The organism is Bacillus sp. LK2 (assembly GCF_001043575.1).
Classification (GTDB): domain Bacteria; phylum Bacillota; class Bacilli; order Bacillales; family Bacillaceae_G; genus Bacillus_A; species Bacillus_A paramycoides.
Window position 1 is genome coordinate 1 of the sequence record NZ_LDUK01000018.1, and the last position, 57,671, is coordinate 57,671.

62 protein-coding genes, 3 other RNA genes, 1 pseudogene and 3 riboswitches (1 of these 69 running past the window's edge) are annotated in these 57,671 nt (G+C 34.3%); of the genes and pseudogenes, 52 read left to right on the forward strand and 14 right to left on the reverse strand.

Features of this window, described 5'->3' with window-relative positions:
- The 13 genes from VK90_RS12750 to pbuX form a co-directional block, all read left to right on the forward strand.
- The coding region (locus tag VK90_RS12750) for a YppG family protein (protein WP_048373222.1) at window positions 1–336 on the forward strand (336 nt) is incomplete at its 5' end.
- 155 nt (window positions 337–491) lie between these two features.
- Window positions 492–908, forward strand: a complete 417-nt coding sequence (locus tag VK90_RS12755; protein WP_048373224.1) for a CotD family spore coat protein — start codon at window positions 492–494, stop codon at window positions 906–908.
- A 56-nt stretch (window positions 909–964) separates the two neighbouring features.
- Window positions 965–1,519: a DUF1273 domain-containing protein gene (locus VK90_RS12760; protein ID WP_048373226.1), complete on the forward strand. Its 555-nt coding sequence runs from the start codon at window positions 965–967 to the stop codon at window positions 1,517–1,519.
- Window positions 1,520–1,616: 97 nt separating this feature from the next.
- The gene (gene gpsB / locus VK90_RS12765; RefSeq protein WP_000622426.1) at window positions 1,617–1,952 is read left to right on the forward strand and encodes a cell division regulator GpsB; all 336 of its coding nucleotides are present in this window, start codon (window positions 1,617–1,619) and stop codon (window positions 1,950–1,952) included.
- Window positions 1,953–2,039: 87 nt separating this feature from the next.
- Window positions 2,040–2,431, forward strand: an RNA gene (gene rnpB, locus VK90_RS28565) — RNase P RNA component class B.
- A gap of 180 nt (window positions 2,432–2,611) precedes the next feature.
- Complete coding sequence (locus tag VK90_RS12770) at window positions 2,612–3,751, forward strand: THUMP domain-containing class I SAM-dependent RNA methyltransferase (protein WP_048373228.1); 1,140 nt, start codon at window positions 2,612–2,614, stop codon at window positions 3,749–3,751.
- A gap of 62 nt (window positions 3,752–3,813) precedes the next feature.
- Complete coding sequence (locus VK90_RS12775) at window positions 3,814–3,996, forward strand: DUF3921 domain-containing protein (protein ID WP_002171205.1); 183 nt, start codon at window positions 3,814–3,816, stop codon at window positions 3,994–3,996.
- Window positions 3,997–4,134: 138 nt separating this feature from the next.
- Window positions 4,135–6,072 (forward strand): ATP-dependent DNA helicase, encoded by a 1,938-nt coding sequence (locus VK90_RS12780; protein WP_048373230.1) that lies wholly within the window; start codon window positions 4,135–4,137, stop codon window positions 6,070–6,072.
- A 122-nt stretch (window positions 6,073–6,194) separates the two neighbouring features.
- On the forward strand, window positions 6,195–7,712 hold the full coding sequence (ypwA, locus tag VK90_RS12785) for a carboxypeptidase (RefSeq protein WP_048373232.1): 1,518 nt from the start codon (window positions 6,195–6,197) through the stop codon (window positions 7,710–7,712).
- Window positions 7,713–7,762: 50 nt separating this feature from the next.
- Window positions 7,763–8,236, forward strand: coding sequence for a GNAT family N-acetyltransferase (locus VK90_RS12790; protein WP_048373234.1), 474 nt, complete (start codon window positions 7,763–7,765; stop codon window positions 8,234–8,236).
- Window positions 8,237–8,397: 161 nt separating this feature from the next.
- Window positions 8,398–9,144 (forward strand): type I methionyl aminopeptidase, encoded by a 747-nt coding sequence (locus tag VK90_RS12795; RefSeq protein WP_048373236.1) that lies wholly within the window; start codon window positions 8,398–8,400, stop codon window positions 9,142–9,144.
- A gap of 116 nt (window positions 9,145–9,260) precedes the next feature.
- Window positions 9,261–9,362: riboswitch (purine riboswitch) on the forward strand.
- A gap of 107 nt (window positions 9,363–9,469) precedes the next feature.
- The gene (locus tag VK90_RS12800) at window positions 9,470–10,063 is read left to right on the forward strand and encodes a xanthine phosphoribosyltransferase (protein WP_002171210.1); all 594 of its coding nucleotides are present in this window, start codon (window positions 9,470–9,472) and stop codon (window positions 10,061–10,063) included.
- 2 nt (window positions 10,064–10,065) lie between these two features.
- Entirely contained in the window at window positions 10,066–11,388 is a 1,323-nt protein-coding gene (pbuX, locus tag VK90_RS12805; protein WP_002171211.1) for a xanthine permease PbuX, read from the forward strand.
- Window positions 11,389–11,403: 15 nt separating this feature from the next.
- Here pbuX and VK90_RS12810 read toward each other — a convergent pair whose 3' ends face one another.
- On the reverse strand, window positions 11,404–12,567 hold the full coding sequence (locus tag VK90_RS12810; RefSeq protein WP_048373238.1) for a DUF418 domain-containing protein: 1,164 nt from the start codon (window positions 12,565–12,567) through the stop codon (window positions 11,404–11,406).
- Window positions 12,568–13,142: 575 nt separating this feature from the next.
- Between VK90_RS12810 and VK90_RS12815 the strand changes: the two genes are divergently transcribed.
- On the forward strand, window positions 13,143–16,802 hold the full coding sequence (locus VK90_RS12815; protein WP_048373241.1) for a dynamin family protein: 3,660 nt from the start codon (window positions 13,143–13,145) through the stop codon (window positions 16,800–16,802).
- Window positions 16,803–16,805: 3 nt separating this feature from the next.
- On the opposite strand, the gene VK90_RS12820 is transcribed toward VK90_RS12815, so the two are convergent.
- Complete coding sequence (locus VK90_RS12820) at window positions 16,806–17,060, reverse strand: DUF3931 domain-containing protein (protein WP_000369740.1); 255 nt, start codon at window positions 17,058–17,060, stop codon at window positions 16,806–16,808.
- Between the two features lie 71 nt (window positions 17,061–17,131).
- Here VK90_RS12820 and VK90_RS12825 point away from each other — a divergent pair, with 71 nt between their 5' ends.
- The 5 genes from VK90_RS12825 (at window position 17,132) to ssrS (VK90_RS28575) (ending at window position 19,234) form a co-directional block, all read left to right on the forward strand.
- Window positions 17,132–17,593, forward strand: coding sequence for a GNAT family N-acetyltransferase (locus VK90_RS12825; protein WP_048373244.1), 462 nt, complete (start codon window positions 17,132–17,134; stop codon window positions 17,591–17,593).
- 28 nt (window positions 17,594–17,621) lie between these two features.
- Window positions 17,622–17,894 carry a DUF2533 family protein gene (locus tag VK90_RS12830; protein ID WP_048373246.1) on the forward strand — a complete coding sequence of 91 codons (273 nt, stop codon included), beginning with the start codon at window positions 17,622–17,624 and terminating at the stop codon, window positions 17,892–17,894.
- A 2-nt stretch (window positions 17,895–17,896) separates the two neighbouring features.
- Window positions 17,897–18,730: a sulfurtransferase gene (locus VK90_RS12835; protein WP_048373249.1), complete on the forward strand. Its 834-nt coding sequence runs from the start codon at window positions 17,897–17,899 to the stop codon at window positions 18,728–18,730.
- A 116-nt stretch (window positions 18,731–18,846) separates the two neighbouring features.
- Window positions 18,847–19,029, forward strand: a non-coding RNA gene (gene ssrS / locus VK90_RS28570) — 6S RNA.
- A gap of 21 nt (window positions 19,030–19,050) precedes the next feature.
- Window positions 19,051–19,234, forward strand: a non-coding RNA gene (gene ssrS, locus VK90_RS28575) — 6S RNA.
- 55 nt (window positions 19,235–19,289) lie between these two features.
- On the opposite strand, the gene VK90_RS12840 is transcribed toward ssrS (VK90_RS28575), so the two are convergent.
- A complete protein-coding gene (locus VK90_RS12840; RefSeq protein ID WP_048373251.1) occupies window positions 19,290–19,739 on the reverse strand; it encodes a hypothetical protein in 450 nt (149 codons plus the stop codon).
- A gap of 83 nt (window positions 19,740–19,822) precedes the next feature.
- Between VK90_RS12840 and VK90_RS12845 the strand changes: the two genes are divergently transcribed.
- From VK90_RS12845 to VK90_RS12910, 15 genes are all read left to right on the forward strand, one after another.
- A complete protein-coding gene (locus VK90_RS12845) occupies window positions 19,823–20,134 on the forward strand; it encodes a hypothetical protein (protein WP_048373253.1) in 312 nt (103 codons plus the stop codon).
- A gap of 3 nt (window positions 20,135–20,137) precedes the next feature.
- The gene (locus VK90_RS12850) at window positions 20,138–21,373 is read left to right on the forward strand and encodes a glutathionylspermidine synthase family protein (RefSeq protein ID WP_048373255.1); all 1,236 of its coding nucleotides are present in this window, start codon (window positions 20,138–20,140) and stop codon (window positions 21,371–21,373) included.
- Window positions 21,370–21,756 carry a DUF350 domain-containing protein gene (locus VK90_RS12855; protein ID WP_025147182.1) on the forward strand — a complete coding sequence of 129 codons (387 nt, stop codon included), beginning with the start codon at window positions 21,370–21,372 and terminating at the stop codon, window positions 21,754–21,756. The genes VK90_RS12850 and VK90_RS12855 overlap by 4 nt, the downstream gene beginning before the upstream one ends.
- A gap of 199 nt (window positions 21,757–21,955) precedes the next feature.
- Window positions 21,956–22,121, forward strand: a riboswitch (M-box (ykoK) riboswitch).
- A gap of 348 nt (window positions 22,122–22,469) precedes the next feature.
- Complete coding sequence (locus VK90_RS12860; protein ID WP_048373257.1) at window positions 22,470–23,195, forward strand: P-type ATPase; 726 nt, start codon at window positions 22,470–22,472, stop codon at window positions 23,193–23,195.
- Between the two features lie 134 nt (window positions 23,196–23,329).
- Window positions 23,330–24,196 (forward strand): 5'-3' exonuclease, encoded by an 867-nt coding sequence (locus VK90_RS12865; RefSeq protein WP_002171218.1) that lies wholly within the window; start codon window positions 23,330–23,332, stop codon window positions 24,194–24,196.
- 186 nt (window positions 24,197–24,382) lie between these two features.
- Window positions 24,383–24,523 (forward strand): FbpB family small basic protein, encoded by a 141-nt coding sequence (locus tag VK90_RS27645; RefSeq protein ID WP_002171219.1) that lies wholly within the window; start codon window positions 24,383–24,385, stop codon window positions 24,521–24,523.
- Between the two features lie 330 nt (window positions 24,524–24,853).
- Entirely contained in the window at window positions 24,854–26,047 is a 1,194-nt protein-coding gene (locus VK90_RS12870; protein WP_048373259.1) for an acyltransferase family protein, read from the forward strand.
- On the forward strand, window positions 26,048–26,791 hold the full coding sequence (locus VK90_RS12875) for a YveK family protein (protein WP_048373261.1): 744 nt from the start codon (window positions 26,048–26,050) through the stop codon (window positions 26,789–26,791).
- Window positions 26,778–27,398, forward strand: a complete 621-nt coding sequence (locus tag VK90_RS12880) for a CpsD/CapB family tyrosine-protein kinase (RefSeq protein WP_048373263.1) — start codon at window positions 26,778–26,780, stop codon at window positions 27,396–27,398. Before VK90_RS12875 ends, VK90_RS12880 begins: the two co-directional genes overlap by 14 nt.
- 18 nt (window positions 27,399–27,416) lie before the next feature.
- A complete protein-coding gene (locus tag VK90_RS12885; RefSeq protein ID WP_048373264.1) occupies window positions 27,417–28,055 on the forward strand; it encodes a sugar transferase in 639 nt (212 codons plus the stop codon).
- Between the two features lie 62 nt (window positions 28,056–28,117).
- Window positions 28,118–29,554: an oligosaccharide flippase family protein gene (locus tag VK90_RS12890; RefSeq protein ID WP_048373266.1), complete on the forward strand. Its 1,437-nt coding sequence runs from the start codon at window positions 28,118–28,120 to the stop codon at window positions 29,552–29,554.
- A 3-nt stretch (window positions 29,555–29,557) separates the two neighbouring features.
- On the forward strand, window positions 29,558–30,772 hold the full coding sequence (locus VK90_RS12895; protein WP_048373268.1) for an O-antigen ligase family protein: 1,215 nt from the start codon (window positions 29,558–29,560) through the stop codon (window positions 30,770–30,772).
- Window positions 30,747–31,547 (forward strand): glycosyltransferase family 2 protein, encoded by an 801-nt coding sequence (locus tag VK90_RS12900; RefSeq protein WP_048373270.1) that lies wholly within the window; start codon window positions 30,747–30,749, stop codon window positions 31,545–31,547. Before VK90_RS12895 ends, VK90_RS12900 begins: the two co-directional genes overlap by 26 nt.
- Entirely contained in the window at window positions 31,544–32,596 is a 1,053-nt protein-coding gene (locus VK90_RS12905; RefSeq protein WP_048373272.1) for a glycosyltransferase family 4 protein, read from the forward strand. Before VK90_RS12900 ends, VK90_RS12905 begins: the two co-directional genes overlap by 4 nt.
- Before the next feature lie 91 nt (window positions 32,597–32,687).
- Window positions 32,688–34,235, forward strand: a complete 1,548-nt coding sequence (locus VK90_RS12910) for a hypothetical protein (RefSeq protein ID WP_048373274.1) — start codon at window positions 32,688–32,690, stop codon at window positions 34,233–34,235.
- Window positions 34,236–34,381: 146 nt separating this feature from the next.
- Here the strand turns inward: VK90_RS12910 and VK90_RS31420 are convergent, their stop codons facing one another.
- Window positions 34,382–34,495, reverse strand: coding sequence for a hypothetical protein (locus VK90_RS31420; protein WP_376769455.1), 114 nt, complete (start codon window positions 34,493–34,495; stop codon window positions 34,382–34,384).
- 36 nt (window positions 34,496–34,531) lie between these two features.
- Between VK90_RS31420 and VK90_RS12915 the strand changes: the two genes are divergently transcribed.
- A complete protein-coding gene (locus tag VK90_RS12915; protein ID WP_048373276.1) occupies window positions 34,532–35,392 on the forward strand; it encodes a GNAT family N-acetyltransferase in 861 nt (286 codons plus the stop codon).
- Window positions 35,393–35,434: 42 nt separating this feature from the next.
- Here the strand turns inward: VK90_RS12915 and VK90_RS12920 are convergent, their stop codons facing one another.
- Window positions 35,435–35,995 (reverse strand): cysteine hydrolase family protein, encoded by a 561-nt coding sequence (locus tag VK90_RS12920; RefSeq protein ID WP_048373278.1) that lies wholly within the window; start codon window positions 35,993–35,995, stop codon window positions 35,435–35,437.
- Between the two features lie 182 nt (window positions 35,996–36,177).
- On the opposite strand from VK90_RS12920, the gene VK90_RS12925 reads away from it, so the two are divergent.
- Window positions 36,178–36,438, forward strand: coding sequence for a DUF6123 family protein (locus tag VK90_RS12925; protein WP_001195212.1), 261 nt, complete (start codon window positions 36,178–36,180; stop codon window positions 36,436–36,438).
- Between the two features lie 2 nt (window positions 36,439–36,440).
- Here VK90_RS12925 and VK90_RS12930 read toward each other — a convergent pair whose 3' ends face one another.
- From VK90_RS12930 to VK90_RS12940, 3 genes are all read right to left on the reverse strand, one after another.
- Window positions 36,441–37,346, reverse strand: a complete 906-nt coding sequence (locus VK90_RS12930) for a DMT family transporter (protein WP_048373281.1) — start codon at window positions 37,344–37,346, stop codon at window positions 36,441–36,443.
- A 13-nt stretch (window positions 37,347–37,359) separates the two neighbouring features.
- Window positions 37,360–37,746, reverse strand: coding sequence for a reverse transcriptase-like protein (locus VK90_RS12935; protein WP_048373284.1), 387 nt, complete (start codon window positions 37,744–37,746; stop codon window positions 37,360–37,362).
- Between the two features lie 68 nt (window positions 37,747–37,814).
- The gene (locus tag VK90_RS12940; protein WP_048373287.1) at window positions 37,815–38,687 is read right to left on the reverse strand and encodes an aldose 1-epimerase family protein; all 873 of its coding nucleotides are present in this window, start codon (window positions 38,685–38,687) and stop codon (window positions 37,815–37,817) included.
- A gap of 131 nt (window positions 38,688–38,818) precedes the next feature.
- Window positions 38,819–38,863: riboswitch (PreQ1 riboswitch) on the forward strand.
- 6 nt (window positions 38,864–38,869) lie between these two features.
- Between VK90_RS12940 and VK90_RS12945 the strand changes: the two genes are divergently transcribed.
- From VK90_RS12945 to VK90_RS12965, 6 genes and pseudogenes are all read left to right on the forward strand, one after another.
- Entirely contained in the window at window positions 38,870–39,355 is a 486-nt protein-coding gene (locus tag VK90_RS12945; protein WP_002171225.1) for a QueT transporter family protein, read from the forward strand.
- 128 nt (window positions 39,356–39,483) lie between these two features.
- Window positions 39,484–40,143 (forward strand): ribonuclease H family protein, encoded by a 660-nt coding sequence (locus VK90_RS12950; protein ID WP_002171226.1) that lies wholly within the window; start codon window positions 39,484–39,486, stop codon window positions 40,141–40,143.
- A 12-nt stretch (window positions 40,144–40,155) separates the two neighbouring features.
- Window positions 40,156–40,332, forward strand: a complete 177-nt coding sequence (locus tag VK90_RS27650; RefSeq protein WP_033795353.1) for a zinc-finger domain-containing protein — start codon at window positions 40,156–40,158, stop codon at window positions 40,330–40,332.
- Window positions 40,333–40,647: 315 nt separating this feature from the next.
- Window positions 40,648–41,814, forward strand: coding sequence for a tyrosine-type recombinase/integrase (locus VK90_RS12955; protein ID WP_048373289.1), 1,167 nt, complete (start codon window positions 40,648–40,650; stop codon window positions 41,812–41,814).
- A 56-nt stretch (window positions 41,815–41,870) separates the two neighbouring features.
- A pseudogene (locus VK90_RS31425) lies at window positions 41,871–44,015 on the forward strand (tyrosine-type recombinase/integrase).
- Window positions 44,008–44,403, forward strand: a complete 396-nt coding sequence (locus VK90_RS12965) for a DUF6262 family protein (RefSeq protein WP_048373291.1) — start codon at window positions 44,008–44,010, stop codon at window positions 44,401–44,403. The pseudogene VK90_RS31425 and the gene VK90_RS12965 overlap by 8 nt, the downstream one beginning before the upstream one ends.
- A 302-nt stretch (window positions 44,404–44,705) precedes the next feature.
- Here the strand turns inward: VK90_RS12965 and VK90_RS12970 are convergent, their stop codons facing one another.
- The 5 genes from VK90_RS12970 to cspB form a co-directional block, all read right to left on the reverse strand.
- Window positions 44,706–45,113, reverse strand: coding sequence for a GNAT family N-acetyltransferase (locus VK90_RS12970; protein ID WP_048373293.1), 408 nt, complete (start codon window positions 45,111–45,113; stop codon window positions 44,706–44,708).
- 633 nt (window positions 45,114–45,746) lie between these two features.
- Entirely contained in the window at window positions 45,747–46,235 is a 489-nt protein-coding gene (locus VK90_RS12975) for an NUDIX domain-containing protein (protein ID WP_048373294.1), read from the reverse strand.
- A 246-nt stretch (window positions 46,236–46,481) separates the two neighbouring features.
- Window positions 46,482–47,267, reverse strand: coding sequence for a GNAT family N-acetyltransferase (locus VK90_RS12980; RefSeq protein ID WP_048373296.1), 786 nt, complete (start codon window positions 47,265–47,267; stop codon window positions 46,482–46,484).
- A gap of 243 nt (window positions 47,268–47,510) precedes the next feature.
- Window positions 47,511–47,759 (reverse strand): DUF2564 family protein, encoded by a 249-nt coding sequence (locus VK90_RS12985; RefSeq protein WP_048373299.1) that lies wholly within the window; start codon window positions 47,757–47,759, stop codon window positions 47,511–47,513.
- A gap of 119 nt (window positions 47,760–47,878) precedes the next feature.
- Window positions 47,879–48,076: a cold shock-like protein CspB gene (cspB, locus tag VK90_RS12990; RefSeq protein ID WP_002171227.1), complete on the reverse strand. Its 198-nt coding sequence runs from the start codon at window positions 48,074–48,076 to the stop codon at window positions 47,879–47,881.
- A gap of 265 nt (window positions 48,077–48,341) precedes the next feature.
- Between cspB and VK90_RS12995 the strand changes: the two genes are divergently transcribed.
- From VK90_RS12995 to VK90_RS13030, 8 genes are all read left to right on the forward strand, one after another.
- Window positions 48,342–49,070 (forward strand): YqcI/YcgG family protein, encoded by a 729-nt coding sequence (locus VK90_RS12995; protein WP_002171228.1) that lies wholly within the window; start codon window positions 48,342–48,344, stop codon window positions 49,068–49,070.
- 138 nt (window positions 49,071–49,208) lie between these two features.
- Entirely contained in the window at window positions 49,209–49,841 is a 633-nt protein-coding gene (locus tag VK90_RS13000; RefSeq protein WP_025147163.1) for a LysE family transporter, read from the forward strand.
- A gap of 19 nt (window positions 49,842–49,860) precedes the next feature.
- A complete protein-coding gene (locus VK90_RS13005) occupies window positions 49,861–50,154 on the forward strand; it encodes a hypothetical protein (protein WP_002171230.1) in 294 nt (97 codons plus the stop codon).
- Between the two features lie 78 nt (window positions 50,155–50,232).
- Window positions 50,233–50,862 carry a sterol desaturase family protein gene (locus tag VK90_RS13010; protein WP_002171231.1) on the forward strand — a complete coding sequence of 210 codons (630 nt, stop codon included), beginning with the start codon at window positions 50,233–50,235 and terminating at the stop codon, window positions 50,860–50,862.
- A 228-nt stretch (window positions 50,863–51,090) separates the two neighbouring features.
- Entirely contained in the window at window positions 51,091–51,432 is a 342-nt protein-coding gene (locus VK90_RS13015) for a DUF485 domain-containing protein (protein WP_002171232.1), read from the forward strand.
- Between the two features lie 2 nt (window positions 51,433–51,434).
- Window positions 51,435–52,985: a solute symporter family protein gene (locus VK90_RS13020; protein WP_002171233.1), complete on the forward strand. Its 1,551-nt coding sequence runs from the start codon at window positions 51,435–51,437 to the stop codon at window positions 52,983–52,985.
- Between the two features lie 189 nt (window positions 52,986–53,174).
- Window positions 53,175–54,524 carry an aspartate aminotransferase family protein gene (locus VK90_RS13025; protein WP_048373301.1) on the forward strand — a complete coding sequence of 450 codons (1,350 nt, stop codon included), beginning with the start codon at window positions 53,175–53,177 and terminating at the stop codon, window positions 54,522–54,524.
- 73 nt (window positions 54,525–54,597) lie between these two features.
- Entirely contained in the window at window positions 54,598–54,876 is a 279-nt protein-coding gene (locus tag VK90_RS13030; RefSeq protein WP_048373302.1) for a DUF3986 family protein, read from the forward strand.
- A gap of 63 nt (window positions 54,877–54,939) precedes the next feature.
- Here VK90_RS13030 and VK90_RS13035 read toward each other — a convergent pair whose 3' ends face one another.
- Window positions 54,940–56,103 (reverse strand): cation:proton antiporter, encoded by a 1,164-nt coding sequence (locus tag VK90_RS13035; protein WP_048373304.1) that lies wholly within the window; start codon window positions 56,101–56,103, stop codon window positions 54,940–54,942.
- A gap of 266 nt (window positions 56,104–56,369) precedes the next feature.
- Between VK90_RS13035 and VK90_RS13040 the strand changes: the two genes are divergently transcribed.
- Together VK90_RS13040 and VK90_RS13045 are read left to right on the forward strand one after the other, a co-directional pair.
- Window positions 56,370–57,212 carry a MerR family transcriptional regulator gene (locus VK90_RS13040; protein ID WP_048373306.1) on the forward strand — a complete coding sequence of 281 codons (843 nt, stop codon included), beginning with the start codon at window positions 56,370–56,372 and terminating at the stop codon, window positions 57,210–57,212.
- 90 nt (window positions 57,213–57,302) lie between these two features.
- On the forward strand, window positions 57,303–57,671 hold the start of the coding sequence (locus VK90_RS13045) for an MATE family efflux transporter (RefSeq protein ID WP_048373308.1). Its footprint extends 987 nt past the window's final position; 369 of the gene's 1,356 nt are visible here — the first part of the coding sequence; the start codon lies at window positions 57,303–57,305; its stop codon lies off the right edge, out of view.

Sequence of the window (57,671 nt, forward strand, 5' to 3'; positions counted from 1 at the left end):
TATACGGATCAACCGCAACAAACGTATATGAATCAGCCCCAGCAAATGTATACAGATCAACCGCAACAAATGTATATGAATTCACAATACTACATGCCACCAACTCAATATGTAAATCAACAGGCTATGTTTTATCCACCAAAACAACCATACCCAACAATGAATAAACAAAAGCAACAGCAACCAAGTCAGTTTTCTAGTTTTGTTTCACAATTTAAAACATCAGATGGTAGCTATGATGTGAATAAAATGATGAATACAGCTGGACAAATGATGAATGCGATGAATCAAGTGACGGGGATTGTTAAGCAAGTCGGGGGGTTCTTTGGTAAATGATAGTAGGGTGTTGTCCGTAATGTATATGATGAATGAAATGCAGCACTAGATAAATTTCCGTGAAATAAATGGGTATATATAACAAGCGGCCTTACCTCCTTTCTCATATTGTAAAGTGTAGTCAGATTTTTTTTATGAGAGAGGAGAGAAAAACTATGCATCATTGTCATCCTTGCTTTGGGGGGCAGAAGCCAACAGGACCTATTTGTACAACTGCTCCTGTCATTCATCCGACGAAACAATGCGTAACACATTCTTTTTCAACAACGGTGGTGCCACACATTTTCCCAACGCATACAACACATGTACACCATCAACAAATTAAAAATCAAGGCTTCTTCCCACAAACAAACTCGAACGTAAATGTTGTGGACCCTGGTGATCCAGGATTTGTTGGTGGAGTTGGCGGTGGATTCGGTGGTGGATTCGGTGGTGGATATGGACCATGTGGTCATGGCCATCATCACCATCATCACCACGGGCATCAAATATCTCCATTTGGACCAGGACCGAATGTATCTCCATTTGGACCAAATATGGGACCAAATGTTGGTGGAATGTTTAAAAAGTAAATGATATGTTAGAACTAGCAAAATGCTAGTTCTTTTTTTGTAATTGGAGTGTTGGTATGAAAGTTGCTGCTGTAACAGGATATAAGCCATTTGAATTTGGAATATTTAAAAATGATCATCCAGGAGTAGAATGTATAAAAAAGGCGTTGCATCGTAAATTAACGGCCTTTGTAGAAGAAGGTTTGGAGTGGGTTATTATAAGTGGCCAGTTAGGAGTCGAGTTATGGGCTGCTGAAGTTGTTTTTGAGATTCAAGTAGAGTATCCGGATTTGAAATTAGCGGTATTTACCCCTTTTTTAGAGCAAGAAGAAAATTGGAAGGAAGATAACCGTGAATATTACGAGCATATTCTTTCGCAAGCAGATCACATTGATAGTATTACGAAACGGAAGTACGAAAGCCCGGAGCAATTTAAATTAAAGAATCAATTTTTTATTGAAAAAAGCGATGCGCTTTTAGCGGTATATGATGAAGAAAAGCCTGGGAGCCCGAAATATATTGTAGAAGCAGCAAAGAAAAAAGGAGAAATAGAAAATTATCACAGTTATTTCATTCTTTTTTCTGATTTACAAGATATAATAGAAGAGGAACAATGGAATAATGCAGAGTAATATGTAATATAGTGCTCGTATATATGATTGACAAAAGGCGTTGTTTCTGAAAAAATTTAGTTAATGAAAGTTTTGGCAAAAATTTGAGGTGAAGAAAATGATTTCGGATAAAATTAAATTAACGGCGAAAGATATTTTAGAAAAAGAATTTAAAACAGGTATGAGAGGTTATCAGCAAGAAGAAGTAGATAAGTTTCTTGATATGATTATTAAAGACTATGAAGCCTTTCATAAGGAGTTTGATCAATTAAAACAACAAAATGCTCGTTTGAAACGTGAATTAGAAGAACAGAAAGTAGCGGCAACACAAGTTCCGCAACAACCGGTACAAACACCAGTTGCACAACCGGTATATAACAATACGAATACGGATATTTTAAAACGTCTATCTAATTTAGAAAAAGCTGTATTTGGAAGCAAGTTATACGAATAATTCAAGGTAACAAAAAGGTTAAAGCATTTTACATAGAAAAAAACATTGCAAAATCTTTTTGTTTCCACTATACTAATGGATGTCATAACGTTTGGGTAATCGCTGCAACGCCAACGTTGTAGAGGAAAGTCCATGCTCGCACGGCCTGAGATGGCTGTAGTGTTCGTGCCTAGCCAATTCATAAGCTAGGGTATTCTGGCTGTAAGGCTGGTTTAACGGCAGGGAAAAAACCTAAGTCCTTTCGGATATGGTTTGACTACCTTTAAAGTGCCACAGTGACGAAGTCCTTGAAGAAATGATAGGAGTGGAACGAGGTAAACCCCACGAGCGAGAAACCCAAATAATGGTAGGGGAATCTTTCCTAAGGAAATCAACGATGGGAAAGGACAGGTTTTCGTAACCTGTAGATAGATGATTGCCACCGGAGTACGAGGCGTGGGCCGTTTGCAGTACAAAGGAACAGAACATGGCTTACAGAACGTTATGAACCAACTATGAAATAACTCAGCTCTCCTTTGTTAGAGGAGGGCTTTTTATTTGTATGAAGTTATAAATAGTGAGTTAAAATGGTAAATGAGAAGATTCTTCGTAATATGTAATAATTAATAGGACAACATGTTATTAATTATTGTTTGATTATACATAAGAGGTGAATGCAAATGGGAAAAGTTACTTTAATTGCAACAGCGGCAATGGGTATTGAAGCGTTAGTTGCCCGAGAAGTTCGCGATCTTGGTTACGAATGTGAAGTGGAAAACGGAAAGGTAACGTTTGAAGCGGATGAAAAAGCGATTTGTCGTACGAATTTATGGTTACGTACTGCGGACCGTGTGAAAATTAAAGTCGGTGAATTTAAAGCAACGACATTCGATGAGTTATTTGAAAAAACAAAAGCGTTAAACTGGGGAGATTATATTCCAGAGAACGGAGAATTCCCTGTTATCGGAAAATCTTTGAAATCAACATTATTTAGTGTATCAGACTGCCAACGTATTGTTAAAAAGGCTGTCGTTGAGAAATTAAAAACAACATATAGACGTACAACATGGTTTGAAGAAGATGGTCCGTTATTCCGTATTGAGATTGCAATGTTGAAAGATATTGCAACGTTAACAATTGACGCGAGTGGTGTAGGTCTTCATAAACGTGGATACCGTCTTGAGCAAGGTGAAGCGCCTTTAAAAGAAACATTAGCCGCGTCTTTAATTAAGTTAACAAACTGGAAGCCGGATCGTCCTTTCGTTGATCCTTTCTGTGGATCTGGAACAATTCCAATTGAAGCTGCATTAATCGGACAAAATATCGCACCAGGATTTAACCGAGGCTTTGCATCGGATGAATGGGGCTGGGTTGGTAAACAAAATTGGCGCGAAGCTCGTCAAGAAGCTGAAGATTTAGCAAATTATGATCAACCATTGCAAATCATTGGGTCAGATATCGATCACCGTATGATAAGAGTTGCCCAAGATAACGCAGAAGAAGTTGGACTAGGGGATCTTATATCATTTAAACAAATGCAAGTAAAAGATTTCACAACAAAAGAGGAATATGGCTATGTTGTAACGAATCCTCCATACGGAGAACGTTTAAGTGAAAGAGCGCTTGTTGAAAAATTATATAAAGAAATGGGAGAAGTATTCCGCCCATTAGATACGTGGTCAATGTATTTATTAACAAGTTATGAAGCATTTGAGAAGTGTTACGGTAAAGATGCATCGAAGAAGCGTAAGTTGTTTAACGGCTTTATCCGTACAGATTACTACCAATACTTCGGAAAACGTCCACCGCGTAACTCATAGTATAAAACTCCTCCGGCGCGCATATACTGGCTATTATGTAATGCGTAAAAGGAGGAAGCGATATGGATGGTTTCCAATTATCAATGATTCAAAAGGCTATTCACCGTACGTATGATGAGCTCGGAAAAGAAGTGGATAGTCACGGCGTAATTGCGGATGAAATACAAAAAGCGCAGGAAGAGTATTTATCGGCACTGTCACATGAAACAGCGATTGATAAACGGTATTTAAAGTCATTAATATAGAAAAAAATTTTCCTTTTTCGAAAGGAAAATTTTTTTCGTGTATTTTTATGTATCACAACAGGGGGAAAGCAACTGCGCGCGTATGAGTAGCAGTTGCTATATCTTTTTATAGAAAAACTTTTTGGTTGGAGGCTAAGGATGTTTACTGAGAAGAGGTTACCATTTGAAGTAGGAAAACAAGATAATTTTTATGATAAGTTGAATGAGTGGATTGGAGATGTGTTTTACGACATCCTTCCGGAAAAAGGCTTCGAAGAACGTGATGAGCAAATTTTTATGGCGTTTCAGTTAGAACGTGCTTTCCAAGAGAAGAAAGTTATGTTTGCAGAGGCGGGAGTAGGAACAGGGAAAACAATTGTATATCTTCTATATGCAATTTGTTACGCGCGTTATACTGGAAAACCGGCTATTATCGCTTGCGCAGATGAAACGTTAATTGAGCAGCTTGTGAAAGAAGAAGGAGACATTGCTAAGTTATCTGAAGCATTAGGACTATCTGTTGATGTTAGACTTGCGAAATCAATGGATAATTATTTATGTTTACGTAAACTTGAAGATGTTATGAGTGGACGAGCTCCAGAAGTAATTGAAGATGTATATTACGAATTACCTCAGTTCGTATTCGATCATGGTACGATGCAAAACTTTACTCACTATGGTGATCGAAAAGAATTTCCACTATTAAATGACGAGGAATGGTCAAAAGTAAACTGGGATTACTTCCAAGATTGCTTCACTTGTGATTCTCGTCATCGTTGTGGTCAAACACTTTCTCGTGAACATTATCGTAAAGCTGCAGATCTAATTATTTGTTCTCAAGACTTCTATATGGATCATATTTGGACGTATGATGCTCGTAAACGTGAAGGGCAAATTCCGTTATTACCTGAAAGTAGCTGTGTTGTATTCGATGAAGGACATCTTGTGGAGTATGCAGCGCAAAAAGCTTTAACATATCGTTTAAAGCAAACAATGATGGAACAACTTTTAACGAGATTGTTACAAAACGATATTCGTGAAGAGTTTGCACATTTAGTAGAAGAAACAATTTGGCAAACTGAACGATTCTTTGAGGTACTACAAGAGAATAAAAAGGAAATTGAAGGTTCTGATCGTTTAGAAATTACTGTAACGGAAAAGGTTACTGCTGAAGCGAATAGACTTTATGCAAAAATCGGTGAGGTTGGTGACGCATTAGTATTTGAAAGTGAAATGCATACAGTAAACACATACGATTTAAATATCGTTGATGAGCATTTAGATGTGTTAGAGCACTCACTACGTCTTTTCATGCACGAGAAAAATGTAATTACGTGGGGTGAAGAAGGTGACGGTGCCTTCACGTTAGTTATTATGCCGCGTGCAGTTGAAGAAGTGTTACAAGAAAAAGTATTCTCGAAGAAAATTCCGTATATTTTCTCTTCTGCGACATTATCGGACAACGATTCGTTTGCATTCACTGCAAATAGTCTAGGGGTAAAAGATTACTTATCATTCTCAGTTGCTTCGCCGTTTGATTATGAAGAGCAAATGACAGTAAACTTACTTCCGTGTGCGAAAGAAAATGAATGGGAAAGAAAGTGTCAATATACACTTGAAAATATACAAAAAACAAATGGACGTACACTCGTATTATTCCGTACAACGCAAGAACTTGCAGCGTTTAAAGAATATGTAAGTAAAGAGCAAATGTCAGTTCCGTTCCTATATGAAGGAGATCAAGAAATTAGTCAGCTCGTTTCTCGTTTCCAAAATGAAGAAGAGACTGTACTTTGTGCCGTTCATTTATGGGAAGGTTTAGACATTCCAGGTTCATCATTATCACATGTTATTATTTGGTCATTACCATTCCCTCCAAACGATCCTGTGTTTGAGGCGAAGCGTAAACATGTAAATGATCCATTCTGGGACGTAGATGTGCCTTATATGATTTTACGTCTTCGTCAAGGAATTGGACGTTTAATTCGTACAAGTGAAGATAAAGGTGCTATATCATTATTCTTATCAGAAAGTGAAGATGAAAAAGTGATAGAAGCAGTGAAGAAAGTGCTTCCGGTAGAAGGAAAAGTACTATAAGTGAAAAAATATTTGTTATAGGAAAAAGCTTGGCGCTTGCCAAGCTTTTTTTCTATTAGAAAAGGAATTTATGTTTTAATGTCGAAATAATTTTGAGGTAGAAAAAGGAGGTTTTTTATACTATGACAGTTGCTACACATGAAGTAGAAAAACAATTTTTAGCATATGTGAAGAAGATAGGGAATTATGGGGAAGCATTAAGTTTAATGTTTTGGGATTTAAGAACAGGTGCACCAAAGCAAGGTGTAGACCAGCGTTCAGAAGTAATTGGAATGCTTTCATCCGAAGTGTTTGTAATGTCAACTTCAGATGAGATGGGGAACTATTTAACTGAACTAGAATCATTAATTGCTGAAAATAAACTTTCTGAAACGACAAAGAAAATGGTTGAAGAGTGTCGTAAAGAATATGATAGAAATAAGAAAATTCCACAAGCGGAATATGAAGAGTATGTGAAATTAGAAGCGAAAGCGGAAAGTGTATGGGAAGAAGCTCGCGAAAAATCTGACTTCGAAATGTTCCGTCCGTATTTAGAAAAAATTGTTGAATTCAAAAAGAAGTTTATTACATATTGGGGTTACGAAACGTATAAATATAATACACTATTAGACATGTATGAGCCAGGAATCACAGTAGAAGTATTAGATCATGTATTTGGTCAATTGCGTGAACGGATCGTTCCGCTTGTAAAAGAAATTTCTGAGTCTAAAAAAGAACTGAAAACAAATTCTTTATCCGAACATTTTTCAAAAGAGCAACAAAAGAACTTTACTTTAGAGTTATTGAAACAGTTGAATTATAACTTTGAAGCGGGTCGTCTTGATGAAACGGTACATCCTTTTGAAATTACATTAAATAGAGGAGATGTTCGTATTACGACTCGCTATGATGAGAAAGACTTCCGTATGGCTGTTTTCGGCACGATTCATGAATGTGGTCATGCTGTATATGAACAAAACATTGCAGAGGAATTAGAAGGTACACCGCTTTGCAGTGGAACATCTATGGGTATTCACGAATCACAATCGTTATTCTTTGAAAACTTTATCGGCCGTAATAAATCATTCTGGAAGAAAAATTATGATTTATTAAAACAATATAGCGATGGTCAATTTGATGATATATCAGTGGATGAGTTTTATGATGCGATTAACGAATCGAAGCCGTCATTCATTCGTATAGAAGCAGATGAGCTTACATATCCGCTTCACGTTATGGTTCGCTATGAGCTGGAGAAAGAATTATTTGATGGCACACTGCAAGTAAAGGAGTTACCAGCAGCATGGAATGATAAGATGGAAACGTATTTAGGAATTTGTCCGGAAAACGATGCGCAAGGTGTATTACAAGACGTTCACTGGGCTGGCGGCTCATTTGGCTATTTCCCATCTTATGCGCTTGGTTATATGTATGCTGCGCAATTTAAACAGAGGATGTTAAAAGATATTCCGAACTTTGATGCATTATTAGAAGATGGAAACGTGACACCAATTCGTGAATGGTTAACAGAGAATATTCACCAATATGGTAAAACGAAGAAGCCACTTGAAATTTTAGAAGATGTGACTGGTGAAGGTTTAAATGCAAACTACCTAGCTGATTATTTAGAAGCGAAGTATAAAGAAATTTATGAGTTATAAAAAAAGAGCTGCTTAATTGCAGCTTTTTTTTTTGAAAGGGGAGTGTAGTGATGGGATATGTTTTTACGGTAATGACGCAAAAGGAAGCAGAAGAAATTGCACACAACTGGCATTATGAAGGGGAGTATTCTTTTTATAATATGGAGGCAGATCAAGAAGATTTAGCTGAGTTTTTAAATGGTGAGATGAGGGGAAATCATACATTTTCGGTGAAGGAAATCGATACCACAATTGGTTTCTTTAGCTTTTGTAAAATAAATAATCGAACGGTTGATATGGGACTTGGAATGAGACCTGATATAACTGGCAATGGATTGGGTTTAAAGTTCGTAAACGCTGGACTAGATTTTAGTAAAGAAAAATACGGCTGCAATTATAGAACATTATCAGTAGCGACATTTAATGAAAGAGCAATTAAAGTATATAAAAGGGCAGGATTTGAAGCAGTTGGGACGTTTATTCAGAAAACAAATGGCGGTTGTTTTGAGTTTTTGAAAATGAACTATCTATGTAAAAATGATTAAAAAACAGAAGGAACTCTTCTGTTTTTTATTTTGGTGTTAAAAGTAGAAATAAATGATGTTTGTTTTTATACTTGGTGTAATTTGAAGTTTTGAAATTTTGGAAGAGGGTGTGTATGATTGAACTTAAGTAGCAAATAGCAAGTTTAGCAAGGAGAGATAACATGATTACAATTAAAACGAAAAATGAAATAGATTTGATGCATGAATCTGGAAAATTACTTGCTTCATGTCATAGAGAAATTGCGAAAATGATGAAATCAGGTATAACTACAAAAGAAATTGATACGTTTGTTGAAATGTATTTAAGAGACCATGGTGCAATATCTGAACAGAAAGGTTACAACGGGTATCCATACGCGATATGTGCATCTGTAAACGATGAAATGTGTCACGGTTTTCCTAGTAATGTACCTTTACAGGAAGGAGATATTGTAACAATTGATATGGTAGTAAACTTAAATGGTGCACTCTCAGATTCTGCATGGACGTATATAGTAGGGGATATTTCTGATGAAACAAAAAGGTTATTGTTAGTAACTGAGAATGCTTTGTATAAAGGGATTGATCAGGCGATAATCGGTAATCATGTAGGAGATATTGGCTATGCAATTGAAAGTTATGTAGCTTCTGAAGGTTTTTCTGTTGCAAGAGATTTTACGGGACATGGGATTGGTAAAGAGATTCATGAAGAACCAGCAATTTTTCATTTTGGGAAGCCAGGACAAGGACCAGAACTACAAGAAGGAATGGTAATTACAATTGAACCGATTGTAAATGTAGGTATGAGGTATTATAAAGTAGATTTAAACGGATGGACTGCACGAACGATGGATGGGAAATTATCTGCTCAATATGAGCATACAATTGTAATTACAAAAGATGGGCCAGTCATCTTAACGACGCAGTAATAAGAAATGTAAGAGTTTACAAAACTCGAACGAAAATAGTGTTTTTATAAAATTCGTACGTGTTTTTTGGATAAATGCTTTTCAAAGTATAAAAAGTGCGTTATAATCCTTCTATAAAATAAATAGTTAGCTACACTCATATAATCGCGGGGATATGGCCTGCAAGTTTCTACCGAAGTACCGTAAATACTTCGACTATGAGTGAGGACGAATATATTTGCTTGTTTAGCATTCTTTTTTGCGAAACTCCAAAAGCACGTCTCTCACTTGTAACGAGTGGTGGCGGCTTTTGGAGTTTTTTTATTGCATAAGAGGGGGAACAAACATGAAAGTATTACAAGAAAAGATTTTGAACGAAGGAAAGGTTTTATCTGGAGATGTATTAAAGGTAGATGCATTTTTAAATCATCAAATTGATCCAGTACTTATGCAAGAAATCGGAAAAGAATTTGCTAAACGTTTTAAAGAAGATAACATTACAAAAATCGTGACGATTGAATCTTCTGGCATTGCACCAGCAGTTATGGCTGCATTAGAGCTTGGTGTAAAAGTGATTTTTGCAAGAAAGCGTAAATCGTTAACGTTACAAGATAATATGTATGTTGCGAAAGTATACTCATTTACAAAACAAGAAACGAACGAAATTTCATTATCTCGAAATCATATCGATGAAAATGATCGCGTGTTAATCATTGATGACTTTTTAGCAAACGGTCAGGCTGCTTTAGGTTTGATGAGCTTAGTAGAGCAAGCCGGAGCAAGTATTGCAGGAATTGGTATTGTTATTGAAAAAGCATTTCAAGATGGAGGAAAGAAACTGCGTGAACAGGGCGTTCGTGTTGAATCACTAGCAGAAATTGCATCACTTGATAACGGCACAGTTACATTTGTACAGCAAGAAACTGCGGAGGTGAACTAACAATGAAGCAGCACCCATTTAAAATCGCATCGCTTGGTATTCAGCACATGCTTGCTATGTATGCTGGTGCAATTATCGTTCCGCTTATTGTGGGCGGCGGACTTGGTTTAAATCAAAAAGAGTTAACATATTTAGTCTCAATTGATTTATTAATGTGCGGCGTTGCGACAATTTTACAAGCCTTATCAAATCGCTTTTTCGGTATTGGACTTCCAGTTGTACTTGGTTGTACATTTACAGCGGTTGGACCGATGATTGCAATCGGGAAACAATACGGCGTATCTTCTATTTATGGAGCAATTATTGCTGCGGGGTTATTCGTTGTTATTTTTGCGAAATTATTTGGAAAGCTTGTAAAACTGTTTCCACCTGTTGTAACAGGATCTGTCGTTACCGTAATTGGAGTTACACTTGTTCCAGCAGCAATTAATGATATGGCTGGAGGAGTAGGAAGTAAAGATTTCGGTAGTCTTGAAAATTTAGCGTTAGCATTTGGGGTTTTATTATTTATCATCATTATGTATCGTTTCTTTGACGGATTTATCCGTTCAATCTCTATATTACTGGGTCTTTTGTTCGGTACAATCGTTGCAGCATTTATGGGGAAAGTAAGTTTGCAAGCGGTTGGAGAAGCGGATTGGTTCCACGGTATTCAGCCATTTTACTTCGGTACACCAACATTTGAATTAACACCAATTATTACGATGATTCTTGTTGCTTGCGTAGGGATTGTGGAAGCAACAGGTGTATATTTTGCATTATCTGATATTTGCAATAAAAAGATTGGTGAAAAAGAATTAACAAAAGGTTATCGTGCAGAAGGATTAGCAATGATATTAGGCGGTATTTTCAACGCTTTTCCGTATACAACATACTCTCAAAACGTAGGTCTTGTTCAATTAACTGGAGTAAGAAATCGCGTTATTATTTATACTTGTGGTGGTATGTTAATCGCTCTTGGATTTATTCCTAAAATCGCAGCAATTACAACAATTATTCCGAAATCAGTACTTGGCGGTGCGATGTTAGCAATGTTCGGCATGGTAATGGCTTATGGCATTAAAATGTTAAGTAGTGTTGATTTTGGAAAACAAGAAAATTTATTAATTGTTGCATGTTCTGTCGGAATCGGGCTTGGTGTTACAGTTGTTCCAACGTTATTCTCGCAGCTGCCTGAAAGTATTCGTATTTTAACAGATAATGGAATTGTACTTGGAAGTGCATCAGCAGTTCTGTTAAATATCGTGTTTAATATGGTACCGCAGCGTAAAGTGAAAGTAAAAGAAGAGCCAGTCTCTATGCAAAGTGCAGTAAGAGAAGCATAAAAAAGCAAGGTCTCATTATGAGACCTTGCTTTTCTTTTTAAGTGGCATCATCTTTCCGTACGTACCTAAGCGCCATATATATTCAAGTGGCCCGTATTGGTAACGAGAAAGCCACCAATGGCTAACAAAGATTTGTAATGTGTAGAACCCGATGCAAAATAGTGGTCCAACCCATAATGGAGCAGGATAATAATTTTTCAAAATTAAGCCGAATACAATTAACGTAATAATTGTATGTGAAATATAGTTTGTTAATGCCATTCGTCCGACATATTGGAACGGGCGTAATATTTTTTGCCATCTTTCTTTTTGTAATAAGCGCATCAGTGTGAAAATGTAGAAGATAAATAATGTTTTTCCGCTAAACATTGTAAAGGCTTGCATATAAAATGGTTCATAAGATGGTTTTGATAAGAAGTAACGGACCATGAAGAACCACATTGGTAATGTCAAAATGAACATAATGATTTGCCACTTTTTAAGTTTTGGATCTAACTCTTTCGTGCGGCGGAAAATATCTTTTTTGCCAGCGTATAAACCAAGTAAAAATAGCCCAACTGTTTCTGGGAGCATGAATACATTTAGTCCAATTCCTTCAGAATAAAATGCATGGAAACGATTTTGTATTTGTGACATCCAATCTTCAAGTGGCATGATCGGTAAGGAAAATCCTAACTCTGCCTTTGGTACTAAGGCAACCACTATACTAGCGATTAGCATGAAAAATTGAAAAACACTTAGTAAAACTAAAGCCCATATTAAAATAGTACGAGGCTCTCTCTTATAAAATAGGAATAAGAAAAATCCAGCGATGGCATAACTATGTAGGATGTCTCCGTCCCATAAAAGAACGTAATGCAAGAAACCAAATAGTAATAAAATGAGCAGGCGGCGAACAAATAAAGTTTTCGGACGATCTGTTTTCGCCTCAGCACGATTCATAAAGATATAGAAACCTAATCCAAATAAAAATGAAAAAATAGTATAAAACTTCGTTTGAATAAACATGTCATAAAATAAGCGAATATAGCTATCTAATCCCTCGTAAACGCCTGAAATGTCTCGAGAGTCAACACCAGCGATAACTGGCCAGTTAACAAGAAAAATACCAAGTACAGCTATGCCTCTAATAATATCGATGGAGTGTATCCTATCGCCTTGTGAAAGATTTTGTGTCATTATTTTCCTCCTTGATAAGTAATTCCCTTTTATTATACAAAATGTAAGATGGCGGAGCTAGGGGGGATTTCCAATTTTTAAAACTGTTAAGATGTGTATTATGAGATATAATAAGAGTGCACAACAAGTATAAAACTTCTTTAAAACAGGCAGTAAAGCTCCTTTTCCCGAAGGAGCTTTCTTTTTTAGAAAATTGTTGATAATGATTCTCTTTAATGATAAAATATATTCAAAAGTGATAATCATTATCAAAAAGGTTGGTGTGTTAATATGGTATATGCACTTGTTGCAGGAACGGTTGCTATATATGTTGGTGTTACAAAGTATGTATTAAATGGAGTAGGAACAACAAAATGAACGATATGACATAAAATCCCTTTCATTTTTAAAAAGAATGAAAGGGATTTTTTATTTTTGATGAGAATATGCTGAAAATTTAGTATGATAATAAAGTGAAACTTTAATCAGTGAGGAGGTTCATCTCCTGCTGATTAATAGCCCACATCACTTGGGCTTTTACTGCCCATAAATAGTGGGATAAAGTATATACATCTTGGATAAAGGGGAACAAGGGGATGACAAACATAGTACAGACAAACGGTATGAAAAAACTTGTTTGTTTTTATGAAGAGTGGCAAAAACACGGCGATACGGAAAATAGTTTGAAATTGTTTGAGGTGATTCAAAAATATAAACAAGAACAGCTTATGATAGCTTTCTGTGGTCATTTTTCTGCGGGGAAATCGACAATGATGAATCACCTATATAAAGCGCAATTATTACCGACAAGCCCGATTCCAACGAGTGCTAACGTCGTTAAAATTGAAAGAGGATCTGATCGCGTTGTTGTAACGATTAAGTCTGGAGAACAGTATGAATATGACGGTGCATATTCAGCAGAAGAATTAAAACAAATTTGTAAAGATGGTGATGAAGTAATTGGTGTTCATATTTATCGAAATGATGCGCCAATTCCTGATGGGGTTATGTTAGTTGATACACCAGGAATTGATTCTACGGATGATGCCCACCAATTAGCAACAGAATCAACTTTGCATCTTGCAGACGTTATTTTTTACATGATGGATTATAATCATGTCCAATCAGAAGTGAACTTACAGTTTGTTAAAGAATTGAAACAACGTAATAAAACGGTTTATCTCGTTGTAAACCAAATAGATAAACATAAAGAAAATGAACTATCGTTTGAAGATTATAGAGATAGTGTAAAACAATCCTTTTCTAACTGGGATATTGAAGTAGATGGTATTTTTTATACATCATTGCGAATGATGAATCATCCATACAATGAGATTCAAAGTTTAGAGACATTAATCTCTTCTATTATGAAAGACAAAGAGCAGTATGTAAGAAAGGGAATGGAGCGAGAAACAGAACATTTACTGCAAGAACATTGCTCGTTCATTCTTTCTGAAAATGAAAAACATCTCATGAAATATGAAGAAGAGTTAACATCACCACTGTCACTTTCAGAGATAGTTGAAAAAAAGGAAGAGTTAACTGAAAATAAACATCGCGCGGCTAGTAAAGAATCTGATGTGAGAAATGAATTTATAAAAGGTTTACAAGCTATATTAGATAACGCGTATTTAATGCCATTTGAAATGAGAGAGCTGGCGAATGAGTATTTAGAAACGAAATTAACGAAGTTTAAAGTTGGTTTGTTATTTGCGAGAGGAAAGACGGAGCAAGAAAAACAGAGACGTGTAGATGCTTTTTATTCTGCTCTTCAAAAGACTGTTGAAACGCAACTTGATTTTCATGTGAAAGAATTTATTGTAGCCTTCTTAAAAGAAGAAGGGTTATTTACAGAGGAAATCGGGAAAGACATATATGCTTTAGAAATTGCTTTCGGACCAGAAGTGTTGGCTGAAACAATTAAACAAGGGGCTGGATTTACAGGCGATTACTTACTTCTTTATACTGCTGATGTTGCAAATGAGTTGAAGAAAAGATACTTTATGAAATCTCAGCAAATTTTTGAAAAAAGTACGGGTGCACTGCAGCAGAAAGTGAAGATAGAGATTGCTCGTATTGAAGAAGAAATTGAAAAATACACGATGTTACAAACGGCGAAAGAAACGAAATTACAATACATTAAGACGTATGAGAAATATGAGGGCTATTTACAAGATGTTTGGTATGAACGTGTTTCTACACCAGATGGATTGCGAATAGACGAAATATTACAAAGTGAAAAACAAATCGTTAGTGAGAAGTTTACTCTACAAGAGCAAGAAAGCATAAGTGATAACGTAACGGCTAGGGAGGAAGAGATTAAAGGAACGGCAACATTAAATATCCAGCGCATACTAGAAAAAGTGAAGAAGGCTGAAACAATATTAGATCCATTGCCTACACTTAAACATTTACAGCAAGAAGTAGTTAGTAAAAGACAGCGCGTGGAAACGAAGCAATTTACAGTAGCGTTATTTGGAGCTTTTAGTGCAGGGAAATCATCATTTGCCAATGCATTACTTGGTGAAAAGGTACTTCCTGTATCACCAAATCCAACGACAGCAACAATTAATCAAATTTTGCCGGTTACAAAAGAAAAGCCGCATGGAACGGTAATTGTTCAGTTTAAGTCCGAGCAAGCGCTATTAGAAGATATGAAAGCTGTTTATAAAATGTTTCATTATGAAATTGCTACGCTAGAAGAAGCGTTAATACAAATTGATAAAATTATGAAATACCCTTCACCAAGCGGGAAGCAAAAAACAACATTTAGCTTTTTACGAGCGGTACAAAAAGGATATGAGGCAGTTGCTACTCATTTAGGGGAACAAGTACAAGTCACGTTAGAAGAGTTCTCTGATTATGTAGCTAATGAAGAAAAATCATGTTTTGTTGAGTATATGGAGCTTTATTACGATTGTGCTTTAACAAGGCAAGGAGTAGCTCTTGTAGATACACCAGGAGCTGATTCTATTAACGCCCGCCATACGGATGTTGCATTCCAGTATATTAAAAATGCGGATGCTATTTTATTTGTAACATACTATAATCATGTTTTCTCTCGTGCAGATCGTGAGTTTTTAATCCAGCTTGGTCGTGTAAAGGATACGTTTGCACTTGATAAAATGTTCTTCCTAATTAATGCAGCCGATTTAGCACAATCTGAAGAAGAACTTGAAATGGTAAAAGGTTATATTGCGGATCAGCTTTTACAATACGGTATTAGAAATCCACGTTTATTTGCAATTTCAAGTTTATGTGCGCTTGAAGAAAAACAAGGGAAAAGTATTGAAAAAGAAAAGTATGGTATTTTACAAAACTCTGGGATTGCTAAGTTTGAAGAATCATTTACGTCCTTTATGATGAGGGATTTAATGCTTGTGTCTGTGCATGCTTTATACGGAGCATTGCAAGGTGCAAATCAGCTTCTTGTAAATATGATAAATGGCGCGAAGCAGGGAAATGATGAGAAGGAGAAGCAAACAAAAAAATATGAAGCAGAGCGTGATCAGCTACTTCATATTATTTCATCATATAGTGTACTTGCTGAAGAGCAAGCAATGCAAAATGAAGTGAAAGAATTGCTTTATTACGTGCAACAACGTCTATTTTTACGCTATAACGATGTGTTTACTGAATTTATTAATCCGGCGTCGCTTCGAACAGATGGGAATGTAAAAGCACAGTTGCAACAGTGTGTAATGGAATTAGTTTCATTTATTCAACATGATTTATTACAAGAAATGCGTGCGACATCATTACGTCTTGAAAAATGGATAGATGAAGCGATGAAGCGTGCAAAGGATGAAATTGTTGTGAACTGCAAAGTAGAAAATGAATCGATTTCTATGAGTGGAACAGTGGATTATGAATATAAAGTTATTACACATAAAGAGCCGTTTCCTTCAATAGAAATTAAGGATTTCAAAAAGGCATTAGCGCATTTTAAAAATGAGAAAAGCTTTTTTGAAAAAAATGATAAAGCTTTTATGCAAGAAGACGCTAAAGGAGTGCTAGAACCTTTCGTATCAAACTATGTAGCTGATGAAGAAGGATTATTCGTTCATCATTATAAGCAAGAGTGGGATGCAAAATGGAACTTATTCCAAAAAGTGATGCAGCAAGATATTGAGAATTATTATGAAAGTATACTATTCGCTTTAGCTGAAACAATTGATGTAACACTATATGAACAAAGTAAAGAGCAACTACAAAAGCAGTTAGTAGAAATTGAAAAAGAAATTTATATTATATAGTCGTTATGAAAAAAAGATTCGTTCAATTTTCTTTTGTAGTACAGTATCTAGAGATTTTACGAACCCTGCAAATTCATCAGTAGAAATCATATGGGTAAGAACTAATCGTCTGCCGTCTGGTGTTTCACCGCATAAGACGAATGAAGAAAATTCATATGTTTTGTTTTCTACTACTAATTTTGGATAGGAATATGTGTCGCTCTTCTTTTTCTTTCCATCAATGGAGATGACGTTGCATTTTTTCTCATTGTTGTCCATGGTGAATCCCTCCTTTCTATTACTTATGGTAGACAAGGAGGGATTAGAACAATAGAGAAGGGAGAATTTTTATGTCTGTTGTAATAGAGCGTATTTCGAAAGAAGCTATACCGAAATCTTTATTGCTCCTTGCTGATCCAAGTGAACGTCAAATTGATGCATATGTGCAAAGAGGACTTATGTATATAGCTAAACAAGAGGAAAGAGTTATCGGTGTATATGTGCTTTTGGAAACAAGACCAAAGACAATGGAACTTATGAATATTGCGATTGTAGAACATATGCAAGGAAAAGGTATTGGTAAGAAGTTATTGTTGCATGCAATAGAAACTGCTAAAGAATATAATATGTACAAGCTTGAAGTTGGTACAGGTAATTCTAGCGTTTCACAACTTGCGTTATATCAAAAATGTGGATTTCGGATTTTTTCTATTGATTTTGATTACTTTTCGAAGCATTATGAAGAAGAGATTATTGAAAATGGAATTGTATGTCGTGATATGATTCGGCTTGCAATGGAATTAAACAAATAAGTATAAATTATTTAGGGGGAAAGAGAAGATGGAAGTACATAAAGCAATTACAGCACATTCTCGTAAACAAAATGAAATTGTAAAAACATTTTTGCAATTAGATGCGCAACGTGAAGCAGAAATAGAGGCTGCAATCGCACTTGCATCAAATGGAAAACATTTCTCAGTTGATGCAATAAATATGGTAACAAAGCAAATTAATGACCTTGCAAAACGCGGCGTTGCACCGCAGCGTAAACTTGTTACAGCAGATATGGTTATGGAGTATGTAGATCGCACGCAAGAGAAAGAAGGGCGTTAAGGATGATTGTTACAGTCGAATGGTTGCGTGAGCATTTAGAAGATGAACATGTCCGTATAGTCGATTGTCGTTTTGATTTAGCGAATCCAAATTGGGGTAAAGAGAAGTATGAGGAAGAACATATTCCACATGCATTATATTTTGATTTAAATTTAGATTTATCAAGTCCTGTAATTGAGCATGGTGGTCGTCATCCATTACCAAATGTAGAGCAGTTTGCAGACAAGCTTTCACAAGCTGGGATTGATGAACATACAACAGTGATTGCGTATGATAGTCAAGCTGGTGCAATGGCTTCTCGTTTATGGTGGTTATTAAACTATGTAGGACATGAGAAAGTATATATACTAGATGGCGGGTTTCCTGCTTGGAAAGAGAATGGATTACATACAACAACGGAAATTCCTGTTGGTGCACGAAAAACATTCAAAGTAAACATACAAGATAATATGCTTGTAACGATGGAAACGGTCAGAGAGAATATTCATGCAGGTGCAGATATTACGTTAATTGATTCTAGAGAGCCAAAACGTTATGCTGGTGTAGAAGAACTCGTTGATTCGAAGGCAGGGCATATTCCGACAGCAGTAAACTATTTTTGGAAAGATGGAATTCTAGAATCAGGACAATTTAAAAATGAAGCCCAGCAACAAGAACGTTTCAAAAATCTTTCGAAAGATAAGGAAACAATTGTATATTGTGGCTCTGGTGTTACAGCATGTCCGAACATAGTTGCATTAAAATTAGCTGGTTTTCAAAATGTTAAATTGTATGCAGGTAGCTGGAGTGATTGGATTTCTTATCCAGAAAATCAAATTGCAAAAGAAGAAGATTAACTACTTGCATGCAAAAATAATTTGTATTAAAATAAGGTAACAAGCAAGAGATTGCTTGAAAAATATTATATTTTACACATTGGAAACAATGTGATAATATAACGACAAGTAAATAATACATCCTGCGGTGTACGTAACTTATTTATGTCTAAAACCGATGTTAGTTATACGGAAGCTCAATATTTAGCGACCATTATCAAGCCTTCCTTGTGGAGGAAGATATACGGTAACTGTGAGGGCATCCACCTGCGAGTAGCGGGTTTTTGGACATTTACGAGGGACGGCACGTGCGGGGGTCTTATTTCAACTAACATTATATAAAATTCCTACGGTGTACGTAGCTTGTGTATGTCTTAAACCAATAAGTATAATACGGAAGTTCAATATTTAAATGTAGATAGCAGGCCATCTTTTTAAGAAGGAAGTTACAAACATTTGTGAGAACATCCACCTGTGAGAGCAGGTTTATGGACATCTATAGATAACGGCATATGTGGGTCTATATAAAAAACCTTACGTTTTATACGTAAGGTTTTTTTGTTGAATAAATATGTACATATTATCTCGATTCACCTGTGAAATTTCCATAATAAATATAGCACTTGCGGTCTTCATCAATTTCTCTTGAATCTAGGGTGAATTCCATATGTCTTCCATCTCTTTGGATATATATAATATCTGAATGGAGAGACGGTAAGATCTCTTCATAATTCCATATTTCTTTACTTTCTATTATAATGGAACTCGTTTTCTGTAGTTCTCTAATTTCAAAACCTATGTGGAAGTATGTAGGATCTGAAGGGTCGTCAGAAAAAACTTCTTTTTGAATATATATAACTCCTGTTCCGTCTGGGTCTACTGAAGTGGCAGTAACAACGTACGTATTCTCATCTTTTATAAAATATTCACAAGTCATGCGTGCGACGATTTCAGAAATAGAAATGTTTGTATAGTTCCATAAAGCAGGATACCCGTTAGTTTCATCATTGAGTCGATATTCTAATCGCATTTTATCCCTCTTCTTCCTTTTTCTTCTACTTTATCATGGCTTCTTATATAATAGAAATATAATTTAAAAAGGGGAGTGCAAGGGTGACAAAAACGAAATGGCTTGTAGGTAGTGTCTTGACGTCATTAATGACGGGGACTCTATTTGGCTGTGCGCAAGATATTCCTCCCGAACCGAATGATAATAGTTGTTCTGATTGGGATTGGGATGATGAACTTGGTGTTTGGCAGTGTAATGATAGTAGTTCAGGGTATCGTGGGCATTACTTTTATGGTGGTAAATACTATCAAAATAAATCCACTTTCAAAAATTCATCAGAGTTTAAATCTTATCAATCTTCGGCAGAATTTAAAGGTGGTATTGGAAGCGGTTCAAAGGGTGGATTTGGAGGATAAAAGATGTCGCAATACATAAAGAAACGAAAAGGGTTTTATTCAAATTATCCGCATTTCTGGTCGAATTTATATGAGTGTGAGTATAGTTTATTTCATGTTTTTCCGATAACAGAACAAACTATGAAACAACTACAATTAGCAACTGAACGAATGGGGAAAATATTTTTTAAGACCGCTAGACTTCTACGGAATTTATCCAATGAACAGCTTCTTGAACTTGGTTTTCCATCGGCAAGCTTGCCTTTTATTAGGATGAAGGGTAGGTATCCTGAAGCTGTTATTTCACGATTTGATTTTGCATTAACAGAAGATAATCGTATTAAAATGCTTGAGTTCAATAGTGATACGCCAACTTTTATTGTGGAATGCTTTCAAATGAATGGGAAAGTTTGCGAACAACTAGACTATGATGATCCGAATACAAATCAAGAGCGTTTACTTTCTTCTGGTATTACAAAAGCCGTAATGGAAGCTGCAAAAGGAATAAAAAATCCAAATGTCGTTTTTACAGCTCATCATGAACATATAGAAGATTGGAATACGACTATGTATTTGAGTCAACTATGTCATGTTGAAAATAAAGTGATGTCAATGTCAGAGCTTAGAATTACAGGTGATGCTTTAGTGGACGGAGATGGAATGCCAATTGATGTTCTGTATCGCCAAACGTATCCAATTGAAGATTTGATTGAGGATCAAGATCCTGAGACAGGGGATTTAGTAGGAGTAGAACTTTTACAACTTGTAAAGGAAGGGAAGCTTTTTATTACAAATCCTGTATCAGCTTTTTTACTTCAGCCTAAATCAATTCAATGTCTTATTTGGGGATTAGCAGAAGAAGGTGCTTTTTATACAAGAGAGGAACAACAGTGGATTACGGAATATATGCTACCTACATATTTAGAACCAAATTTGTTTTTAGGGAAAGATTCTTTCATTCAAAAGCCATCGTTCGGTAGAGAGGGTGACACGATTACTATTCGTGATAAGGATACAAACATTATGATTCGAAATGTACATCAAACGTATAAATCGTCACTTCCTATATTTCAAAAATATATAGATCTTCCAGTTGTATTTTTGGAAACTGAAAAAGGAATTGAAAAATTATCGTATGTGTTTGGGTCATTTTTAATTGCTGGAAAAGCGAGTAGTATCGGTATACGTGCCGGGGAAAAAATTACGGGGAATGAATCGTATTATTTACCGGTAGGTATTAAGAAGGAGGAAAATAAATGATTAATTTTTTACTATATTTAGCAGTATCACTTGTACTTTTATGTATCGGTCTTTTCCTTATGGAAGTGACAACGAAAGTGAAGGAATTTAAGTTAATGGCTCAAGGGAATAAAGCGGTAAGCTACGTACTTGGAGGAAGATTACTTGGTCTTGCTATCGTTTTATATTCAACGGCTGCTAATTCTATTTCACTTCTTGATATGGTGTCATGGGGAGCAGTTGGGATTTTAGCACAAATTGTTGTCTATTATTTAGCGGAATGGCTTACACCACGTTTCAATATTAGTAAGAGTCTGGAAGAAGATAATCAGGCAGTCGGTCTTTTCCTTATGTTTTTATCACTTTCAATTGGAATTGTAATTGCTGGCTGTGTAACATATTAAAAACCTTACGTTTTAAACGTAAGGTTTTTATTGTTCGCTAATTCTTGAAAAATATGTTCGATTAATTTAAATAGTCGAAGGATGCATGTGATGTATATTACCGTACTACATTAGAATTAGTTGTTGTAATAAGGAAAAGTTTCCATACAAAGTGTTGACATCTATTTTAAATAAGAGTAACATTTTCTATGTAATTAAAATAAGTCTCTGTTAGGTGAGGCTCCTGTATAGAGAAATGCTACTGCCCAAAAATGTCGAGAGACGCCAATGGGTCAACAGGAATGATCGAATTAAGGTTTTTCTTAACGTAGCTGGTAATGTACCTATGCTATACAGTGCTAAAACTCGACGAGGGAGAGGTTCATAGATTTCTAATTATATTAGGAATCGTTTATTTGTGCATGTAATGACCTTTGCTCTCTTATGAGTGGGGTCTTTTTTGTTACCAAGCTATGAGTAATTTCATAGTATAGATTATAACTATAAAATAAACGAGGAGGTGAGGAACATGTCAAATTCTGACTCGGTTCCGTTACCCATATACTTCAAAGCAAAATTATATGATGTAGGCAGGAAACGACTTGTTCCTCCCTCTATATTTATCATAATGTAGCGTTTATTCGAGTAGTTAAGCGCTAGACACTTTCACGATAAAGTGGATAAATCGAGAAACAAAGCGTTTCTTCCTATGTTATAAAGGAGGAGACGATAATATGTTATATGCAAATAAAACTGTGGGTAACACGTCATATAAACCAAGTAAAAAATCAATAAAAGAACAAACAATGCTCCAAAAAAATAAAGATTTATTAATTGAAATTGCAACAAGAGATGTAAAATCTGTATTTGCGTATTTTAAAACAACAAGAGACGGACTATCTGTGAAAGAAGCACAGAAACGTATTCAAGTATACGGTCGAAATGAATTAATTTCAAAAAGAGCGCTTCTTGCAGAAGTGATGATAAAGCTAAGTGGAATGATTCCAGGTCTTTCAAAACAAAATGTGAATGATGAATTACAATGTGAAACAGTTACTGTTTCTCGAGTAGCAGGCTGTAACGTAACAGGGCTAAACAATGAATTGAAAATGATGAAGCTACCAGTACAAGAGCTTGTACCTGGAGATATGATCTTTCTTTCCGAAGGTGATACAGTACCGGCAGATGTACGTATTATTTATGCAAATGATTTATTAGTAAATGAATCTGTGCTGACAGGAAACGATGCGAGTATTGAGAAATTTGAAAGTTGCTATCATATTGAACGTAAACGATTTATTCCATTAAAACGGATGAAAGACTATAATCCACTGGAGCTTGAAAATGTTTGTTTCAAAGGTACGTATATTGTTGGTGGCAATGCAAAGGCTGTCGTTGTTTCAACAGGTAAAAATACGTATTCAGGAATACTTCATACTTGTTGTGGTAGAACGTCTTAAGGTGTTAATGATGCTAAATATACAAAAACAATGTATAATAGACAAAGTTGAATAAAAACGTAGAATGGTAATCTATTTATATAACCTTACGTGATAACGTGAGGTTATTATTTTTTGTTAGTAGGAGAGGAATTATGAAAAAAGTATTGTTAGTTGATGGTATGGCACTATTATTTCGTGCTTTTTACGCAACAAGTGTCTATGGACAATTTATGAAACGACAAGATGGTACCCCGACGAATGGGATTCATGGTTATATGAAGCATTTATTAACAGCAACACAAGCAATCAAACCAACGCACATTGTAACGTGCTGGGATATGGGAAGTACGACATTTAGAACGGAATCGTTCTCGAATTATAAAGCGAATCGTGCAGCACCGCCAGAGGAATTAATTCCGCAATTTGATTTAGTGCAAGAAATGACTGCGAAATTATCTATGCCTGTCATCGGTATGAAAGGTTACGAAGCGGATGATTGTATCGGTACGCTTGCAAAACAATATTGCAATGAAGCGGAAGTTTATATTTTGACAGGTGATACAGATTTACTTCAACTTGTTGATACGAATGTTACAGTTATGCTTCTTCGTAAAGGAATTGGAAATTACGAGTATTACACACCAGAGAAAATCATGGAAGAGAAAGGTGTAGAACCTTGGCAAATTGTTCATGCGAAAGCTTTCATGGGAGATACAAGTGATAATTATCCGGGTGTAAAAGGTATTGGTGAAAAAACAGCGTATAAGCTTATTCAAGAACACGGAACAGTATCAGCTGTACTAGAAAATATAGCATCATTAACAAAAGCGCAGCGCACAAAAATTGAAAGTGATTTGGAGAACTTAAATATCTCTTTACAATTAGCGCAAATTCATTGTGAAGTTCCAATTACATGCTCGTTAGAAGAAGGGTTACACACAATGGATGAAGAAAAGCTACGATTCGTTTGCAACGAAATGAATTGGGGAAGACCTGAAATATTAATTAATATGCTTTAAAGAGTATAGAAAGGTAGATCAAATATATTTTTGATCTACCTTTCTTTTTTGTTCACAAAGTTGTCAGAAAATAAACTCGGTTTTCATATGAAGTTCAAATAGATTTCACAACAATCAATTATTATAAGAACACACAGATAATTCCTTATCTTTTATATAAACCATCCCCCAAGGAGGAAAATGAAAATGCGAAAAAAAGTTAGAAAATCCTTTAAACAATTATTAATAGAAAATAAACAATCCCTACTAACTAATAAAGAAAATATGAGAGAGATTGAAGAACGGATTGAGAAACGCCATGTAGCATATAGTGGTGCTAATAATTAAATAAAATAAAGAAAGGTAGCCTTTAAAGGCTATCTTTTTTTATTTTATATTCAAAAAAATCTATTCTCCTTATAAATTTAATAAATATGCAAGGTATATTTATAGTTTTTTTCTATCAATATTTTTCATTTTTCGAGATTAAAATTGGCATATACCAATTTTTGGGATTGTATATCCAAAATATTACAAGAAATGTTACAATACACTCAAATTTATACTATAAAATCATTTTAATATGAAAAATTGGAATGAAAAGAAAGGAGAGGAATATGAATAAAGATGTCGCATTGAAATGATTATTATCATTTCATTAGGAGTTGATGTAAAACGATGGAGAGGCATGAAGAACTGGATTCTATAAGAGGAATTTCTTCGTTGGTAGTAATGATTGGTCATCATTTGATGATTTTCTCAGCATTTCAAAATTACAGTTATGAAGATAATAAACCACTTGTTGTATATCTATTAAAAGAAACACCTGCACGTCTTATTTTTAGTAGTGGTAACGAATCTGTTATTATCTTTTTTGTTTTGAGTGGATTTGTTTTGTATGGATCCATTCAAAATAACTATAGTAGTTATGGTTCATACCTTTTAAAACGTATATGCAGAATATATATTCCATATCTTGTGGCAATAAGTATAGCTATTATATGCCAGGCTACAATTAGTGAATATGGTATTTCTTATTTAAGTGAATGGTTTAATCGTTCATGGACGATTGAAAGTTCTTTAAGCCTAATAGCACAACATGTTTTATTGGTTGGGAAATATAATACAGATACATATAACAGCGTGATTTGGTCACTTGTACATGAAATGCGAATATCTATAATTTTTCCGTTAGTTTTGATGGTTTGTTTACGAAACACAGTGAGGTATTCATTACTATCATTGTTTAGTTTTAGTATATGTTCTGTCGTGATATTATTCTTATTTCGCTCGAGTTTAACATTAACAAGCTATGCATTAACGCTGCATTACACAGTGCTGTTTTTACTAGGAGCACTAGTTGCGAAGTATAAAAATAATTTAATAGTTTTTTATAGTAATTGTACTAAAAACACGAAAATTGCATGGTTTTTATTTGCGATTTTACTTTTTATGTATGAAGGGCTTATTGGAGAAATTAAAGTGCTCAATAATTTTATATTTCGAGACTACGTAGTAGCGATAAGTGCATGTCTATTTGTCATATTAAGCTTGTCAATATCAACTTTGTCGTCCTTGCTGCATAATAAATACTTGTTATATTTGGGGAAGATTTCTTACAGTCTTTATTTATACCACATCATATCTTTATTTTCTCTTATATACGTGCTCCATGAAATATTACCGTTACCTATTGTTTTAATTTTGTCGCTTATTCTTTCGCTTATACTAGCAACGATTTCGTATGTATTTGTAGAGAAATTTGCATTTAGGGTCGGAAAGTATGTAACAAAGCGAGCGGATAGAGATAAGAAAGAGTTATCTGTAGAAAATGACTTGCAGGACGTTATTCAGACAAAGGCGGTGAAATAATTGAGGCAAGAAATGAGTATAAAAGATTTTCAACAGTTATTGAAAAGAAGATTCGTAACGATCATTTTGACGATGTGTTGTTTAACCGTTTCTCTAGTTCTTATTTCTATGTATGTGCTAAAGCCTTCGTATCAATATTCAGCGCAAATTCTTGTTGGGAATTTAGATGAGTTTAATAAGGAAAATACAGCGAATAAAACACAAGAAAATAAGCAACTTGTAACATCGTTTGTTGACATTTTAAAAAGTCCACTTATTATTTCGACAGTAAAAAACACTTTGAAATTAGAACAATCAAGTTATGAATTAGCACAAAAAATTTCGGTGGTGAATACGGACAACTCACAAATTGTTACTGTTACAGTAAAAGATTCGGATCCTAAAATCGTGAAAGAAATTGTAAAGTCATTGGCAGAACAATCTCAAAAAAGCTTTCAAGAGTATACGAATGTACAGGGGGTAAAAATATTAACTGACCGAGAGTTACAGGAAGAAGCTGAAAAGCTGTTTCCGAAATTTCAACTTATCATTCCTATTGCTTTAATTGTTAGTTTTTTTGTTGGCGTAGGTTTAGCTGTATTTCGGGATTATTTTGATGAACGTATATACGAGGAACAGGATTTAGAGAAAATAACGACAGTCTCTGTTATTGGTCATATAAATATGAAACCGAACAGAAAAAAGAAACCTACAGAGGTTAATAAGCAATCATCTATATATCGAGGTGAACATGTCGATGTTTAAGACAAAGAAACAGCTACCATTCGATCCGCATGATGCTCTGATGAAAGAGCAGTTTTATACTGTATACCACGAGTTGAAAAAATCTGGGAAACAACTATTCTCAGTTATTTCAACAAAGGACAGAGGCGTCGTTGCCTCGCTTATAGTAAATATGGGGCTAGTGTTTGCGGAAATGAAAAAAAAGGTGTTACTTATCGATGTGAATTTTTCGGACCCTAAACTACATCTACTATTACAAAGCGATCATATGAAAACAGTAAACGATATAATAAGCTCTCCCCCATGTAATTATGAAACTTTTTCAAGTGATTTGTCTAAATACTTGTATTGTATTCCTGCAAAAAAAACAGTACACACCGGAACGCCCTTAGTTGCTATGGATGAATTTGATAATGTAATTGCTAAGTGGAAAGAAGATTTTGATTACATTTTCTTTTATTCATCTGAAGTATTTGAGTTTCCTGCTACGCACATTATTGTGGGTAAATGCGATGGAGTAGTCTTGGCAGTCAAAAAACGAAAAGATTCCTTACGTACAGTACAAAAAGTAATAACGGATCTAAAGAGGAAAGAATGTGAATTGATCGGTATAGTTTTATATTCTTGAATATGGGGGTAACGATCCATGATTCGTGAAACAAATCAAGCTAAGTTGTATACTATTCCGGCTCAAGAAAAGAACAACATGCTGAATCGAAGTGTAAAACGCTTGTTTGATATAATATTTTCACTCATATTGTTACTAATAATGTTACCACTTATGTTGTTCTTTTGTATTATGATTGCTTTAGAAACACCTGGGGCTCCAATCTATTTTCAAGAGCGCTTAGGAATAAACGGAAAGAAGTTTAATTTATTTAAATTAAGGTCGATGGTAAAGGATGCTGAAAAGAACGGACCGCAATGGGCAAACGAAAATGATCCAAGAATTACAAAGGTTGGATTGTTTATAAGAAAAACGAGAATTGATGAATTACCACAACTTATAAATATTTTAAAAGGTGATATGTCTTTTGTTGGCCCTAGACCAGAGAGAGAGTATTTTTATAAAAAATTTGAAGCTAATATTCCAGAATTCAAGAACCGTTTATTAGTGAAACCAGGGCTAACAGGATGGGCACAAATAAATGGAGGATATAATCTTGATCCGAGAGAAAAGTTGAAGTTGGATATGGAATATGTGGAATTGAAAACGATTAGGATGGATATTCGTATTTTATGTAAAACGGTTTTAATTGTATTGAATGGGAATGGTGCAAGATAAAAAAACATAGTAAATATAATTGTATACAAATATAGGTAGGTTACATGCAAAGGAGAACTGGTATGGGTAGATCTATTCTAAATAATATTGTACATCTATTTTATAGTACGATTTTAGCTAATCTTCTTCAAGCCATTAGCTTAATTGCTTTAGCCAACTTTTTTAATGCACAAAATTACGGGATGTTTAGTGTTGCAATCGCATTAACGTTTGTTATGTTATTTTTTACAGATTTAGGACTTAGTAATACATTTCTTCGAGAAGGAGCAAAGGAAGGAGTAGATTTAGAGGCAATTTTATCTTCGTATATAAAGATAAGGATGATTCTTCTAATTGTCATTTCGGTAATTGGTTATATAGCTATTCATTTTGTGTATGAGGATAAGGATTTAATTTATATGATGTTGAACGTAATGTTCTTAATGTTAATAGGACTAACGTGGCAAAATATAGGGATTGCTTATTTTCAGTTGATGGAACGTATGAAATATATAGCCCTTATTAAAGTTGTATCAGCATCAGTTGTCATTATAATTACATGCTTTTGCATTTTCGGAGAATTACCAGTGTATATAACGGCTCGCTTATATGGTTTTGGTTATATGATCGGTGGTTTATTTAGTTTTTACGTAATGAGAAGAAAAACGAATATGAATATGAAAGTAATAGTTCACAAAGGATTATTTTGGCAATTAATACCTTTTATTGTAAGTGGGTTTTTAATAATGAGTACGCCACAATTAGCACCTATTTTACTCAACTATACATTGTCATTAAGTATGGTAGGTGTTTTCGCGGTTGCTTATCGGATGCCAGCAGCTTTATACCAAGTGCCGGGGGTAATTGCAGGAGCGTTTTTCCCGGTGCTCTTTAAACATTATAACCAAAATAATTTAGAAGAGCATACGAAATTAAATATGCTTCAAATGAAATCAATGGCAGTTGTGGGCATATGTATGACGATAGGCTTATATAATTTAGCGCCATATTTTATTTCTATATTTTTTCATGAGGAATGGAGTAATGCAGTAAAGCCACTTCAAATATTATCTTTCCTTATTGTGTTACAAAGTATAAATATTGCTATCGCTGATGGTTTAACAACGAGTGGGGGTCAAAAAAAAAGAACTGCCGTGCAGTGTGTTGCTCTAGTAATTGGTGGAATTATGCTATATAGCTTCAGTAGTATTTGGGGAGTTATAGGAGCAGCTTATGCTATGGTTTTATTTGAGATAGTGGCTTTGATTGGATATATAGCGGTAAGTGTAGTGCGGAAAAAAATTGTATTCCAAATTGTAATACCGTATACAATTTATTTTGGTGTAACTTTTATTGGGGTGCAATATGTATTACAGACATATAATTTGATTGCACTTGTTCTTAATACGTTTATCGTAGTAGTTGGTATATTCCTATATGATTATGAGTTAAAAAAACTTATTCTTTCATTTATAAGAAAAACACGAGAAAAGGATTATATTACGAAGCAGGGGATATAGCCTATGGAAAATAATATGCAAATTTCGATGAAATGGATTTTTCTTCTAATCTTGTTTGTTATGCTAAGTAAATACAACATATATATCGGATTTTCTTTAAAGATATACATGATTTTTCTAGTCATTTATTTTTGTTTAACAATTAAAGATTTTTATATTCGAAAGCTATATTTTCATGAAGTTGTATTTTTGCTGTTTTATTTCATCTATTGTTTAAGTGGCATTCTTTCTATATATTTAAGCGCTAGTATTCGTATGATTTTTGGCGTATTACTTGTTTTAGGGTGTTATTTTATTATGAGGAATTTATTGGGTAACACCGAAATAGTAGTACTCGAGTCAGCCATTGTCTATGTAGGATTAATATTTAATATTGTGAGTCTCATACTCTATATAGTCGGATTACAACATTTTGGATTACATGGCGGAGAAGAGAGAGAGGTTTATGCTGGATTATTAGTAGATAGAGGGTATCCAAGATTAATCGGATTATTAGATGACCCCAATATTTTTATTTTTTATAATACAATATTTTTTATGTATTATATGACTAATTTTAATAATATAACCAATCTAATAGGATTGATTCTATGTGTTACAACGAGTTTATTAACCTTTTCAAGAGGTGGTATTTTAGCGATTGTACTCGTCATTTTTGTATATGTATGCATGTCCAGTTTTGCTAAAAAAGTAAAACTAATAATGGGTTTAGTATTGTTTAGTGTTGTTGTTTTTAGTTTATCGAATGTATTAATGGGTGGAGAACTAGATGATATATTGAATAATCGGATTTCTGATTTTTCGCACGATAATGGGAGTGGCAGATTTACACTATGGGAAGCTGCTTTCAAATATTTTTTATCTAATCCATATATCGGTATCGGTGCGTTTAATTTTTCGAATTATTATGAGTATCAGTTCAATGAAAAACTATATGTGCACAATACATTTTTAGAAATTTTATCTGAATCGGGTACAATTGGTTTCCTTTTATACAGTGCTTTTTTATGTATTCTAATGGTGAAGTTGACTAAGTATAACTTGTTCCGTGAAAAGCCATATCTTTTATTGACTATGATTGCATTTTTATTTCAGATGATGTCATTGTCACTTATTATTAACGAAGCTTTCTTTCTATTTTTAGCAGTTGTTATGAAATACATTTCAATATATGAAGGAAGGGGAACGATAGATGGTAAAGTGTCTATCAGTACATAACGAGACGCCTCGAGTTTCTATAATAACACCTTCTTATAATAGTCTACGTTTTATAGGCGAGACAATCACATCTGTGCAGAGTCAATCTTATGAAAATTGGGAAATGCTTATCGTTGATGATGCTTCAACGGACCACTCAGCTGTAAAGATTAAAGAGATGATAGAAGAGGATTCACGAATTCGGTTATTATCATTAAATGAAAATATGGGTGCTGCTAAAGCTCGAAATATGGCGATTAAAGAAGCGAGAGGAAGATATATTGCCTTTTTAGATAGTGACGATATTTGGCTACCGAATAAATTGCAGACGCAATTGTTATTTATGGAAGAAACAAATGTTGCGTTTTCGTATACCTCGTATAGTTTAATAGATGAAAATAGTAATGATCTGAATAGAGAGGTGAACGTACCGAAATCCGTTGATTATCATTATTTAATGGGAAATACAATTATTGGGTGTCTAACGGTGATGATTGATCGTGAGAAAGTCCCTTATATTGAAATGCCTAGCGTACAGCCTGAAGATACAGCGTTATGGCTAGAATTGTTATATAAAGGATATGAAGCGAACGGGATACAGCAAATGTTAGCAAAATATCGAATTGTTACAAATTCCGTTTCAAGAAATAAAATAAGAGCGGCTTTCCGTTATTGGAAGTTATTAAGAGCGCAAAAACCTCTTAATTTAGTGCAAACTTTCTTTTATTTTAGTAAGTATGCTTATCATGCTTATAGAAAAAATAAAATTAATGTAATGGAGAAGACAAGATTATGAATATATTGTTGATGACAGATAAGTTGATAACTGGGGGAGCCGAGAGTTACTTTTGTAAATTGGAAAATAATTTACAATGCGAGAGTTTTACAATTTATACAGCTGCAGGCGATGGGGAATTATATCAATCTCTTGCTAGAAAAGAAAATTTTATTTTACTTAGTCGATCGAATCATTTAAGAAATATATATTACTTACGAAAAGAAATTTATAAACGAAAGATAGATATCATTCATGCGAATAGTTTTCGAATGGTATTGTATGCTTTCATACTTCAAAAGTTTATTAAAAGAAAGATAAAAGTCGTGTATACGAAACATAATGTAACCATATTAGAAAAGAAAATACCAAGGGTCTTTCGTTACCTCATGAATGAATATGTGAATAATATTATTACAGTAAGTGAGTTTGAAAAGAATAATTTAATTTCAATTCGTGTAGCTGAAGAAAAGATAAGAACAATTTATAATGGTGTGGATATTGAAAAATTTTTATTCCAGCAGAAAAAGAAAGAATCTGTTTATAAGATAGGTATATTAGCAAGATTATCAAAGGAAAAAAACCATCAACTATTTGTTAAAATTGCAAATGTGTTGAGAACGAGAAAAGATTTTTTGTTTTACATTGCTGGTGATGGACCAGAGAAAGAATCTATTATGGAAGAAATAGAAAAATATGGTTTGCAACAAAGTGTAAAGATGCTAGGGAAAATTTCAGAGCCACATGAGTTTATCGGAAATATGGATGCGTTACTTTTATTATCTTTTCGTGAAGTGTTTCCAATGGTAGTAATTGAAGCGATGGCTACCGGAACACCAATTGTTTCGATAGATGTCGGAGGAATAAATGAAGCGATAATAGATGGAGAATCGGGTGTGTTGATACCTGAATATTGCGATTATTTATTTGCAGATGCACTTAAGAAATTACAGGGAAATGAAGAAAAGGTGAATGATATTAGAGTGAACGCACGAGAAAAAGCAGAAATATATTTCTCGTTAACTAAAATGGTAGAAGAAACGAAAGGTATATATGAATTAAACAAATGACCGTAGAGGTCGTTTGTTTTTTTATTACAGAAACTTTTAAGAAGAAAACAGCATATGATATGAAAAGAGCAATATGAGGAGTGAATTTGTTTTGTCAGAATATATTTCATCACAAGAAGGTTGTGCACCAGCAAGTAGTGTTCATATTGATTGTTTTGGAGCCGTTCCGAATTCAGGGAATGATAGTTCGTTAGCGATTCAACAAGCGATTAATTATTGTGTATCGAACCGAATTTCGACGGTAAGAATTACAGGGGTAAATACGTATAAAATATTGAAGCCGATTGTTATTAAATCCAACGTAAGATTAGAGTTAGATTCCACCGTAACGCTGCAAATTGATGGAGATTTTAATGCGTTTGAGTTACAAAGTAATGCTTCTATAACTGGCGGTACTATTCAAGTTATTAATCAAGTATTTCAGTCATCTGTTATTTATGTTTCCGGTTCACAACAAATAGAAGTGCCTAATCAATCTGTCATATCAAATATAAATATAATAAATACAACACCATCATATAAAGGAAAAGCTATACATTTTTATTGTCAAAAAGCGTGGGATTATATTAGTTTCTTTCAAGTTAACTATATTCAAATTAAAAATTTTCAAACTGCAATATATTTAAAAACGGAATATATAGATGACATAAATACACCTTGCTGGATTAACGCAAATGTATTTCAATCTATATTTATTGATGGATGTCAGTATGGAATAGAAGTAGATGGGAATAGTGATTTACCAAATGAAAGTTCAGGAAATACGTTTCATGATATTCAAGTGCAATGTAGACAACAAACGAAAAAAGCAATTCGTTGCTCAGGTGCGTATAATACATTTAACTGTATGATTTGGGATACGTACAGGATGAGTAGTGAACAAATAGTAATTGAATTTTCTTCTAATTCCCATCGTAACTACCTTTTTTCAAATTTACTTTCAACAACTATTGTAGATAACGGACAATACAATGTTTGTAAGTCTACTTATGAAGAATCACTTCGGATTCAGTTACCTTTGACGCTAAATAAACCACATTTAATAGGGAATCAAGATGATATTTTAGTAAATGCTCAGCTGAAGTATAGTGTTAAGCAAGTAAGTGGGAAATTACCGTACGGGGGAGATATCACTAATTGTTTTAATTTAATAGATGAACAAAGTGTGAATTATATCGATGTTCCAGATAGTAATCCAGTTGTTATTGAACTGGACTTTACGAAAAATCCGATTAAAATGTTGAATTGTATTGGGATGTACTTTGGATGGGGAGAGAGCCCTAAAAAAATTAAAATTGAATATGCATTAAGTGCAACTGGAAGTTGGGTTATCGCAGCAGATGTTCCATTAAATGTTGGAGATACAATTATATCGAATATGAAGGCTAATCAGTTATATAAAGTAAGAATTACATTGAGCGGTTATGCTCAAGATCATAAGCGTTTTCGAATTAATCGTATTTTTGCAAGGTCTTCTATGGAAAATGGGAATGCTTGGTTGGCGACAACTGGTGGAAGAATGTTTGGAGATATTGAACTAGAAGCGAGTAAAGGTGTGATTATGAAGACTTCTGGTGGAGTGAAATGGAAAGTTACTATAAATGAAGCTGGGCAGCTTATTACGAGTAAAGTAACTTGAGATATTCTATTCTTTGCAAAACTTTGTACAAGTATTAGGTGATGTGATGAATTCGATTTAAAAGAGGGAGTGTAGTCCATGGAATGAAAAAAAGCTTGTAGTTTGATATTATCAAACTACAAGCTTTTTATTTTTTTGGATTACTACTACCAAATATAGGTCCAAAAGTAATTTTGTATATGTCGAGGAGTGATGTGTATAAAGCGTTTCCCATTAATGAAGACAGTACCGTTAACAAATTGTAAACTTGCTGGAATCATATCTAAAATGGAAGTACTTATTGTAGGAATAGGGGAATGATTGAATTGGAAATTAGAGTGGAGCGTCTTAAGAGAGAAAAAATAGAGGATATTGTAGCATTATCTTCTTATATTGGCTGGGATTATAATAGAGAAGAGATTGAAACAATTTTGAATACAGGTATAGTATATGGTGTGGTAAATGAGAAGGAAGAGCTTATTGCAAGCGCGGCAATTATATTATACGGAGAGACGTTAGCGTCTATCGGAATGGTAATTGTACATCCAGATTATAAAGGAAGAGGGATTGGAAAGGCGATAACGGATTTATGTGTTAAAAGCGTATCAACTCAAACTCCAATCATGCTTATTGCTACAGATGAGGGGAAGCCTTTATATGAAAAACTAGGATTCAGGACTGTGAGCTATGTTTCTAAATACATATGTAGCTCGTACAATAAGAATTATAAATGTGTAGGAAATGAAGAGTATATCGTGAATTATGAAGAATGTGATTTAGAAGAAATAATACAAATAGATGAAGATGCATTTGGAACAAATAGAGAAGAGTTTTTAAAGTGTCGAATTATACAAAGTGAACAATGTATTGTTATAAAGGATATACAACAAAATGTATTAGGATATGGTATGAGTATACAAACGCCAGAAAATAAAATAATAGGACCAGTCGTTGCTAAAAATGATGCGATGGCAATGAGAATTGTTCATTATTTAGCAAGAGAGCATAATGGTAAATTAAGAATTGATGTACCAGAAGGAAAGGGGAATTTCATGAAAGAATTAGAGATTACTGGTTTTCAAAAGGTTAATAAACCACCAATTATGATGAAAAATAGTGATCAATTATTAAAAAGGAATAATGAGCTATATAGTATTGCAGCGCAAATTTTTGGATAAAAAAGAATCCTTTTCACGAAAGGATTCTTTTTTATAGTTAATTTAATCACGATATTGGTCATGAGTAGGTTGAAAGAGGTCTTCCTCAATATCTCTAACAACGGAAAAATGATCAACGTTATAATGACCGTGTAAAGTTTTATTATGGTGCAGAATGATTTGCTCGGCGGATAAGACTTTAGAATCAGTTGTTGAATGGCCATTTTTAATTAAAGTAACATCAAAGCCTTGTACAGTTGCTGTTCTAACAGCAGTGTCGATGCAATGTTCTGTTTTACATCCACCTATAACGAGATGATTTATCTTCTCTTCTTTTAAAAGTTCATATAAAGAAGTACCGTAGAATGCATTTGTTGCTTGTTTATTAATAAGTATTGCAGATTGAGGCACTTTAATTTGATTATGTACTTCAAATCCTTCTCCTGTACCAGAAGCAACATCAGTATCTCTTACGAACACAATAAGGGCATTTGAATCTATTGCTTGCTGTACAGCGGTATTTAGTGTAGCTAATAGCTCGGTTTTACGGAAAACTTCATTTTCTTGTTCGTTCCCATCAATTAATTCTTGTTGAGCATCAATAATTAATAGTGCTTGTTTCATTATGTCTCTCCTTTAATACAAAATAATTATCACTTTATATATTCCGTAATATTGTAGAAGAATCCTCTTTTGCTATAGGAGTAGGCGAGCTGTTTACAAAGTTGTCAAAGAAATTTCATTCTCATAGAGTGTAAAAACATGTATGATAGAAGGTGGAGAATTTTTGAGTAGGTGGGAATATCATGCAAACAGTAGAAGATTATCTTTCATTCTTACATACGAAAGGATTTAAGTTATCAGAGGAAGCGCAAGGGTTTATTATGTTTGGACAAGGATATACTGGCGCATCTGATGGAATTGTGAATGCGGCAATAGAAGCGACGATCAAACATCAACTACAGTTTGATGGCAGTTATTTTGTTGCGTTATTAGAACGATTGAAAGAAGAAGAAATTACAGATAAAAAAAGCGCTAAGGCTTTTATGCGGAAGTTACAAGCGTAACTTCACGCAGCCCGCGCTTCTTTTTTTGCATTTGAAGGTAGTTCAACAAAAACCATACCTAGGAAAATACATAGACACCCGATAATGGCAGAAATAGAAAGTTGTTCGTTTGCAACTAGAACGCCTGTTAATGCTGCAAAAACAGGCTCCATTGCGAAAATAATTGCTACTCTCGTTGGAGAAGTGTGTTTTTGTGCAGATGTTTGAATGAAAAAAGCAATTGATGTCGCAAACAGGGAAGTGAGAAATAGAGCGAATAAAAAGGAATGATTCGTCCATAGTGATACTGAAAATAATTTTTCCCAATCTTCAAACAAAAAAGCGCAAATAGAAGAAAACATACCGACAGCTAATACTTGAGAGGTACTTAGTAATAAAGGTGATATTTTCTTAGAAAAGAAACCGTTAACAAGAATATGGGCAGCGAAAGCGACAGCACAACCGAGAACGAGTATATCTCCAATGTTTAATTGAAAAGAATCACCAGCCGTTAATAAGTATAAACCTGCTGTTGCCATAGTAATACCAAGTACGATGAAAATTGTAGCCCGCTGTTTTAAAAAGATAAAAGACAGGATTGGAACCATAACGATACTAAGTCCTGTTAAGAAACCAGCTTTTGAAGAGGTTGTATAGAGTAAACCGAATGTTTGTAATAAATAGCCAACACATAAAAAGAATCCAACAATCAATCCGGCGAGACCACTCTGTTTTATATCTTGTTTTGAAGTTTTTTGTGAGAAAACAATTTGAACGAATAATAAAATAATTCCAGCGAATAAAAAGCGAACTCCATTAAAAGTAAATGGCCCAACAAAAGACATAGCATTTTGAACGACAACAAACGTAGCTCCCCAAATGAAAGAGACAAATAATAAAGCGAGAGGAGCAATCCACTCTTTTTTCACAATCATACCCCCGTTAATTTTGTAAAATAGCTTTTCTAGCTAATTCATCAGCGACTTTATTTTGACTACTTGGAATCCACTTAATAAAAAAGAGATCGAAATTTTTTATGTATTGCAGTGCTTCTTCTAGAAGTGGTGCAAACATTTTATTTTTTGCGTATTCTTTTTCAACAGCTCGCTCAACAAGCTGGGAATCTGTGCGAAAAGATACAATGCTATAATTATGCTCTGCACAATATTTTAATGCTGCAAGTAAAGCGTGGTATTCAGCTTCATGGTTGGACATTGTCCCAAGTGGTAATGATAATTGTACAGGTGGCTGTATGCCTTTAATAAAAACTCCCGCTCCAGAAGGTCCAGGATTGCCTTTTGATGCACCATCGATATATACTTCAATCAAAATGAGAAACCTCCATTTATAAGGTTATCCCCTACGTGAAAACTTTTTAGAAGTAGGGGATAGAGTACTTATCCAATTGTAATGCTATAACGACATGTAAATGTTTCATTCGCTTGTAACGATTGAATTCCTTTTTTTTCTTTAAAATCTTTTGCTTGCTTTATTTCATCAGCAATTCCGTACCAAGGTTCAATACATAAGAAAGGTGCGTTATCTCCTGGTGTCCAAACGCCGACAAATGGGAAACCATCAAATGCTACTTTTACAAATTTATTATGTTTATGAGAACGAATTGAAATTTCATTCGTATTCATATTTTCAAAAATAAGTGCGTCATTTTTGAATAAATCATATGTAAGTGGCAATTCTTTTGTATTTTCAGCGATTAGTTGCTTTTCATTTGAAAGAAAAGGGCCTTCTAATATACTAGTTTCTAAACGTTCAGATCCATTAAATGATAGATGATAATCTGCAAATGATTCGCCGTCTAATAAAGGACAGTTGAATCCAGGGTGTGCTCCGATTGAAAAGAACATCTTTTTTGAAGCGGGGTTGGTTACTTCATATGTAACATGTATATTTTGTTCGTCTACTTCATAAGAAACGAGTAATTCAAATTCATATGGATAGTTTTTTAATGTCTCTTCATTACTAGTAACGATATAAGTAATTTTTGTTTCACTTTGTTCTTGTACAGAGAACATTAGATCACGAGCAAAACCGTGTTGTGTTAATGAATAAGGTTTACCGTCTACGTAGTATGTATTTTCTACTAATCGACCGACGATTGGGAACAAAATTGGTGCACGACGTCCCCAATAAGTAGAATCACCTTGCCATAAATATTCTGTGTTGTCTTCTTTTAAGCGAACGCTTTGTAATTCTGCACCTTTGTCAGAAATGGAAACGATCACTTTTTCATTTTGAATTGTTACTGTCATGAAATGGAACCTCCTAAATCTTTCATACGTTATATTATACGTCTTCTATAAGAAAAAGGGTAGTTAATGATAGGAATCTATTGACGAAAGAGTGCATATTGCGTAAAATGTAATCTTGTTGCCTAAAAACGAATAACGTGGTTCGAAACCATCCCACGTAAAAAAACTAAGGAGATTTTGTCATGAATATAAGAACATTAGTCGGTAATGGTATTTTAGCGGCATTATATATTGCTGTTTCTATGCTTATTCAGCCATTTGGCTTTACGAATGTACAGTTTCGTATTTCAGAGATGTTTAACCATCTCGTTGTATTCAATAAGAAAGCAATTTACGGGATTGTATTAGGTGTATTTTTAACGAATCTCTTTTTCTCACCAATGATCGCTTACGATTTAGTATTTGGAGTAGGGCAATCAATTCTTGCATTACTTGCAACTATTATTTCTATGCGCTTCATTAAAGGTGTTTGGGCTCGTATGATTTTTAATACAGTGATCTTTACAGTCACAATGTTTATGATAGCAATCGAACTTCATCTTGCATTTGATCTGCCATTTTTATTAACATGGCTAACGTGTGCAGTTGGTGAATTTGTTGTAATGGCGATTGGTATGCCTGTAATGTACTGGATTAATAAGCGAGTACAATTTGAAAGATTTATGTAATAGGTGAAAGAGCCGTTCCTTATATAGGATGGCTCTTTTTGTATGTGATTATATTGAATATAATACAGTGACTCTTGATAAAATATAATAAAATAAATATAAGAAGTCTTATATAAGGGGAATCTAGTATGAAATATAAAATGCATTGGTTGTATAAAACGAAGCGCGGTTTACAAACTGAATTAACAACAGACTATATGAACATAGAAGAAGTGCTTCAATTTGCGGAGGATTTTGAGAAAACAGGAAGGGTAAAAGAGCTTTTATTTTACGATGAAATGGACGCGGAATGGTCATTAAAAGAAATGAAAAAATTGAGTAAGCAAGTGGAGGAAGAGATTCAAGAAATTCAAGTTTATTTTGATGGTGGCTATGATGTGCAGACGAAAGAAGCTGGGGTTGGCATATGTGTATACTATAAAAAAGGAAATACAAATTATCGAATTCGTCGCAATGCATACATAGAAGGCATATATGATAATAATGAAGCGGAGTATGCAGCATTATTATACGGGATAAATATACTTGAGGAATTAGGAATTAAATATGAAGCAGTTACACTTCGTGGAGATTCCCAAGTTGTACTGCAGCAATTAGCTGGTGAATGGCCTTGCTATGATGAACATTTAAATCATTACTTAGATCAAATTGAACAAAAAGCGAAGCAAATGAAATTAAAGTTTGTTTGTGAACCGATATCTAGAAAACAAAATAAAGAGGCACATCAATTAGCAGCGCAAGCATTAGAAGGGACGACAATTGATAGTCATAAAGAAATAACCGAATAGAGAGGTGCACACGTGAATAAAAAGCAACTCATTACAGAGGTAAATGACTTATTAGAAACGTATTGCGAAGGGTGTTTCTTGCAGGAACATAATCGGAGAAATCATAGTAAATACTATGCCCATTCTTTTTGTATACGGCAATGTACGGTTGGAGAGAAATTGAAAAAGTATGGGGAGCAATTGTCATGAAAAAACATCCAGAGAATTTTTTATATAAGGGAATATGAATGGAGGATAATTAGTCTATTATGAGGCTAGTTATCCTCTGTTTATTTGCACAGTATTCTAAAAATTTAAGGGTTGATTAATAAGTCTAAAATGTATATTATAAATATTGCGAATATTATAAATAGAACATTTATTTTGTGTGTAGGAGGATGTAGCCTCGGTCCGAGGTAGAACTCCGCAGCAACGAAGTTTCGAGGACTTTATAGAAACAAACATACCAATTAACACTATGAGTTAAGCACCTTCTATAACATATCAACAGGAGATGATTGGTTTATGGAGATAGAAGTTTTAAAAGTACCAATGGATAACAATAGGGTTATCTATATTTTGTTAGATACTAATAGAAACCCAATTGAAGTGATAGCAAAGTATATGAAATATCTCTATAACAGTCAAAGAAAACCTAATACTTTAAAGGGTTATTGTCAGGCTTTAAAAGCCTACTTCACCTATTTAAGACAATTAGGGATTGACTATAATCAGGTCTCTTTTGAAGTTCTATCGAACTTTGTGGGTTGGCTTTCAAACCCTTATGAGAGTACAAAAGTAATTCCTCAGAAAAAAACCTCAGCAAAGCGAGCTGAGTCAACAGTGAACAATTATATTAGTGTTGTTACGAATTTCTATGATTATTTATATCGAAGCGATTTAATAGATTCAAATATTGGTGATAAATTAATGAAAAAGGTGTTCTCTGGTGCTGGTGGTAAAGGATATAAAAGTTTTTTAGAACACGTTAATGGAAATCAACCATACTCCAAAAATATTCTTAAACTAAAAGAACCAAAAAAGAAAGTAGAGATTTTCACAAAAGAACAAGCTGAAATCGTCTACACTTCTACTACGAATATTAGAGATAGATTCTTAATACGCCTACTATACGAAACGGGTATACGTATTGGGGAGGCTCTTTCCTTATTTTTAGAAGATTTGAAATTTGATAATAAACATAGAAAACATCAGATTCATTTGACAGAGAGAGGAGTATTACCTAACGGTGGTTATTTAAAAACAGGTGAAAGAAAAATTGATGTATCGCAGGAACTGATGGATCTATATGATGATTATTTGTATGAAGTGATTGATGACTTGGATTTGGATCATAACTTTGTTTTTGTGAAACTGTCTGGCGACAACCTAGGTTTACCGATGGAATACCATAATGTTCGTGATGTATGTGAAGAACTTAAGAAAAAAACTGGGTTTCATATAACACCACATATGTTTAGGCATACCCACGGAACTGTTTATTATCTTGCGACTAAAAATATTGTATTAGTACAAGAACGTTTGGGACACTCCCAAATCCAAACAACCATTGAATACTACCTCCATCCGTCCGAGGATGATATCCGTAAGGATTGGGAAAAGGCAGCCCCATCTTTTAATCTAGGTTCGATAAAGATTAAAGAGAATGGAAAGGAGGACTCTATTTTATAGGGTGTTCCTTTCCATTTTGGATGTTCAACGAGATTAATAGATAAGGAGTAAGGATATTGAATAAATACACAGCAAACAATGTTTTACCGCAGAATGAATATTGGGACTTAATCACCTCTACCCTTTCCTCTTACGAGGTAAAAGAGATATTGAGCGATGGAAAGGTTGAAACATATAAGACCGAGGATGATTACTTTCTGGTCAATGATGTTTGGGATATTCATATCGTTGGTAAAATCCCTAACTTTGCAGAACAATATGAGGGTTATAAAGGGACAGTTAGAAAGATAACATTTTCTGTCAATAATCCGTCAGTATCCTTGGAACTTAAATTTGTATTTTATCACAAGATTTTTAATGATAGATGGAGTCTTTCTTCCGCATTTATTGCTTATAATGTTCTCCTGAATCGATTGAGTGATTATCTAAACGAAAGACATCTTAGGCTCCCTTCCCTTTTGGAGTTGGACATCGACAAAGAGGAAAAACAGTGGATATGGTGGTTAACAAATAAGGGATTAGCAACAACTCAAAAGACTTCAAAATTTATAGGTAATGACGTGAAAATCACAGAAAACAAATCACCATCGGCAGCATTCTTGCGAATCATTTATGATTACTTATCAAAACAAACAGATACCCGTGAAGAATGGGAAAAAGATAGATGGGATGTCAAGGTATTAAATGTGAAGTACGGCATCGATTATAATCGTACTTCAGACGAACATTATTTAGGCTTTACAGGTATAAAAAACACGATATATAAACAGAATTTTAAAAAATATATAAAAGTAAGGCTTCTGGGTGGAAGAAGATTTGCTTGGGGCACAGCTATACGTTACGGAGGCACTATTTCACTTTTTTTATGTTTTATCAGTGATATAGAACCTGATTGGAATGATTTAAAAAGTCTCACTAGAGAGCATATTGAGAAATATTTAGAATTTCTTAATCAATATGCAAAAAATAATTTAAAACGGGTAAATGCAAATCCAAAAAAAAACGTATTGACCCACATTGGGTGTGTTAATATTTTTTAAAAAGATATTCAGCGCTATGAATATAGTATCGCACCAGAAAAACCAGTAACAAAGCTGATTTATCCTGGGGATTTCCCTAATCTCCCTAAGAAATCGAAAGATGATATTCAATACGTACCAGACTTTGTATTGGAGCAACTTTTCAAGCATATTAATGATCTTCATCCAGAGGTTCAGCCAGTCATTTGGGTGATGTATGAAACAGGATTACGTATCAGTGATGCCTTGGCATTAACTCAAGGTTGCCTATGGGTTTTAAATGGTCAAAATTCTGTTAAGGCAGACATAAAAAAGACCTATGTGTTAGATCATAAAATACCCATTAAAGATGAACTGGCAAATCTACTTGCTGTTTTAATTCATCAATCGAAAGAACGAAGCAACGATGACAACAATCCAGATAAATTCATCTTTGTTCGATACAAGGGTTCCCGTAAGGGAAATCCATACTCTCAGAGATGGGTTAATGAAAAAATAAATGAATTTGCGCACAAAAAGAAAATTGTTGATGAGATGGGGAATATTTTTCATTTTAAAAATCACGCATTTAGACATACTTTCGCTGTGAAGATGTTAAATGGTGGTGCTGATATATTAACCGTTCAAGAGCTTCTGGCTCACGCTTCCCCTGAAATGACAATGCATTACGCTAGGTTATTGGATGATACGAAACGTAAAGAATGGGAAAAAGCACGGTAAAGTGGCATATTTAGTTTTAACCTTGACGGTAAAGTTCATCAAGTGACAGAGAACGAGGAAATTCCAGAAGACATTATGGATGCTTTATGGCGGGATGAAAAGCTAAATGCATTGGACAACCCTTATGGCACTTGTCGTGCCAGAGTAAATGGAAATTGTCCACTCGCAGCTGAACCTCCTTGTCTTACAGCAAACAATGGGAAGCCTTGCTTCGATCTAGCCGTCGGTATGACCAGTTTTGATGTAAAGAAATATGAGCTTCACATAGAATCAACAGCCAAAATGATTGAAGCAGCAAAAGAATATGGGCGAGAAGATATGATTGAAGCGAATGAAAAGAACTTGGAGAGATACCAAGAAATATATAATACCATTAAGAGTGGAAGTGTCATTTTCGGTAACTTAGAACGAATGCAGAGAAAACTAGAACGTATGAGGAAGAAAGGAGTTAAGAATGGCTAGTATTAACCGTGAAGAGCAAATAAGGCATTTACACGAGGAACGTAAACGTAAGACTAAAGAAAAGGTGGAAAACGCCATAAAACGGCTAACAAAGGATTCGAAGGCTATTAACTTCAACAGTGTAGCAAAAGAAGCTGGTGTGACGAAAGCGACTTTGTATAACCACTTTGACATTCGAGAGCGTATTGAATTCTTAAGAGACCAACAAGAAAAAGCGTATAGTAATGCAAGAGTTAAGCGGAACGAAGCAAATCAAGACGCAATGAATGCTTCTCTTAGACGGAGAATTGAAAAACTTGAAGCAAGGATTAAAGAGTTAGAAGATGAAAACAAAGAATTGCGTAAAGTAGAAAGCAAAGAGCTAGCAGATTACATTAAAAACTTATAACAAAGGCTATGGTAGTAAATTGTCACACAGACTATAAAAAGAGACAGCAAGCGCTGTCTCTTACTTAGCTAACGCACCTGTTAGCTTAAGTACCAAACTTCACAATTGGCTCATTGGAATGTATATTCTAATGAGCCTTTTTGTATAAAATTCAATCAACATGTTTAATTACTTATTAGTAAAAACCTTTTAGGCGTACCGCCAGCATTTTGGAAAAAAACCACGTTAAGCAAAAAATACAATAAGCTGCCCATATGGACAGCTTATTTACATAATGATCGTTAGTGGAAGTTAATTTAAATTTATCGATTTATATTCTTTGTCATACCAATGGTAAATTTCTTGAATCCAAAAGTTTCATAATATGTCTCCAAACTTTCTACACACATAAGTTGAGGGATTACTCGTTTTTGCTCACAATGTTGAATAATTCGATTCATCATTTCTTTTCCGATTCCCTCAGACTGATAGCTTGGTAGCACACACACTCCACATACAATTCCAGTAATTACACCATCTGAAATAACACGTCCCATACCTACTAATTGTTGCTTATCAAAGGCATATATTGCATACCAACTTTGATTACACATTTGTTCCAATTCATCAACTGTTAATTTAAGTGAATTCCATCCTAAAGATTCATATAGGGTTAGCAATTGTTCAAAGTTATTAGGGGGCTCAATTGTATAATATATAGATTTTTCCAAATAATCACCTCCTGACTGAGTAGTTACAAAATTTTTTCATTTGTACCTCCTGTATAATCCATAAGGTTATTTCTATAATATAACAATTTTCTTCACGCAAGATAGATAAAATATAATATGTATATTGTATTCATGCCCGGTTAACATAACGTAACATTATCGGTAGCAAGGAAAAGGCGAATCCTTACTCTCAGAAGGAATCCCCTTTTTTATTTTCTATAACTCTATTCATCTTTTTATACATTCCTATCCTGGCATAGGTTTTAGGCTTCTCGTTTGTTACTCGATTAACCGAAAAACTGTATAAAATCTTGCATGCTCTTAGCGTGGGTTTTTTCCGAAATGCTGGCGGTACCCCATCTCCATCAACTTAAAGAGTTAATAGTGTCCCCAGAACGAAATTTTGTGTTAACTTATAACAAAAAAGCATATTTTTTCGTTTTGGGGTTGACCTGTTTTCTTAGCTTGATGGGCATGGCGTGCTCTCCCTTAAAGGTCAATTGATAAATTAAAACAAAGTTCAATTATTTAAAATAAAGATTAATGAGGAATCCTATTTTTACAATTTTCACCCTTAATGTAAAACCGGTTAGTTGAATAAGAAACAGTTACTATTCATCGGTTAGCTTAAATCTAAAAACCAACCGTCTCTTTGATGGTTGACCATTGAATTACAGATTCAAACTCATTGTCAGTCATCATTGCTCCAACCAAGATATCATCAATGTTATTTTTATCATTCAAATAGTATTCAAGAGTTAAATTGATAATTTTTGAGGTATGTAAATCCAATAATTCATTCTTAGAAATCCAAAATAATTCCCCTTCGTCAGAAGGAATAAAGTTACTATGATCTGTTTCTCCAAAGTAGACATATTGCTGACGCAATTCACCACTATTTTTCTCAAGCAGAATGTATTTCAGCCTAAAGTTTTTAATTTCTTCTTTTTTATATCCTGTTTCTTCTTTAATTTCTCTGTAACTTGCTTCCATTGGAGAATTGAGTTCATTAGCTTCCATATGACCTCCAATACCACCCCAAAATTCAAAATTAAAGATTTTACTCTTTTCTTTCTTCATCATTAACATTTTGCCTTGATGAATTAAGAATGCCGTAGCCATCTGTCTTACTTCCAACAATAACATCCTTTCCACAATTTCTAATTTTTTATTAAACTAATCTGCTTCGTTTAAGTGTAAACTTTTACAAATTCCTAATTTTAGTTTAACATAATATGCCAAAATACTTTCAGAAAATTCACATAAATATATCAAAAAATACGAAGACGCACAGTTTAGTTTTGTAAGCTTGATAGCGATGTGGCGGTACCCCTTATAGAACTAAAGCACCAGTTAGTTCTATAAGAATTATTCTCGAACTTCTCTAATACTTTTTCCACTTAAAAACGCGTGTCCATTTGTTAATTTTTTTACTGTTTGAAATCCATACTTTTGATATACTTTTTCAATTGATTCGTTTATTGGGAAAACCCAAAGTTTTTTAATTCCTCTATTTATTACTTCTTTTTGTATAAATTGAATAACTTCACCTATCAAGCCTTTACCTCTGAATTCTTCAATTGTAGCTACACTTTCCATTCGAGCTTGTTCCCCATCCTCAAAAATACAAGCAGTTGAACAAGCTATCCCGTCGAACCGAAGAAGATAATGGGTGAAGGAAGAATGATTAAATTGTTCTTTATAAACTTTTTCAATAGATTCCTTTCCTCCAAACTCTTTAATACTACTTTCTATATCTAAAGCTTCTTGATAATTTTCTGTTGTTACTTTTTCAATAGTAACGCTCTTATTATTTTGAATTTTAATCACTTGGTTATTCCACAATTGAACAGGACTAACGAGCTCTTCATATCCAAAGTTCCTTGCTTTTAATTCAGTAATTAGCTTTTGTTGGCTTTCTAAATTATAGATATAAAACCTGGGTATGATTTTATTAGACTGATAATAGCTAATAACCTCGTCTATAACTGACTGCGGATGTAAACATTCATCAATAATATGTGCGTGATTTGAGTCATAATAATTTGGTTGATTTTCATTACAAAATAACGCTCCCCACGAGGTATCAATTCGTTTAGAAAAGGTTTCATAGTATGAAATGTCAAGCATTAAAAGTTCTTGTGAATTTGGCATATAGTTACCCCTCTATTTTCAGAATACACTTAATATTAATTGAATTATAGCATATATATTTCAAATCTTTCTTAAACTAACCTGCGCCGTTAGTTGAATAAGACAAGATAAAGCAATAATCGTTACAAAAAGAATCATAACAAAATAGACCAAACATATTATATATATATAATATGTTTGGTCTATTTATTTACATACATTTCAAGGCTGTTACCCTAAGATAACTTATACTCTGGATGTTTTTTAGTGCTTCGCTTCGTGTAATTGATGCTCGCATTTACTTAATTTTTTTTCTTCATTCATTAGAAATGGCTCATCTAAATCCGTCGCAACGGATTTCATAATTTCCAGCTGAGAACGAGCCGCTTCTACTGCAGTAGTGGCATGTTCTAATGTGTCTGGATCCATTGAAATTGTTGCAGAACCGACCATTTTTTGTGCTGTTTCTACACGGAATTTTACTTCTTCAAAATCATTTACATGTGAACTCATTGTTATTGCCTCCTTTGTATTTTGCGCATTTCACATAGTTTTTGCTCTGTAAAACGGAAATATACAAAGGAATAACAAAGGAGGTTACCAAGTAAGGTAACCTCCTGTCATATGTTGGATTAAAGTTTTACTACGTTAGCAGCTTGAGGTCCACGGTTTCCTTCAGTAATGTCGAAAGATACTTCTTGACCTTCCTCTAAAGCTTTGTAGCCGTCGCCTTGAATAGCAGAGAAATGTACGAATACATCATCAGAGCCTTCCATTTCGATAAATCCAAAACCTTTTTCATTGTTAAACCATTTTACTTTTCCTTGCATGTTACAATTCCTCCTAAAAAACGATTACTTTTTTTCATTTAGTGAAATTCATTTGAAAAGATAATATAAATTAAAAATGCTATATTCTCGAATATTCTGCTAAATGATTAATTTAAATATACATGAATTGGTAGAATTTAGTCAAGTAAGCGGTTTTAAATTTTTGTATTTTTAAATAATTTTCAGCTCGAATTTTTAAAAAGGTATAGGACAAGCCGAGTATGTAATATTCTTAAATGAAAGCTGTACATAATGAGGTGAAAGAATGAACGAGTCTTATTTATTAGATAATGAAGGAATGAAAAATAGAGACGACATACCGAATTGGGTTGCAAAAGAATTTAATAATTTTTCGAATGTCGTGCTAGAACCCACTTTTCCATGTTATTTTGGTTTGACAGCTTTAAAAAAGAATGAGCTGCGTTATTCATTTCTTTCTCATAATGATTGGAGTCATTTGCCAAATACAATGTTATCCTTCTTAGAGTTAATGAAGGAGCGACCAATTGTAAGAAGAGGCTTTTTTCTTTTTGTAGAACCTGAACGTGAAGAACAGCCACTCGAATATTATCGTGATTATTTTTGGAAAGTACTGCAGTATTTACATGAAAATGATGGTCAAACATGGCCGAAGCAAATTCCGAAAGATCCGGACCATTATTTATGGGAATTTTCATTTGGTGGTGAACCGATATTTGCATTTGGGAATGCACCTGCTTATAAACAGCGAAAAACTAGGCATTTAGGAAATTCACTAGTTATTGGATTTCAGCCACGTACTATTTTCGATGGATTAGAAGGAGATCGGCCTAAAGGCTCATATTCAAGACAAGTGGTCCGTGAACGGGTGGAAAAGTGGGATCAGCTACCGAAGCATCCTAATATTAGTCACTATGGAGATCCTGAACATCGTGAATGGAAACAATATTTTATTGGGGATGATATTGAACCGATTAAAGGTAAATGTCCTTTTCTGCATAGCATAGAGAAATAAGAGCCATCATCTAGATGGCTCTTTTGCATATTTTGGATAAAAAAGGGTATTTTAATAGTGGATATTTCTTATGAAGCGAGTCTATTTTTCATATTTGCATCATTACTTAGTAGTAAAGGAAGTAGAAAGGATAGAGCGATGTTTGGAGCGATTATACAGCAAATAGTATTAGGTATTTCATTAGCTGCACCGGTAGGTCCGATTAATATTGAGATGTTAAAACGAGGAATTGAACGCGGATTTTGGCATGCTTGGATTGTTGGAATTGGGGGAATGACTGCAGATATATTGTTTATGCTTCTTATTTATTTCGGTTTATCTTCAGTGTTTATGTATACATATGTACAAGCTTTTATGTATTGCACTGGGTTTTTCTTATTGTTTTATTTAGGATTTCAAAGTGTAAAACAAGGGATTTCTCACGCGAATATGGAATATAAACAAGAAGAGGTAGGTGGACTTAAACAATCTTTTATGGCGGGATTTTTAATCGCGATATCCAATCCGTTAAATCTTGTTTTTTGGTTTGGTATATACGGAAGTACACTTAGCTCATTGCTTACGAAGGTAACGAAACAAGAAGCTTTTTTATACAGTCTTTGTATTATTGTTGGTATTATTTTATGGAATTTAAATATTGCTTTTTCTGTTCATTTTGGAAGAACTTTATTAAAGAAAAAAGCACTTGGCTATATTACAGCAGGAGCAGGTATTATTTTAGTGGGATATTCTATCCATTTTGCATACAAAGCTTTACAGTTGTTCACATAAGATTGAAGGGGAGATTTTTATGTATCGAACCACTATTGACGGAAAAGAAATTATCATCACTTTAGCACCAAAAATTCGAAAAGAAATTACTGATAGAAATCCACTATATGAAGCGGTATTTAACAATGCAGCAAGGTTGCTGCAAACGAAACAACCAACGTTTGCGGTAAATCATGAAGTATTTGGGCTTATTATTGGAGAAGTACAAAGGGGAGAAGTAACAGTATTTGCAGTGGAACACATTATTCCGAAGCAAAATATATTTGGTCCGAACACTTTTTTCTCGACAATAGAGCAGCAGGCAAATTTGTAAAGTGAATAGAATAAGAATAAAATAGAAATAGTCGTAACGATAGGTTGCGGCTGTTTTTTTGGAGAAGGGGGAAGAAAGATGAAGAGAGTGGTAAAGGAGTTCTTTTTACAACATGATATTGTTATTATGTATAGTGTCCTATTAATTTTTATCATTATTTTAAAAATGCAATTTTTCACATGGATCGGTATTTTATCGTGTCTTGCTGGAGTCGTTTTTTATACGCTTAACGAATATGTAACTCACCGTTTTTTATTTCACATTAAGCCACCAAAGAATCGTTTTTTATTAAAAATGCTTCGCAGATTACATTATGATCATCACGTGTATCCAGACGATTTGAAATTATTATTTTTACCTGTTTGGTATAGTTTACCTGGTTTTGCAATTTATTTATTCGTTTTATACGGATTTACAAAGAGTGTTACAGTTACACTCTCCTTTGGAATTGGAATGATCATAATGCTTCTCGTTTATGAATGGAAACATTATATTGCACATAAGCCGATTCGTCCCTTTACTAAGTTTGGAAGATGGCTTAAAAAACAGCATATATTACATCATTATAAAAATGAAAAGTATTGGTTTGGTGTTTCTAATCCAGTGTATGATTTTTTATTCGGTACGTATAAAGATGGGAAAGATGTTGAACTTAGTGAAACGGCTCGTAATTTAGAAAAGAAGAAAGAGACAGAAGTAGTGCAATAGCACTACTTTTTTGTGTCTTAATGAGGGAAAAGATTGATTTAGGTTTCACCTTATTTTGAAAAAGTATATTAAAAATTTAGGGAGAAATGACGAAAAATGTCTATCGAAAAATCTTTGCAGGAACGTAAGGATTGACTAAAATAAATATAAGTTTCTGAATATTTATAAAATTTAGTCTTTAGGTATACAAGGGGGAATTGTATTTCAAGTAAGAGAGGGGATCGGAGAATGAAACGAGATGATACGTCAGCACGTAAGTTGCAAAATGAGGTGAATTATACAGAGGTTGTTCAGTCAGAAGAATTTCAATTGTTATTAAATAGGAAAAAGAAGTTTATCGTTCCAATGAGTATTTTCTTTTTAAGTTTTTTTATTGCACTACCTATTTTAACATCGTATTCAAAGGTGCTCAATACACCGGCATTTGGTGATATTACTTGGGCGTGGGTATTTGCTGTTGCGCAATTTATAATGACATGGGCATTATGTATGATTTATAGCAAAAAAGCAGAATCCTTTGATGAAATCTCGCAAAAAATTCTGCAAGATATGCAAAAAGGGAGGGGCTGAATTTGAATACAACCGCTTTTGCACTATTTTTAATTATCGTCCTTGGTACACTTGTTATAACTTATTTCGCATCGAAAAAAACGAAAAATGCGAGTGAATTTTATACGGCTGGAGGGGGATTAACTGGTTGGCAAAATGGTCTGGCCATTGCTGGTGATTACATGTCTGCTGCGTCATTTCTTGGCATCGCCGGAGCGATAGCATTAACAGGATTTGATGGGTTCTTTTATAGTATAGGTTTCTTAGTTGCTTACTTAGTTGTATTGTACCTAGTTGCAGAACCGCTTAGAAATTTAGGGAAGTATACGTTGGCCGATATGATTGCGGCGCGTTTTGATGCAAAGAAGGTTCGCGGGATTGCAGCATTAAATACGATGACGATTTCAATTTTTTATATGATTGCACAATTAGTTGGTGCGGGTGCACTTATTAAATTATTATTAGGAATTGAATATACGACAGCCGTATTAATCGTTGGTACACTTATGACAGTATACGTTATTTTTGGTGGTATGACGGCTACAAGTTGGGTGCAAATTGTAAAGGCTGTACTACTAATGGCTGGTACATTTGTTATTTCTGTTATCGTTTTTGCAAAATTTAATTTTAGTGTGACAGAAATGTTCGCTCAAATGAAAACAGCTACTCCATTAAAAGATTCGTTTTTAAATCCGGGAGTGAAGTATAAAAATGGTCTTGATACACTTTCTTTAAATTTAGGACTGGTTCTTGGTACAGCGGGATTACCGCATATTCTTGTCCGCTTTTTTACAGTACGTGATGCAAAAACTGCGCGTCAATCTGTTGTATATGCTACGTGGTTAATTGGGGCATTTTATATTATGACAATTTTCTTAGGATTTGGTGCGGCGGCGTTTGTAGGAAATGAGGCAATTATTAAAGCAAATCCAGCCGGTAATATGGCAGCACCTTTGTTAGCGAAAGCGTTAGGCGGAGATTTCTTATTCGCGTTCGTATCGGCGATTGCTTTTGCAACCATTTTAGCGGTGGTAGCAGGTCTTGTATTAACAGCAGCTTCAGCATTTGCTCATGATTTTTATAACGAGATTATTCGCAAAGGAAAATCAACGGAAAAAGAGCAAGTGTCAATGGCCCGCTATGCGTCTATTGGAGTAGCGATAGTATCTATTATACTCGCTTTGTTTGCTCAAACATTGAACGTAGCATTTCTAGTATCGCTTGCATTTGCAGTTGCAGCGAGTGCTAATTTACCAGTTATATTATTTACGATATATTGGAAGCGCTTTAATACAACGGGTGCTATTTGTGGCATGGTCGTTGGTCTTATCTCAGCAATTGTTCTTGTAGTGCTAAGTCCAAACGTTTGGAATCCGGTAGCAGGGAAAGCTATTTTTGTTGGAGAGGCGATATTCCCATATACGACACCTGGAATTATTTCTATTCCGCTTGGATTCCTTGCCGCATATTTAGGAACAATTTTCTCTAGTAAGAAAGAAGATGCAGCGAAATTTGATGAAATTCTTGTGAAATCTAATACTGGTCATGGTATTAGTGATGCATCTACACATTAAAAAAGAGGAGCTTTTCGAATTATAAGAAAAGCTCCTTTTTCTTTTGTCATTTTCTTATAAATATTACTTTATTTTTGGTAGGATTTGTCTTGGTTTTGTGGAATGAAAATAGGCAGGGAGAAATTTAACTCATCATGGGACCAGCGCAGCTTTGTGAAAAATAAGTTGTTATGGAAGGTGGAAGAAAGGATGAAAACAAAACAAACAGATGAATTATTAGCAAAAGATGAGCAATATGTTTGGCACGGAATGCGTCCCTTTAGCCCGAGTAGTACAATGGTAGGAGCAAAAGCAGAAGGGTGCTGGGTTGAAGATATACAAGGAAAAAGATATTTAGATGGTATGAGTGGTCTTTGGTGTGTAAATAGCGGATATGGGCGAAAAGAGCTGGCAGAGGCAGCTTATAAGCAATTGCAAACATTGTCATACTTTCCGATGTCACAATCACATGAACCAGCAATTAAGCTCGCTGAAAAGTTAAACGAGTGGCTTGGTGGAGAGTATGTTATATTCTTCTCTAATAGTGGATCAGAAGCGAATGAAACAGCTTTTAAAATAGCAAGGCAATATTATGCTCAAAAAGGTGAACCACATCGTTATAAATTTATGTCACGTTATCGTGGTTATCACGGAAATACAATGGCAACGATGGCGGCGACTGGACAAGCGCAGCGCAGATACCAATATGAGCCATTTGCATCAGGGTTTTTACATGTAACGCCTCCGGATTGTTACCGTATGCCAGAAATGGAATCGCAAAATATTTATGATGTAGAGTGTGTGAAAGAAGTAGATCGTGTTATGACGTGGGAATTAAGCGAAACGATAGCCGGATTTATAATGGAGCCGATTATTACAGGTGGAGGTATTTTAATGCCGCCACAAGACTATATGAAAGCGATTCATGAAACGTGTCAAAAACACGGTGCACTACTTATTAGTGATGAAGTTATTTGTGGTTTCGGCCGTACAGGAAAGGCATTTGGATTTATGAATTATGACGTTAAGCCGGATATCGTTACAATGGCAAAAGGTATTACGAGCGCGTACTTACCATTATCAGCAACAGCTGTGAAAAAAGAAATTTATGAAGTATTTAAAGGAACGGGAGAATATGAATTCTTCAGACATATAAATACATTTGGTGGAAATCCAGCTGCTTGTGCATTAGCACTTAAAAATTTAGAGATTATGGAAAAGGAAAATTTAATTGAGCGCTCTGCACAAATGGGTTCACTTTTATTAGATCAATTAAAAGAAGAAATTGGGGAACATCCGCTTGTTGGGAATATTAGAGGGAAAGGGCTATTAGTTGGAATTGAACTAGTAAATGATAAAGCGACGAAAGAACCAATTGATAACGACAAAATCGCAAGTGTTGTAAATGCTTGTAAAGAAAAAGGGCTCATTATCGGACGAAACGGTATGACAACAGCAGGTTATAATAACGTCTTAACATTAGCGCCGCCGCTTATTATTTCAAGTGAAGAAATTGCCTTTGTTGTTGGAACGTTGAAGACAGCTATGGAACGTATTTAGTAACTAGGACGAGAGAAGCGAGCTGTAATATAAGGCTCGCTTTTGTTTATTATTTTGATTAGGGGGTGTATTAATAGATAAGTATGATTTTAACCAACATTATCACATTGGCTATTATGAAGATGGGCATGACTTAGAAGTGACCGCATATAAAAGAATAAATGAACCAATTTGGGATGCTTATATTCCACAATATGAGGCAGACGATTTTTATAAAAAGGTGGAGAAAATGAAGCTAGGTGAATATATAGATGACTATGGTATAAAAGTATATTCATTTAGTGATGATATCGATGATGAGGAAGTACGAACTATTTTTGAAAAATGGTTAAAAACGAATGCGATTGTTTAAAGATGAAATGAAAAAGGAGATTCCTATTTTATAAGATAGGAATCTCCTTTTATTATATTAAACTTATTTACTTGCTTTCATTGCTTTATCTTTTGCACCAAAAGTGTATTTTAACATTGGTGGTGTAATCATTGTAGTTAAAATAACGACAATAACGATAGCTGTAAAGTAGTCTTGTGCTAATAGACCAGAAGAAAGTCCTGTTCCTGCGATGATAAGAGCAACTTCACCACGAGAAACCATTCCAGCACCGATAATTGCAGAAGACTTTGCATCAAATCCAGTCATTCGTGCACCGAAGCCACAACCGATTAGTTTCGTCAATACAGCGATAACTGTTAATGCTAAGATGAACCAAATTTGATTACCAATACCGTCAAATGTAATATTCATACCGATACTAACGAAGAAGACTGGTACGAACATTGCGTAAGCGATTGGCTCTACTTTCTTTTCTACTTCATGTTTGTAGTTCGTTTGAGAAATAGCGATACCAGCTGCGAAAGCACCGATAATACCAGCAATTCCTAATAGTTCGCCGAAATATGCGAATGAGAAACAGATGATAAGTGCTGCGCTAACGATAGACTCAGATACGCGAAGTGGTGATAACCAACGCATAATCGCTGGAACACCTTTCCATCCGATTAAAATAATAGAAGCAAAGAATACTACTTTCTTCAAGATAATCATTGTTAAATTAACATCATCTGTACCTAAGAAGCTCATTGCGAATGCCAATAAGATAACAACAAGAATGTCATCAAATACAGCTGCTCCAAGCATTGTTGTACTTTCACGTGTTTTCATCTTACCTAAATCACGAAGTGTTTGAACGGAAATACTAACACTTGTCGCACATAGAAGTAATCCTAAAAAGACAGCGTTTCCTTGCTCCATTCCCATAACAAGCCCGGAAACGTAACCACCTACGAATGGAAGAATGATACCTCCGAGTGCAACTGCTAAAGAAGAATTACGATTTGCATTTAATTCGTCTAAGTCTGTTTCAAGTCCAGCCATAAACATTAAAAGAATAACTCCGACATTACTTAATTGCGTTAGAAGTTCTGAATTCTCAATCCAACCTAATACAGCTGGGCCGATAACGATACCGACAATTAATTTACCTAGTACAGAAGGTTGACCTAATCTAACACTAAGATCACCAGCAAGCTTTGTACTTAATAAAATAAGTGCAATTTGAAAGAAAAATTCGTATTGCATTTGATCCTCTCCTCATCATTTTTATTTTTATCATACGATTTCTCGGAATTTGCCTAATGAAAATATGTAAAACCCATTAAACAAAGGGTCTAGTTACGAGTTCTTTTGAACTCGTAATTTGAACCTGTAATTAATATATAATAAAATTTATTAAAAATCAATGAAAAAATAGCAGGTTTTCATGAGAGGACTCGTTTTAGAAACGGGGGATATAGCTATATAATAAGAAGTAACAAAGTTTACATATAATGAATGGAGAAAGAAAAATGTTATTAAATCAACGCTTTACAATTGGAGAAATGGCGAAAATGCATAATATAGCGGAATCTACATTACGTTATTATGATGAGAAAGGAATTTTTCATCCGTCAACTGTTGACCCTCAAACCAATTATCGCTATTACACAATTGATCAGTTTTCACTATTAGATACGATTAAATTTTTACGTCAATTGAATATCCCGTTAAAGGAAATCAAGAAATATATTGATGAACGAAACCCGTATTATGCGCTGAATTTACTTGAAAAACAACAAGAAATGATGCTGAAAAAGCAAAGAGAAATCGAGTATGCTTTGGCAAAAATGGAACATAAAATCCATTTAATGAAGAAAGCGACGAGATCAGAAGCGAATCAAATTATTTATAAAAAGATATCGAAACGAAAAATTACAGCAATTGCAGTTGCGCCTAATACAACGGATGATATGTTTGAGTATTATATCCATTCGCTGCAAAAAAATATAAAGCAAATTGATAATAGTTTATTTTCAGGAGATATCGGTGTAACAGTTTCAAAAAAAGCATTACTTCAAAATGATTTTCAAGCGTATAACAGTGTGTTTATTCTATTGGATTACATGCCTTTTCAAGTGCATACTTCAGATGAAATAAAAGAAGGGATATTTGCTTGTTCTTATCATCATGGACCATATGAAGAAACAGATGAAACGTATACGGAATTATTAAAGCACATCGATAACGAAGGATACGAAGTGTGCGGAGATGCGCTTGAGCTTGCGTTAATTGATTGGTCTGTAACAGAAAATCCGAAGGAGCAAGTAACGGAAATTCAAATACCTGTTGCTAAAAAAATAAATAAACAATAAGCTTATATATTTTTCAATTCTCTATTGACCTTCAAGTTACTTGAAGGTTTAAACTGTGAACAGAGCATTGAGAAAAAGGAGCATATTAGTATGGAAGCAACAGAAAAATTAAGAGAAAAACCGATAAAAAGTTTATTTATTTCGTATTTAATACCAGCAGTTCTTGGGATGGTATTAATGTCAGTGAATATCATGATTGATGCGGTCATGATTAGTAGAGGAGTTGGAGCGAACGGTTTAGCAGGAGTAAACGTGGCTGTTCCAGCGTTTTCAATTTTCTTCTCTATCTCATTATGGATTGGAATGGGTGGAGCAACGCTATATTCTATTGCACTAGGTGAAAATAAATTAGAAAGAGCAAGATCTATTTTTACTCAATCTATGACAGTGGCAGTTATTATCGTAGGTGTTTTAGCGGCTATTTGCTTATGGAGAATAGAAGATTTAGCATATCTGTTT

Bases quoted from the DNA above. Each gene is read 5' to 3' on its own strand.
- VK90_RS12755 (WP_048373224.1), top strand. From the start codon at position 492: ATGCATCATTGTCATCCTTGCTTTGGGGGGCAGAAGCCAACAGGACCT.
- VK90_RS12760 (WP_048373226.1), top strand. From the start codon at position 965: ATGAAAGTTGCTGCTGTAACAGGATATAAGCCATTTGAATTTGGAATA.
- gpsB (WP_000622426.1), top strand. From the start codon at position 1,617: ATGATTTCGGATAAAATTAAATTAACGGCGAAAGATATTTTAGAAAAA.
- VK90_RS12770 (WP_048373228.1), top strand. From the start codon at position 2,612: ATGGGAAAAGTTACTTTAATTGCAACAGCGGCAATGGGTATTGAAGCG.
- VK90_RS12775 (WP_002171205.1), top strand. From the start codon at position 3,814: ATGGATGGTTTCCAATTATCAATGATTCAAAAGGCTATTCACCGTACG.
- VK90_RS12780 (WP_048373230.1), top strand. From the start codon at position 4,135: ATGTTTACTGAGAAGAGGTTACCATTTGAAGTAGGAAAACAAGATAAT.
- ypwA (WP_048373232.1), top strand. From the start codon at position 6,195: ATGACAGTTGCTACACATGAAGTAGAAAAACAATTTTTAGCATATGTG.
- VK90_RS12790 (WP_048373234.1), top strand. From the start codon at position 7,763: ATGGGATATGTTTTTACGGTAATGACGCAAAAGGAAGCAGAAGAAATT.
- VK90_RS12795 (WP_048373236.1), top strand. From the start codon at position 8,398: ATGATTACAATTAAAACGAAAAATGAAATAGATTTGATGCATGAATCT.
- VK90_RS12800 (WP_002171210.1), top strand. From the start codon at position 9,470: ATGAAAGTATTACAAGAAAAGATTTTGAACGAAGGAAAGGTTTTATCT.
- pbuX (WP_002171211.1), top strand. From the start codon at position 10,066: ATGAAGCAGCACCCATTTAAAATCGCATCGCTTGGTATTCAGCACATG.
- VK90_RS12810 (WP_048373238.1), bottom strand. From the start codon at position 12,567: ATGACACAAAATCTTTCACAAGGCGATAGGATACACTCCATCGATATT.
- VK90_RS12815 (WP_048373241.1), top strand. From the start codon at position 13,143: ATGACAAACATAGTACAGACAAACGGTATGAAAAAACTTGTTTGTTTT.
- VK90_RS12820 (WP_000369740.1), bottom strand. From the start codon at position 17,060: ATGGACAACAATGAGAAAAAATGCAACGTCATCTCCATTGATGGAAAG.
- VK90_RS12825 (WP_048373244.1), top strand. From the start codon at position 17,132: ATGTCTGTTGTAATAGAGCGTATTTCGAAAGAAGCTATACCGAAATCT.
- VK90_RS12830 (WP_048373246.1), top strand. From the start codon at position 17,622: ATGGAAGTACATAAAGCAATTACAGCACATTCTCGTAAACAAAATGAA.
- VK90_RS12835 (WP_048373249.1), top strand. From the start codon at position 17,897: ATGATTGTTACAGTCGAATGGTTGCGTGAGCATTTAGAAGATGAACAT.
- VK90_RS12840 (WP_048373251.1), bottom strand. From the start codon at position 19,739: ATGCGATTAGAATATCGACTCAATGATGAAACTAACGGGTATCCTGCT.
- VK90_RS12850 (WP_048373255.1), top strand. From the start codon at position 20,138: ATGTCGCAATACATAAAGAAACGAAAAGGGTTTTATTCAAATTATCCG.
- VK90_RS12855 (WP_025147182.1), top strand. From the start codon at position 21,370: ATGATTAATTTTTTACTATATTTAGCAGTATCACTTGTACTTTTATGT.
- VK90_RS12860 (WP_048373257.1), top strand. From the start codon at position 22,470: ATGTTATATGCAAATAAAACTGTGGGTAACACGTCATATAAACCAAGT.
- VK90_RS12865 (WP_002171218.1), top strand. From the start codon at position 23,330: ATGAAAAAAGTATTGTTAGTTGATGGTATGGCACTATTATTTCGTGCT.
- VK90_RS27645 (WP_002171219.1), top strand. From the start codon at position 24,383: ATGCGAAAAAAAGTTAGAAAATCCTTTAAACAATTATTAATAGAAAAT.
- VK90_RS12870 (WP_048373259.1), top strand. From the start codon at position 24,854: ATGGAGAGGCATGAAGAACTGGATTCTATAAGAGGAATTTCTTCGTTG.
- VK90_RS12880 (WP_048373263.1), top strand. From the start codon at position 26,778: ATGTCGATGTTTAAGACAAAGAAACAGCTACCATTCGATCCGCATGAT.
- VK90_RS12885 (WP_048373264.1), top strand. From the start codon at position 27,417: ATGATTCGTGAAACAAATCAAGCTAAGTTGTATACTATTCCGGCTCAA.
- VK90_RS12890 (WP_048373266.1), top strand. From the start codon at position 28,118: ATGGGTAGATCTATTCTAAATAATATTGTACATCTATTTTATAGTACG.
- VK90_RS12895 (WP_048373268.1), top strand. From the start codon at position 29,558: ATGGAAAATAATATGCAAATTTCGATGAAATGGATTTTTCTTCTAATC.
- VK90_RS12900 (WP_048373270.1), top strand. From the start codon at position 30,747: ATGGTAAAGTGTCTATCAGTACATAACGAGACGCCTCGAGTTTCTATA.
- VK90_RS12905 (WP_048373272.1), top strand. From the start codon at position 31,544: ATGAATATATTGTTGATGACAGATAAGTTGATAACTGGGGGAGCCGAG.
- VK90_RS31420 (WP_376769455.1), bottom strand. From the start codon at position 34,495: ATGATTCCAGCAAGTTTACAATTTGTTAACGGTACTGTCTTCATTAAT.
- VK90_RS12915 (WP_048373276.1), top strand. From the start codon at position 34,532: ATGATTGAATTGGAAATTAGAGTGGAGCGTCTTAAGAGAGAAAAAATA.
- VK90_RS12920 (WP_048373278.1), bottom strand. From the start codon at position 35,995: ATGAAACAAGCACTATTAATTATTGATGCTCAACAAGAATTAATTGAT.
- VK90_RS12925 (WP_001195212.1), top strand. From the start codon at position 36,178: ATGCAAACAGTAGAAGATTATCTTTCATTCTTACATACGAAAGGATTT.
- VK90_RS12940 (WP_048373287.1), bottom strand. From the start codon at position 38,687: ATGACAGTAACAATTCAAAATGAAAAAGTGATCGTTTCCATTTCTGAC.
- VK90_RS12945 (WP_002171225.1), top strand. From the start codon at position 38,870: ATGAATATAAGAACATTAGTCGGTAATGGTATTTTAGCGGCATTATAT.
- VK90_RS12950 (WP_002171226.1), top strand. From the start codon at position 39,484: ATGAAATATAAAATGCATTGGTTGTATAAAACGAAGCGCGGTTTACAA.
- VK90_RS12955 (WP_048373289.1), top strand. From the start codon at position 40,648: ATGGAGATAGAAGTTTTAAAAGTACCAATGGATAACAATAGGGTTATC.
- VK90_RS12965 (WP_048373291.1), top strand. From the start codon at position 44,008: ATGGCTAGTATTAACCGTGAAGAGCAAATAAGGCATTTACACGAGGAA.
- VK90_RS12975 (WP_048373294.1), bottom strand. From the start codon at position 46,235: ATGGCTACGGCATTCTTAATTCATCAAGGCAAAATGTTAATGATGAAG.
- VK90_RS12980 (WP_048373296.1), bottom strand. From the start codon at position 47,267: ATGCCAAATTCACAAGAACTTTTAATGCTTGACATTTCATACTATGAA.
- VK90_RS12985 (WP_048373299.1), bottom strand. From the start codon at position 47,759: ATGAGTTCACATGTAAATGATTTTGAAGAAGTAAAATTCCGTGTAGAA.
- cspB (WP_002171227.1), bottom strand. From the start codon at position 48,076: ATGCAAGGAAAAGTAAAATGGTTTAACAATGAAAAAGGTTTTGGATTT.
- VK90_RS12995 (WP_002171228.1), top strand. From the start codon at position 48,342: ATGAACGAGTCTTATTTATTAGATAATGAAGGAATGAAAAATAGAGAC.
- VK90_RS13000 (WP_025147163.1), top strand. From the start codon at position 49,209: ATGTTTGGAGCGATTATACAGCAAATAGTATTAGGTATTTCATTAGCT.
- VK90_RS13005 (WP_002171230.1), top strand. From the start codon at position 49,861: ATGTATCGAACCACTATTGACGGAAAAGAAATTATCATCACTTTAGCA.
- VK90_RS13010 (WP_002171231.1), top strand. From the start codon at position 50,233: ATGAAGAGAGTGGTAAAGGAGTTCTTTTTACAACATGATATTGTTATT.
- VK90_RS13015 (WP_002171232.1), top strand. From the start codon at position 51,091: ATGAAACGAGATGATACGTCAGCACGTAAGTTGCAAAATGAGGTGAAT.
- VK90_RS13025 (WP_048373301.1), top strand. From the start codon at position 53,175: ATGAAAACAAAACAAACAGATGAATTATTAGCAAAAGATGAGCAATAT.
- VK90_RS13035 (WP_048373304.1), bottom strand. From the start codon at position 56,103: ATGCAATACGAATTTTTCTTTCAAATTGCACTTATTTTATTAAGTACA.
- VK90_RS13040 (WP_048373306.1), top strand. From the start codon at position 56,370: ATGTTATTAAATCAACGCTTTACAATTGGAGAAATGGCGAAAATGCAT.